The organism is Embleya scabrispora DSM 41855 (genome assembly GCF_000372745.1).
Taxonomy (GTDB): domain Bacteria; phylum Actinomycetota; class Actinomycetes; order Streptomycetales; family Streptomycetaceae; genus Embleya; species Embleya scabrispora.
In genome coordinates, this window is the sequence record NZ_KB889708.1 from 115,344 (window position 1) to 171,363 (window position 56,020).

The 56,020-nt window shown below is 70.0% G+C and carries 51 protein-coding genes and 6 pseudogenes (2 of these 57 only partly in view); 24 read left to right on the plus strand and 33 right to left on the minus strand.

Going from position 1 to position 56,020, the window contains the following annotated elements; genetic code table 11:
- Positions 1-291 carry the end of a methyltransferase domain-containing protein gene (locus A3IC_RS73230; protein ID WP_321184161.1) on the plus strand. It extends 384 nt beyond the left edge of the window, so only the last 291 of its 675 coding nucleotides appear in the window; its start codon lies off the left edge, out of view; its stop codon occupies positions 289-291.
- A gap of 64 nt (positions 292-355) precedes the next feature.
- On the opposite strand, the gene A3IC_RS0141395 is transcribed toward A3IC_RS73230, so the two are convergent.
- A complete protein-coding gene (locus tag A3IC_RS0141395) occupies positions 356-3,154 on the minus strand; it encodes a hypothetical protein (protein ID WP_026219327.1) in 2,799 nt (932 codons plus the stop codon).
- Entirely contained in the window at positions 3,151-3,498 is a 348-nt protein-coding gene (locus A3IC_RS0141400) for a hypothetical protein (protein ID WP_020555947.1), read from the minus strand. The genes A3IC_RS0141395 and A3IC_RS0141400 overlap by 4 nt, the downstream gene beginning before the upstream one ends.
- 339 nt (positions 3,499-3,837) lie before the next feature.
- Here A3IC_RS0141400 and A3IC_RS0141405 point away from each other — a divergent pair, with 339 nt between their 5' ends.
- Positions 3,838-4,596, plus strand: coding sequence for a hypothetical protein (locus A3IC_RS0141405; RefSeq protein WP_020555948.1), 759 nt, complete (start codon positions 3,838-3,840; stop codon positions 4,594-4,596).
- Between the two features lie 860 nt (positions 4,597-5,456).
- Here the strand turns inward: A3IC_RS0141405 and A3IC_RS0141415 are convergent.
- A complete protein-coding gene (locus A3IC_RS0141415; protein WP_020555950.1) occupies positions 5,457-5,684 on the minus strand; it encodes a hypothetical protein in 228 nt (75 codons plus the stop codon).
- 26 nt (positions 5,685-5,710) lie between these two features.
- Between A3IC_RS0141415 and A3IC_RS71845 the strand changes: the two are divergent.
- Positions 5,711-5,842, plus strand: a pseudogene (locus tag A3IC_RS71845) (aminoglycoside phosphotransferase); the annotation flags it as partial.
- Between the two features lie 273 nt (positions 5,843-6,115).
- On the opposite strand, the gene A3IC_RS0141425 reads toward A3IC_RS71845, so the two are convergent.
- Both A3IC_RS0141425 and A3IC_RS0141430 read right to left on the minus strand, forming a co-directional pair.
- Positions 6,116-6,310, minus strand: a complete 195-nt coding sequence (locus A3IC_RS0141425) for a hypothetical protein (protein WP_158696314.1) — start codon at positions 6,308-6,310, stop codon at positions 6,116-6,118.
- A 41-nt stretch (positions 6,311-6,351) separates the two neighbouring features.
- Positions 6,352-7,002 (minus strand): bactofilin family protein, encoded by a 651-nt coding sequence (locus A3IC_RS0141430; RefSeq protein WP_020555953.1) that lies wholly within the window; start codon positions 7,000-7,002, stop codon positions 6,352-6,354.
- A 260-nt stretch (positions 7,003-7,262) separates the two neighbouring features.
- On the opposite strand from A3IC_RS0141430, the pseudogene A3IC_RS73820 reads away from it, so the two are divergent.
- A pseudogene (locus tag A3IC_RS73820) lies at positions 7,263-7,542 on the plus strand (DUF6192 family protein); the annotation flags it as partial.
- A gap of 112 nt (positions 7,543-7,654) precedes the next feature.
- Positions 7,655-7,810 carry a hypothetical protein gene (locus tag A3IC_RS67055; RefSeq protein ID WP_191864171.1) on the plus strand — a complete coding sequence of 52 codons (156 nt, stop codon included), beginning with the start codon at positions 7,655-7,657 and terminating at the stop codon, positions 7,808-7,810.
- 610 nt (positions 7,811-8,420) lie between these two features.
- On the opposite strand, the gene A3IC_RS0141445 is transcribed toward A3IC_RS67055, so the two are convergent.
- Positions 8,421-9,266, minus strand: coding sequence for an MBL fold metallo-hydrolase (locus tag A3IC_RS0141445; protein ID WP_205354599.1), 846 nt, complete (start codon positions 9,264-9,266; stop codon positions 8,421-8,423).
- An 87-nt stretch (positions 9,267-9,353) separates the two neighbouring features.
- Here A3IC_RS0141445 and A3IC_RS0141450 point away from each other — a divergent pair, with 87 nt between their 5' ends.
- The 3 genes and pseudogenes from A3IC_RS0141450 to A3IC_RS73825 all read left to right on the plus strand — a co-directional run.
- Positions 9,354-9,962 (plus strand): helix-turn-helix domain-containing protein, encoded by a 609-nt coding sequence (locus A3IC_RS0141450; RefSeq protein ID WP_020555957.1) that lies wholly within the window; start codon positions 9,354-9,356, stop codon positions 9,960-9,962.
- Between the two features lie 28 nt (positions 9,963-9,990).
- A complete protein-coding gene (locus tag A3IC_RS69310) occupies positions 9,991-10,155 on the plus strand; it encodes a hypothetical protein (protein WP_020555958.1) in 165 nt (54 codons plus the stop codon).
- A gap of 311 nt (positions 10,156-10,466) precedes the next feature.
- A pseudogene (locus A3IC_RS73825) lies at positions 10,467-10,844 on the plus strand (hypothetical protein); the annotation flags it as partial.
- Between the two features lie 309 nt (positions 10,845-11,153).
- Here the strand turns inward: A3IC_RS73825 and A3IC_RS69315 are convergent.
- A complete protein-coding gene (locus tag A3IC_RS69315; RefSeq protein WP_020555959.1) occupies positions 11,154-11,303 on the minus strand; it encodes a hypothetical protein in 150 nt (49 codons plus the stop codon).
- 293 nt (positions 11,304-11,596) lie between these two features.
- Between A3IC_RS69315 and A3IC_RS59600 the strand changes: the two genes are divergently transcribed.
- Positions 11,597-12,052: a hypothetical protein gene (locus A3IC_RS59600; RefSeq protein WP_020555960.1), complete on the plus strand. Its 456-nt coding sequence runs from the start codon at positions 11,597-11,599 to the stop codon at positions 12,050-12,052.
- Positions 12,053-12,113: 61 nt separating this feature from the next.
- Here the strand turns inward: A3IC_RS59600 and fabG are convergent, their stop codons facing one another.
- The 9 genes from fabG to A3IC_RS0141510 form a co-directional block, all read right to left on the minus strand.
- Positions 12,114-12,902: a 3-oxoacyl-ACP reductase FabG gene (gene fabG, locus A3IC_RS0141470; RefSeq protein ID WP_040878020.1), complete on the minus strand. Its 789-nt coding sequence runs from the start codon at positions 12,900-12,902 to the stop codon at positions 12,114-12,116.
- A gap of 305 nt (positions 12,903-13,207) precedes the next feature.
- Entirely contained in the window at positions 13,208-14,287 is a 1,080-nt protein-coding gene (locus tag A3IC_RS0141475; protein WP_020555962.1) for a phosphotransferase enzyme family protein, read from the minus strand.
- 62 nt (positions 14,288-14,349) lie between these two features.
- Complete coding sequence (locus A3IC_RS0141480; protein ID WP_020555963.1) at positions 14,350-15,093, minus strand: hypothetical protein; 744 nt, start codon at positions 15,091-15,093, stop codon at positions 14,350-14,352.
- A 5-nt stretch (positions 15,094-15,098) separates the two neighbouring features.
- Positions 15,099-15,368 carry a BMC domain-containing protein gene (locus A3IC_RS0141485; RefSeq protein WP_321184159.1) on the minus strand — a complete coding sequence of 90 codons (270 nt, stop codon included), beginning with the start codon at positions 15,366-15,368 and terminating at the stop codon, positions 15,099-15,101.
- Between the two features lie 38 nt (positions 15,369-15,406).
- A complete protein-coding gene (locus A3IC_RS0141490; RefSeq protein WP_020555965.1) occupies positions 15,407-15,667 on the minus strand; it encodes a EutN/CcmL family microcompartment protein in 261 nt (86 codons plus the stop codon).
- A complete protein-coding gene (locus A3IC_RS0141495; protein WP_020555966.1) occupies positions 15,667-16,179 on the minus strand; it encodes a hypothetical protein in 513 nt (170 codons plus the stop codon). The genes A3IC_RS0141490 and A3IC_RS0141495 overlap by 1 nt, the downstream gene beginning before the upstream one ends.
- Entirely contained in the window at positions 16,176-16,781 is a 606-nt protein-coding gene (locus tag A3IC_RS0141500; protein WP_020555967.1) for a BMC domain-containing protein, read from the minus strand. The genes A3IC_RS0141495 and A3IC_RS0141500 overlap by 4 nt, the downstream gene beginning before the upstream one ends.
- Positions 16,774-18,357, minus strand: a complete 1,584-nt coding sequence (locus A3IC_RS0141505; protein WP_020555968.1) for an aldehyde dehydrogenase family protein — start codon at positions 18,355-18,357, stop codon at positions 16,774-16,776. Before A3IC_RS0141505 ends, A3IC_RS0141500 begins: the two co-directional genes overlap by 8 nt.
- Positions 18,354-19,640 (minus strand): class-III pyridoxal-phosphate-dependent aminotransferase, encoded by a 1,287-nt coding sequence (locus A3IC_RS0141510; protein ID WP_026219330.1) that lies wholly within the window; start codon positions 19,638-19,640, stop codon positions 18,354-18,356. Before A3IC_RS0141510 ends, A3IC_RS0141505 begins: the two co-directional genes overlap by 4 nt.
- Positions 19,641-19,896: 256 nt before the next feature.
- Here A3IC_RS0141510 and A3IC_RS0141515 point away from each other — a divergent pair, with 256 nt between their 5' ends.
- From A3IC_RS0141515 to A3IC_RS0141525, 3 genes are all read left to right on the plus strand, one after another.
- Positions 19,897-21,444 (plus strand): APC family permease, encoded by a 1,548-nt coding sequence (locus tag A3IC_RS0141515; protein ID WP_026219331.1) that lies wholly within the window; start codon positions 19,897-19,899, stop codon positions 21,442-21,444.
- 92 nt (positions 21,445-21,536) lie between these two features.
- Positions 21,537-22,328: a GntR family transcriptional regulator gene (locus A3IC_RS59605; RefSeq protein WP_020555971.1), complete on the plus strand. Its 792-nt coding sequence runs from the start codon at positions 21,537-21,539 to the stop codon at positions 22,326-22,328.
- A gap of 84 nt (positions 22,329-22,412) precedes the next feature.
- Positions 22,413-23,201, plus strand: coding sequence for an enoyl-CoA hydratase-related protein (locus tag A3IC_RS0141525; RefSeq protein WP_020555972.1), 789 nt, complete (start codon positions 22,413-22,415; stop codon positions 23,199-23,201).
- Positions 23,202-23,255: 54 nt separating this feature from the next.
- Here the strand turns inward: A3IC_RS0141525 and A3IC_RS65975 are convergent, their stop codons facing one another.
- On the minus strand, positions 23,256-23,828 hold the full coding sequence (locus A3IC_RS65975) for an ATP-binding protein (RefSeq protein ID WP_158696315.1): 573 nt from the start codon (positions 23,826-23,828) through the stop codon (positions 23,256-23,258).
- A 359-nt stretch (positions 23,829-24,187) separates the two neighbouring features.
- Here A3IC_RS65975 and A3IC_RS69320 point away from each other — a divergent pair.
- A pseudogene (locus tag A3IC_RS69320) lies at positions 24,188-24,794 on the plus strand (transposase); the annotation flags it as partial.
- 91 nt (positions 24,795-24,885) lie between these two features.
- Here A3IC_RS69320 and A3IC_RS0141535 read toward each other — a convergent pair.
- Both A3IC_RS0141535 and A3IC_RS0141540 read right to left on the minus strand, forming a co-directional pair.
- Positions 24,886-25,809 (minus strand): 3-hydroxybutyryl-CoA dehydrogenase, encoded by a 924-nt coding sequence (locus A3IC_RS0141535; RefSeq protein ID WP_020555974.1) that lies wholly within the window; start codon positions 25,807-25,809, stop codon positions 24,886-24,888.
- A gap of 70 nt (positions 25,810-25,879) precedes the next feature.
- Positions 25,880-27,031 (minus strand): acyl-CoA dehydrogenase family protein, encoded by a 1,152-nt coding sequence (locus A3IC_RS0141540; RefSeq protein ID WP_026219332.1) that lies wholly within the window; start codon positions 27,029-27,031, stop codon positions 25,880-25,882.
- Between the two features lie 84 nt (positions 27,032-27,115).
- Between A3IC_RS0141540 and A3IC_RS0141545 the strand changes: the two genes are divergently transcribed.
- Positions 27,116-27,811, plus strand: a complete 696-nt coding sequence (locus A3IC_RS0141545; protein WP_020555976.1) for a TetR family transcriptional regulator — start codon at positions 27,116-27,118, stop codon at positions 27,809-27,811.
- 1,142 nt (positions 27,812-28,953) lie between these two features.
- Here A3IC_RS0141545 and A3IC_RS0141555 read toward each other — a convergent pair.
- The gene (locus tag A3IC_RS0141555) at positions 28,954-29,373 is read right to left on the minus strand and encodes an NUDIX hydrolase (protein WP_026219333.1); all 420 of its coding nucleotides are present in this window, start codon (positions 29,371-29,373) and stop codon (positions 28,954-28,956) included.
- A 452-nt stretch (positions 29,374-29,825) separates the two neighbouring features.
- The gene (locus A3IC_RS0141560) at positions 29,826-31,055 is read right to left on the minus strand and encodes a methyltransferase domain-containing protein (RefSeq protein ID WP_079027022.1); all 1,230 of its coding nucleotides are present in this window, start codon (positions 31,053-31,055) and stop codon (positions 29,826-29,828) included.
- Positions 31,056-31,741: 686 nt separating this feature from the next.
- On the opposite strand from A3IC_RS0141560, the gene A3IC_RS0141565 reads away from it, so the two are divergent.
- Together A3IC_RS0141565 and A3IC_RS0141570 are read left to right on the plus strand one after the other, a co-directional pair.
- Positions 31,742-33,082 (plus strand): radical SAM family protein, encoded by a 1,341-nt coding sequence (locus A3IC_RS0141565; protein ID WP_020555980.1) that lies wholly within the window; start codon positions 31,742-31,744, stop codon positions 33,080-33,082.
- Positions 33,079-34,095: an aminotransferase class I/II-fold pyridoxal phosphate-dependent enzyme gene (locus A3IC_RS0141570; protein ID WP_020555981.1), complete on the plus strand. Its 1,017-nt coding sequence runs from the start codon at positions 33,079-33,081 to the stop codon at positions 34,093-34,095. The genes A3IC_RS0141565 and A3IC_RS0141570 overlap by 4 nt, the downstream gene beginning before the upstream one ends.
- Positions 34,096-34,117: 22 nt before the next feature.
- Here A3IC_RS0141570 and A3IC_RS0141575 read toward each other — a convergent pair whose 3' ends face one another.
- Together A3IC_RS0141575 and A3IC_RS0141580 are read right to left on the minus strand one after the other, a co-directional pair.
- Positions 34,118-34,336: a hypothetical protein gene (locus A3IC_RS0141575; protein WP_020555982.1), complete on the minus strand. Its 219-nt coding sequence runs from the start codon at positions 34,334-34,336 to the stop codon at positions 34,118-34,120.
- Between the two features lie 341 nt (positions 34,337-34,677).
- On the minus strand, positions 34,678-35,193 hold the full coding sequence (locus A3IC_RS0141580) for a hypothetical protein (RefSeq protein ID WP_020555983.1): 516 nt from the start codon (positions 35,191-35,193) through the stop codon (positions 34,678-34,680).
- A gap of 1,922 nt (positions 35,194-37,115) precedes the next feature.
- Between A3IC_RS0141580 and A3IC_RS67925 the strand changes: the two are divergent.
- Positions 37,116-38,162, plus strand: a pseudogene (locus A3IC_RS67925) (IS481 family transposase); the annotation flags it as partial.
- A gap of 436 nt (positions 38,163-38,598) precedes the next feature.
- Here A3IC_RS67925 and A3IC_RS0141595 read toward each other — a convergent pair.
- Together A3IC_RS0141595 and A3IC_RS0141600 are read right to left on the minus strand one after the other, a co-directional pair.
- The gene (locus A3IC_RS0141595; RefSeq protein ID WP_020555985.1) at positions 38,599-39,213 is read right to left on the minus strand and encodes a cysteine hydrolase family protein; all 615 of its coding nucleotides are present in this window, start codon (positions 39,211-39,213) and stop codon (positions 38,599-38,601) included.
- A gap of 1,362 nt (positions 39,214-40,575) precedes the next feature.
- The gene (locus A3IC_RS0141600; RefSeq protein WP_020555986.1) at positions 40,576-41,241 is read right to left on the minus strand and encodes a TetR/AcrR family transcriptional regulator; all 666 of its coding nucleotides are present in this window, start codon (positions 41,239-41,241) and stop codon (positions 40,576-40,578) included.
- A gap of 109 nt (positions 41,242-41,350) precedes the next feature.
- On the opposite strand from A3IC_RS0141600, the gene A3IC_RS0141605 reads away from it, so the two are divergent.
- Positions 41,351-42,295 carry an SDR family NAD(P)-dependent oxidoreductase gene (locus tag A3IC_RS0141605; protein ID WP_020555987.1) on the plus strand — a complete coding sequence of 315 codons (945 nt, stop codon included), beginning with the start codon at positions 41,351-41,353 and terminating at the stop codon, positions 42,293-42,295.
- A 62-nt stretch (positions 42,296-42,357) separates the two neighbouring features.
- Here A3IC_RS0141605 and A3IC_RS0141610 read toward each other — a convergent pair whose 3' ends face one another.
- Together A3IC_RS0141610 and A3IC_RS74035 are read right to left on the minus strand one after the other, a co-directional pair.
- Positions 42,358-43,278 (minus strand): NADP-dependent oxidoreductase, encoded by a 921-nt coding sequence (locus A3IC_RS0141610; RefSeq protein ID WP_020555988.1) that lies wholly within the window; start codon positions 43,276-43,278, stop codon positions 42,358-42,360.
- A 204-nt stretch (positions 43,279-43,482) separates the two neighbouring features.
- Positions 43,483-44,229, minus strand: coding sequence for a class III lanthionine synthetase LanKC N-terminal domain-containing protein (locus tag A3IC_RS74035; RefSeq protein ID WP_483782879.1), 747 nt, complete (start codon positions 44,227-44,229; stop codon positions 43,483-43,485).
- A gap of 63 nt (positions 44,230-44,292) precedes the next feature.
- On the opposite strand from A3IC_RS74035, the gene A3IC_RS0141615 reads away from it, so the two are divergent.
- Entirely contained in the window at positions 44,293-45,840 is a 1,548-nt protein-coding gene (locus A3IC_RS0141615; RefSeq protein ID WP_020555989.1) for an ABC transporter substrate-binding protein, read from the plus strand.
- Positions 45,841-46,147: 307 nt separating this feature from the next.
- On the opposite strand, the gene A3IC_RS59625 is transcribed toward A3IC_RS0141615, so the two are convergent.
- The 3 genes and pseudogenes from A3IC_RS59625 to A3IC_RS73835 form a co-directional block, all read right to left on the minus strand.
- On the minus strand, positions 46,148-46,603 hold the full coding sequence (locus tag A3IC_RS59625) for a hypothetical protein (protein ID WP_063744950.1): 456 nt from the start codon (positions 46,601-46,603) through the stop codon (positions 46,148-46,150).
- A gap of 516 nt (positions 46,604-47,119) precedes the next feature.
- Positions 47,120-47,314 carry a hypothetical protein gene (locus A3IC_RS73830; protein ID WP_020555991.1) on the minus strand — a complete coding sequence of 65 codons (195 nt, stop codon included), beginning with the start codon at positions 47,312-47,314 and terminating at the stop codon, positions 47,120-47,122.
- Between the two features lie 44 nt (positions 47,315-47,358).
- Positions 47,359-47,809, minus strand: a pseudogene (locus A3IC_RS73835) (alkaline phosphatase D family protein).
- Between A3IC_RS73835 and A3IC_RS59630 the strand changes: the two are divergent.
- From A3IC_RS59630 to A3IC_RS0141645, 3 genes are read left to right on the plus strand one after another with little or no spacing between them, the layout of a single operon-like run.
- A complete protein-coding gene (locus tag A3IC_RS59630) occupies positions 47,698-48,477 on the plus strand; it encodes a sensor histidine kinase (protein ID WP_020555992.1) in 780 nt (259 codons plus the stop codon). The pseudogene A3IC_RS73835 and the gene A3IC_RS59630 sit on opposite strands and share 112 nt — an antisense overlap.
- 3 nt (positions 48,478-48,480) lie before the next feature.
- On the plus strand, positions 48,481-49,020 hold the full coding sequence (locus A3IC_RS0141640; protein ID WP_026219336.1) for an ArsR/SmtB family transcription factor: 540 nt from the start codon (positions 48,481-48,483) through the stop codon (positions 49,018-49,020).
- Entirely contained in the window at positions 49,017-50,336 is a 1,320-nt protein-coding gene (locus A3IC_RS0141645) for an MFS transporter (protein WP_026219337.1), read from the plus strand. The genes A3IC_RS0141640 and A3IC_RS0141645 overlap by 4 nt, the downstream gene beginning before the upstream one ends.
- A gap of 607 nt (positions 50,337-50,943) precedes the next feature.
- On the opposite strand, the gene A3IC_RS0141650 is transcribed toward A3IC_RS0141645, so the two are convergent.
- Complete coding sequence (locus A3IC_RS0141650; RefSeq protein ID WP_020555995.1) at positions 50,944-51,627, minus strand: alpha/beta hydrolase; 684 nt, start codon at positions 51,625-51,627, stop codon at positions 50,944-50,946.
- A gap of 242 nt (positions 51,628-51,869) precedes the next feature.
- Positions 51,870-53,588, minus strand: coding sequence for a choice-of-anchor P family protein (locus A3IC_RS0141655; RefSeq protein ID WP_020555996.1), 1,719 nt, complete (start codon positions 53,586-53,588; stop codon positions 51,870-51,872).
- A gap of 495 nt (positions 53,589-54,083) precedes the next feature.
- On the opposite strand from A3IC_RS0141655, the gene A3IC_RS0141660 reads away from it, so the two are divergent.
- On the plus strand, positions 54,084-54,524 hold the full coding sequence (locus A3IC_RS0141660) for a hypothetical protein (protein WP_026219338.1): 441 nt from the start codon (positions 54,084-54,086) through the stop codon (positions 54,522-54,524).
- Between the two features lie 283 nt (positions 54,525-54,807).
- Here the strand turns inward: A3IC_RS0141660 and A3IC_RS0141670 are convergent, their stop codons facing one another.
- Positions 54,808-55,677 (minus strand): helix-turn-helix transcriptional regulator, encoded by an 870-nt coding sequence (locus A3IC_RS0141670; RefSeq protein ID WP_020555999.1) that lies wholly within the window; start codon positions 55,675-55,677, stop codon positions 54,808-54,810.
- A 78-nt stretch (positions 55,678-55,755) separates the two neighbouring features.
- Here A3IC_RS0141670 and A3IC_RS0141675 point away from each other — a divergent pair, with 78 nt between their 5' ends.
- On the plus strand, positions 55,756-56,020 hold the 5' end (the start) of the coding sequence (locus A3IC_RS0141675; protein WP_026219339.1) for an SDR family oxidoreductase. It continues 503 nt past the right edge of the window; 265 of the gene's 768 nt are visible here — the first part of the coding sequence; its start codon is at positions 55,756-55,758; its stop codon lies beyond the right edge, outside the window.

Genomic DNA, 56,020 nt, shown 5'->3' on the forward strand with positions numbered 1-56,020 from the left:
GCGGTTGGGCATGTCGCGCTGACCGTCGCCGACGACAAACGCTCGGCGAGCTATCGTCGGGAACGCGACGAGATCCTGGTCTACGACCGACCCAACGGGGCCGACGGCATCCGATGGCGCGACCCGCAGACAGTGATTCCGTCGGTGGTGTCCGACGCGATGCCCCGCCCCCAAGCTCCCCGGGCTGCGTCGACCCCGCCATTGAACGGTAACCCCCCGACCCGGCCCCATAGTCGATCCGGTCACCTTTCCCGCCACACGGGACCACCGAGGATGCCGACCTCGCTCTGACCATGGCACGCGAAGGAGAGCTGCTGCTGCCTTCGTCCGGGTGGCGGTGAGTCCGGCCGGCGCGTCAGCTGTACAGTGCACCGCCGAAGCGTTCACGCAATGCCCGGGCGGCACGGTCTCCGAACCGGTTGTGCTGGAGTCCGAGCCCTTCGAGTCCGGCCAGGTGCGGTGACTGGGCCAGGGCGAGTGCACCCGCGTTGCCGATCTCGTTGTTGTCGAGCACCAGCCACCGCAGGGTGGCCGGCATCGGGGTGCAGGCCAGGGCGGCCGCTCCGCGGTCGCCGATGCCGCAGTTGCCGAGGTCGAGGCGGCGCAGCCGCCGGAACGATGCCGCTGCCAGGCCGGCCGTGCCGTCGGGGCCGAGGCGGCCCCGGTCCAGCCGCAGTATTTCCAGCGATTCGGTGAACACCGACTCCGCGAGGGCGGGGCCGATCTCGGGTGGCAGCCTGTCGAGATAGCCCCCGGACAGCTGGAGCGTCCGCAGGGCGCCCAGCCGCCGCCCCCGCACCAGTGTGAGCATGGCGGCCCCGGTACCGTCGCCGTTGATCGCCATGGCGAGACTCTGGAGGCCGGCTGCCACAGGAGAGTTGACCAGCGCGTCGACGCCTTCCTGGGTGAAGGCGCCGCCCGCGAGGTCGAGCGCGGTGAAGCGGTTGGGCAGCTCGCTCAGCCGGGTCAGCACCCCGTCGCCGAGCAGGTGGCTGTCGAGTGTGAGGTCGCTGAGGCGCGGCAGTGCCGGTAGGACCGTCGCCAGGGCGCTGTCGAGATCGTCGATGGTGCTGCGTCCGAGGTCCAGGCGCTCCAGATGCGGCGCGAAGACGGCGTCGGGCAGCCGCAGGAGCCCGGCGGAGGTCAATTCCTGCTCATCGTAACGTGAGGCGGACACGTCCAGTTCACGCAGGCACGGGTAGCTGTGGCTGGTGAGCAGGGCGGTCAGACCGTCGTCGTCCAGGTTGGCATCCGGCAGCGCGAGACTTTCCAGCCGCCGCAGATACGGCGACCGGGCCAGCTGGGCCACGGCGTCGCCGTCCAGGTAGGTGTCATAGGTGCGTAGGCTGCGGTAGCGGCCGAGAGCGGGAAGCAGCGAGATCTCGGCGAGATGGTCGCTTGCGAACTGCAGCTCGAGGCAGTCGTCTTCGGGCGCGGCGCGGAAGAGGGCGTCATGGTGACGCAGGAAGGTCTCCGCTTCCATGTCGGTGACCGAGCGCACGAATCCGCGTTCCGGGCTGCCGATGAGGACGTCGCGCACCCCTTCGGGCAGCGCGGCCAAGTACCCGGCCACGGCGGCGTCCTCGTCGTCCGCGTTGCTGCCGCACTGGGCGTTGATCAGCCGGGCGTGCTCGGGGTGGGAGACGGCCACCAGCTCCGCGTAGGCCAGCCGGGGGCCGTTGTCGGCGGGGCGTTCACGGATGGCGAGCAGCAGACGGGCGGCGGCCGGGTCGACGTGGTCCGGTCCCGGGACGACGGTGTCGGCGTCGGTGTCGCGGCCGAGGGCCCTGAGCAGGACCGCCCGTGTCCGGTGCCGGTCGGCGTCGTCGCTGAGGAGGAGGGCCGCGTCGATGACGTCCAGGGCGGTGTGCGGGTGCCCGCAGTGGAAGAGGTCGTGGGCGAGCCGGGCCAGGGTCGGGCCCGCAGGCTCGCCCCACCGCAGGGCATGGATCACCTCGGTGAGTGACGACTGCGGGGTCAGCGGCGAAACAGGTATGCCCTCGTGCCAGTAGGGACCGTCGACCATGACGGCAGGCCAGGGCCGCTCGTCGCCGATGACCGGCGTGAGTGCCGCGGTGCCCTCCCGGGCGGCGAGCCGGATCCGGGCCAGCTGCGCGGGGCCGCCATCCGGGTCGTCGGCGTCGGCTTCGGCGAGCACGGCGTGCAACTCCGCTGCGCTGTACGGCAGTTCGGCGGCTGCCGGGGTGGCCGGCAGATCGGCGTTGCCCCACAGGCGCCCGAGCCGGACCTCCCGTACGGGTGTGCCGTCGGCTTCGCGGACCTGCCACAGGCCCACCTCGACGGCGTCCTCGACCGGGCCGGAGCGGGTGACTCCGCGGCCGTCCGCCTCCTCGGCCGTGCGGTGCCAGGTCCGGTGCCGCTCGACTCCGCGTCCGGACCCGGAGTCGTAGCCGGACTCACGGCGCAGCAGTCCATGCACGTCGTAGTAGCGCCAAGTGCCGTGCAGGGGGCGGATGTCCTCACGAGGCACCCGACGGCACTCCCACCAGAGGACGCCACTCCGGTAGTAGCGCCGGTCGGTGCCGTCGAGAGTCCACTCGCTCTGGAGGGTGCCGTCGGCCCACCAGTGCCGGGTTTCGAGCGTCTCCTCACCTTCCTCGCCACGCCGCCGCATGAACAGCCACGCGATGTCCCCCGAGCCCGGCAGATGGTTCGCCGTGGGTGCCACGCCTTCGGGGCGCGGCGGCACGGGCTTGCCCGAGCTGTGTTGAACCTCGACCCCGGCTCTGTCGAGATGACGGGTGCCGATCAAGTCGCCGTCGGCGTACACGCACTCGTAGACACGTACCGACTCCACCGCGTCCCGCCACGGGCCACCCGAGCCGTATCCCGACCCCGGCGACTGCGGCTCCGGGGTGCTCGGCCGGTGGAAGCGCCGTACGCCGTCGACGCGGCCGTCCGTGTACCGGCCCTCCTGCGACAACTCGCCGCCGGGGTGGTCGTAGCGCCGGTAGATGCCGTGTGGCCGACCGGCCACATGCTCGGACTCGCCGATGAACCGGCCGTCCGCGTCCCAATAGCGGACCAGGCCCGTGAGACGTCCGTGCTCGTCCTTGTCGCCGAGAACCCACTCTTGGTCCTCCTCCGACCACCACGCCTCGGGCGGCCGGGGATCGGTGCGCCGCGCGGTCATGCCTCGCCTCCCTCGCCCAGCAGCTTCGCGGTGTACGCCCCCAGCAGGTTGCCCTCGTCGTCGGGGAGCCCCAGGGCACGGGCCGCGGTGGGGAAGTCCCAGGGCGTGACCCGTTCTCGGACGTCGACCCGGCCGAAGGCGTTGCCGCGTTCGAAGTCGACCAGGACATCGCCCTCGTACGACGCCGCACGCGCGAAGTGGTCGTTGTGGCCGAAGTGGAAGGTGCCGGGGCACCGGATGCCGTCCAGCGCCAAGACCTCGCCCCCGGTGGCACCGTCGGCGCACTCGATCAACCAGGGGTCGAGGGCGTGAAGACGACGATCGGGCTCGGTAATGGTGTCCACACCGCGAAACCGTAACGACCGACACCGACCAACCCACACCGACGTCCACACACGCGGCTGTGAACAGCCGGCCTGCCGACACCGGCCCCGCGCCTCGCTCACCCCCCGCGGCAGCCGATCGGTCACCCCACATCAGCGGGCGACGCACGAACCCGAACCACCGATACAGACACTCCGCCGACTCCCGTCGCCGACCACCAACCACTTGTGCCGAACTCCCGGGGCTCACCGTACAATCCGGGCATCGAACCCGGGTCTGGAAAACACCGCAAGGGCAGTTGGACCGGGGCCTGTTCTGCGGCAAGCCGAAGGCCCGGACCATGAACCACCATGGGGACCATGAACTTCATGGCGAAGCGCGTGGCCAAGTGGTTCCTGGGCTCGGTGGCGTCGGTCATTCTGGTGATACTTGGCCTCGTCGCGTGGGGCCTGTTCGTACACGGGAAGCTTCCGAGTCCGCCCGACGTCGACAAGGTGGCCGGCGCCGCTGAAGTTCGTGCGGCCCAGCGGACGGCCGTACGGGACGTCGAGGCCGTGTACACGACGCTGGAACAGACCATGGGCGGGCGCGCGGCGCAGCGTGCCGAGGCGGTGTCGGACATGTGCGGCGTTGTGTTCCGCGATCAGGGGTTCTTCCGCCGGGTGGGGTGGAGCGGTGTCCGCTGCCAACGCGAGGTGATGCGCGCGTATGTGCTCGACGGTCCCCGGGCGGAGAACGCGACGGTCGTTGCCGTCGCGCTGGAAGCCGGCGGCTGGTTCCGGAACGGGCCGGGTGCTGTGGATCCGGGTACGCCCCAGTGTCCCGCGCCCGCGTCATCCACCGTCGACGCCACCTCCACACCGCTCGGCGACGAACCGACGTGCCGAATCGACGCGATCCTGCCGTCGCGCGTGAGTCTGTGCGCGGAGTTCTGGGACGTGCTGGGCCGCTCGGCGTACTTCCCCTCCCGTTTGAGGAGCACGGTCGTGAGCTCCACGACCGGCACGACCACGCACATCGATGCCCAAGCCATCACGAACGCGCCCCGGCCACCCGGGAGCAGCGTCGTGATCGTGTCCGTGCTCGCCCCCTACTTCACGCAACAAGGGCATTCCTGAGCCGATTCGTCCCTGCGCCCGAGCTGCTCCGCACGGCGTGTCCGTCCACTGTCGCGGGTGCGCGGGAACGCGTGAACGAGTTCCACGATCCCATGGTCGACGACGTCGGGTCCCGACCCGATCGGGCTGTGTCGGCGGGGATGACGGCCCCCGACACAGCGGGGCCGTCCAGAGGGGCAAGCGGCGTTCGGACGGGGCGCCGAAGCGCGAAGGCTCACACCGCGCCGCCGAGTCTCTCGCGTGACCGACTGCTCTGCCCTCGAATGCCTTCCACAACGGGCTCTGTTCGCCCGCAATGCGCGGGCGCCGCATACCGGGTGCCGGGGGCAGGTCACTCACCGGCAATCTCGCGGTGTGCCTCGGCACGCAGGCGCACGATCTCGGTGCCCGCGTCCCGGAGCTCCCGCAGGTTGTGCGACGACCTCGCCGCAGCACGCGACCTCGCGCACGAGTTCAGCTCCATCGCCCGCGAACGCCACGGAGGAGACCTCACCACCTGGATGACCCGCGCCCTGGGACTGCGGCCCGGCCGCCCGTCCAGGCCGTCGCCGCGCTCCTCCGGAACGACTGGAACGCGGTCGTCAACGGCCCGATCCTGCAATGGAGTTCCGGAGTAGTCGAAGAACGGGTGACACGCATGGCTGATCGAGCGCAGGTCCTACGGGCGGGCGTCGTTCGCGCTCTTGCGCACGGTCGTTTGCCCAACCGCCGTAGCCATCGACCCGCCCTTGCCGTGGCAAGGCGAATGGAGTCGGGACATGATCAATATGCATGTGCGGGGGAAGGCGGCGACGTACTGGCACGGGTCGTGTCCGGGCTTCCTTGGTTCGAGTCGCTCGCCCGGGCGGCTTCGGTGGCGGTCAGTGCGTCCAGGCGGCGCGCGTCGGTGGGGTCGTGGCGGGGGCGAAGCGGTCCCGGCGCAGTTGCTCGGCGGCTTTGGCCTCGGCCCGTAGGCGGCGGGCGCGTTGGGTGCGGGCGCGGCGCAGTGCGGCGAGTTGTTGGCGGATGGCCTGGTCGGCCAGGTGTGCGGGGCCCAGGCGGCGGCCGTCGGGGGTGCAGACCTCGATCTCGTGGGTGTGGTGGGGCATGACCGCACCGTGACCTCGCGGCCGGCCTGACGTGCTCAGAGGAAGTGCAGTTGGTGGCGCAGCCATGGCGGGAGGCAGGGAGGACTGAGCTGACGACGCGAGCCGTGGAGGAGCGGCTGGATGCCTATGTCACCGCCCTGATGGACGCGCTGGGCTAAGCCAAGGCCGCCCCCGACGGACACCGGGCAGCCGGCGGCACCCTCGGCGCCCGGGTGCCCCTCGTGCCGACGGGATCCACACCCCAGCGACCACCTGTCGGGAACGGGTTGATCACCTCGAAGTCCTGTGCGGGCACGTCGAGACCGTGGTCGCGTTCGACGAACGGTGCCCGACAAGGTCGGGTGAGACACGGGAACCTGCTCGGCGACCGCCGAGAAGTCACCTGCCCTCGTACATCCGCCCGCTCGAAATGTCGCCGGCCATTGCGGCGATCACGTCCCGCCGGCTCGCGTCACCATGGTCGGTGCGGGAAGGCCACCGGGGAGCGCAGGCTCCGCTGCGTCCACAACGTCCGTGACCTCGAAGGTGATCCCGGAATCCACGGCCGAGTGCGCGACATCCTCAACGGCGCGCTCCGTGCGGGCGATCGGATCAAGGGTGGGGGCTTCGTGATCGGGGTCGGTCACGTACGGACTCCACGGACCGAGAGCGCCGGTGCGGACCGGAATCAGCGCGGTCTCGAACAACGGGCAACCGGAAGTCCCTCCTCGATGCGCTGCAGCAGGCGACCACCATGTACCCGCGGCGCGTCGAAGCCGCGGCGGTCGTCGTCATCGTCGTCGTCCTCGTCGGTGACCAGGACCTCGGGGACGAGCAGCGTGGCCGGGTCGCGGTCCTGGGCGAGTTCGAGGTACGGCGGGGCGATCACTCCGCCGTGCAACTCGCCGCCGATGAGGTCCGGGGAGAACTCGTCGGACAGGACGGTCACGGACGCCCGCAGGTCGCCATGGATGATGACGAGTTTGTCGGTCGTGTTCCCGATGAACGCGTCCACGTGGACGGTTCCCCGGACCAGGAGCTTGACATCGCCTTCGAGATAGATGTTCCCGGCGCGCAGATCGCCCAGCACGATCAGCGCCGGGCAGCCGTCGTCCAGGTTGACGATGTTGCCGCCGACGGTCAGATCACCGTCGATGACATAGCCCGTGCCGGCGAGGTCGGCCCCGTCCAGCACGAAGTCGCCGGATATCGAGGCATCTCCCGTGTGTACGTCATACGTCTCGTTGTACAGATTCTCGTACCCGGACACGGGAAGATTCCGCTGTTCGAAGAGCGCGACGGTCTCCGCCCAACTGTGGTTGATGGTTCGCAAGGTCATGCCGCGAACTGTTCCACATCTCTCGGACGCTTCCTGTGAGCGGACCACACCACCTCAAGATATGGACTGGATCAAGCATCGATTGGGCTGTGTCCGGCGTGTTCGCCCTCGGAGCCGACCTCGACGACGTCGACCTGGCCGGCGAGCGCCTGCCCACCCCCGTCGCCCCGCCGGGCACCGGACGCACGCCCGATGGTGGATCAACCGGTGGACGGCCTCGCGCCGGCCGGCCTCGCGGCGGCAGCCGGGGTCCCCTCACGGTGTTCGCCGTTCTGGCGGCGATCGCCGACGAGCGGGAGCGGCTCGCCACGCCGGCGGACGAGCCGGTGAACGCGCGGACCGGCCGGCGCGGATGGTGGGTGGACGAAGCCACGCGCGCCGTTCGGGCATCGGGTGAGAAAACCCGGCGGCCAACGGGCGGAGAGGATCCGCGACCCGGCGCGCGACGACACCGTCGCGGCCTCCGCCACAGCGGACCTGTCGCGCAGGCCGGAGGTGGCCGCCGCGGCGATGGGCCACACCGCCGGCAAGCGCATGGTCGACACCGTCCGGTTCCGGGCCGGCGGAGCGGCTCTCGGCTGTGTCGAGGTGGTGGAGTCGCAGGCGAGCCGCGGGGAGTGGTTCTGCGCGCGGGAGCAGGCGCGGTTGCTGGGTGGGCAGGACCGGCAAGGCGTCGCAGGTGCTCGCGCCATACGTGGCCACGGGCTGGTGGAAGGCGGCCGAGACCGTGGTCGAACTGTTGGAGGCATGGGGGCGGTTCGAGGAGGCGATCGCGCAGGCGTGGGCACATCTGGAGGGCGACGGCTGATACGCAGCCCGGTCCCTTGCCGAACTGCCGGCCGATGCCGGGCGCATCGAGGAGGCCGTCGTCGTCCCAGAACGACACTTCCCCGCGAGCGGCAGCGTCCTGGCGGGGTATCTCATTCGACCTGGGCCGCGTCGCGGAGGCCGTGGCGCTTCTTCAACGGCCCCCGCCCAAGCCGGTCGAACCACGGTCGACCGCCACGCCCCCGTTCTGAAACACCGACCCCCGGCCGGCACGGTGTGGGCGTGGAGGTATTACCGCCTGATCGGAGCGACGGGCCCGGCGGGGCTGAAAGGCGTAGTCGATGACGCCGGAGGCCGGATGGGAAGGCGCGGGTTCGTAACCTCGAGCACGCATGCCACACGCCGTCCAGCCAAAGTCGAATGACCGAAACATCCCGAAGGATACCTGGCCAGGCACCCAAGCTCCTCACCCCACAGCAGCCGAACGACTGGTCGCGCAGGTGGCGACCGACCTTCGAGCCGGTCGAGGACTGCAACCGGCACACCTCCGCCTTGGGGGCATGGAACGCGAAGGTGGCGACCAGCTTTCGGCGGGTCGAGGATCGCAACGACCGGAGTACGCGAGCGCGGCCCGGAGCCGACAGGCTCGATCAGCCGATCGGTGGTGCGAGGTACTCCAGCGCATAACCGTCGCCGGAGGGGGTTACGCGGGCGATGCCGGGTGAGTCGAGGTGGGCGCCGGCTACGAAGTGGTCTGGTTGGGTCAGTTGTTCGAGGAGCGCCGCTCGCGCGGCGCGAGCCTGGGACTGGTTGCCGTCGAACTCCCAGGACACGTTCGGCTGATCGAATTGGAGCGTGGGAACGTGAACGGTGTCGCCCCAGGCGAGAAGATGGCCGGTGCCGCTCCTGACGTGGTAGACGGTGTGACCGGGCGTGTGGCCCGGTGTCGGGATCGCGGTGGTCCAGTCGTTGATCGCGACCGTCTCCGACACGGGTACGACCCGGTTGCGGATCGGCTCGAGCCGCCCCGTGAACACCGAGGTGTCGCCCGCGCCGATCCACACGCGCTCGAGTTTGGTGAACGCCTCTGAACCGTCCGGCGCGATCAGGCCGCTCACGTGGTCTTCGTGCTTGTGGGTGATGGCCACATCGGTGACATGCGCGCGGTCGATGCCCGCTTCGTCGAGCGCGTCGTAGATCAATCCCATGGTGGGGTCGTGCCAGGCGTTGGACGCGCCGGTGTCGATGAGAACCGACCGTGTGCCGTCGGTGACGAAGAAGGCGTTGACCGATAGCCGCAAGTTGTCGCCGGCCAGCGGGACGGCGGCCGGCAGCTCATCGAGCGTGCGTCCATCCTCGTCGCGGAGCCGTGTCGGCGGCATGTCGATGTACCCGTCTCGCAACGAGATCACCTGCAGATCGCCGAATTCGAACGTGGCATGGTGCCGGCCACTCGAGATCAAACGCATGGAACCCCTCCGTCGTGTCGGACGCACATCGTGCGTCTTCGATAGAAGATCATATCTTCTTTAGGAGAAACTCTACACTGTGGGCAGCGAGGTACCCATCGATCGAGGAGCACCGTGGCCGAGCAAGACGGAAACGCGGCCGAACCACAGCACGGTGACGACCTGGCCGGCGCGTTCGGCGGTAACGTGCGGCGACGCCGCGAGGAGGCGGGCCTGACGCTGGAGCAGCTGTCCACACAGTCGTCGGTCAGTCGGGCGATGCTGTCCAAGGTCGAACGCGGCGAGAAGAGCCCGACGATCGGCGTCGCGTCCCGGATCGCCCACGCGCTCGATGTGTCGCTCTCGGACCTGATCGGTGCGCCTGCTGCTGCCGCGTCCGGTGTGGCCGTTGCCATGCGCAAGAACGAGCGCCCCGTTTTCCGTGACCCGGAAACCGGCTTCGAGCGGCACATCGTGTCAGCGGCCCCGGGCGCGGGACGAGCCGAGATGGTCGTCCACTACCTCCCCGCGCAGGTCTTCACCGGGCTGCTGCCCGCGTATCCGCCGGGTACGGAGAAACAACTCATGGTGCTCGAAGGCACCCTCACCGTCGCGGTCGGCGGGATCAGCCAGACCCTGAACACAGGCGACTCCCTGTTCTTCCAAGCCGACGCGGACCACGGCTTCGCCAACCGAACGAACGCTCCCTGCGAATACATCATGGTCATCTCGCGCAGAACCTGATCGGCCGCCTGACGCCGACGATCAGGCGATGCGCCACGCCCTCGGCACCGTCACGCGAGGATTCGCCGCCGCGACGCCGGAAGCCCTCGCCGAAGGCCGGGAACTCGCACGGTCCATCGAGCAGAAGGCCCGTATGGACAACCTGATGATCGAGCTGGACGTGAGAACCGTGGAAATCCTCGGGAACGCCTGAGCATGTGTCGTGCCCCTGCCTCGACGGGCGACCGGGGCCGCGTGGCACCGGCACCGGCGATCACGCGGTCGGTCACGCGGTCGGTCACGCGATGATGGCTCGACGTCACCGCGAGGAGGGACCTCGACATGGGTACGCACAACAAGCCCACACCGCCCCCGCGACCCGCTCCGGAGCCCTCCCCCGACGGCGACGACCCGACGCTGCGCAACCCCGCTCCGGGCACGCGCAAGAAGCCGAAATGAGCGTCGAGGACGAGCATCCGGGCGGTCGAAGCCCTGCATGCCTTGGGCGAGTTCGAGCATCCCTGGATGCGCGGGGCGTTCGCGGGGATTCCGCGGCACCGCTTCGTCCCCGACACCGTGTGGATTCCCGACGCGGGCGGCGGGTACCGCGCCCTGGAACGGTCCGCGAAGCCAAAACGGTGGGCCGAGGCGGTGTACGCGCCGCACGCCGCGTTGCTGTGCGCACGTGCCGGGCCCGACCGGGTGTGCACGGTCGAGATCGATCCCGCGCTCGCCGCCCGGGCCCGCGAGGCGCTGGAGGCGGCCGGCCGGCGGGTGGACGTGGTGTGCGGGGACGGCGAACTCGGCCACCGCGAACACGTGCCGTTCGCGCGGGTGATCGCCACCGCCGCCGTGAGCCGCCTCCCCCACGCGTGGATCGAACAAGCCTTGCCCGGAGGCGTGTTCGTCGCCCCCCGCGTCGTCCCCTTCCACCAAGGCGGCCTGCTGCGACTCGTCGTCGCCGACGACGGGACCGCGTCCGGCGGCTTCGACGGCGGGGTGAGCCCACCAGCCCAGGCTCTGGGACTTCCGCGCCACCGTCACCCCACGCGGAACCACCTACCGGGTCGGCAACACCGATCAACCCTTCGCGCGGGACCCCGGCCCACCCGGCCGATAGGGCCACCGAAGCGTCGACACGGCACAGCGGTGGCGAACGTCGCTACCGTCGCCTCGCCCGCCGATCGGGGACTACGGCCCCGGCACGGGTTGTCACGCCGGGGCCGGTTCACGGCGGAAGGGCCCGGCGAGTTCGACGGCCGCCTCCCCCGGCCGGAACACGCCCACCTCCGTCTCGTCGCGCCCGGCCCGATGGGTCGCCCCGGGAATCGCCACCGTGCCGGCGGTCAGGATCGCGCCCATGCGTTCGCTGTCGTGGCCGCGGTCCCAGCGCAGGCATCGGGTGGTGTTGCTGCGTCGGGGGCACGTCCGGATCGTCCGTACAACGCGGCGCGACGGTGTCCGGGGCAGAGGCGGAATCGCGAACGCACTCCGACCGCGTGCGTGCCGTCGGAGCCTCTCCGACACTCCACCCCAACCTGGTTGTCTATTCGAACTGGCCATGGTTGGCTAGTTCGAATAGACAACCGGTGCGGGTACCGCCGCCTTCCCGCTCGACGGCGCGCCCCGCGTTCCCGAGACGAAGGACCGATCGCATGTCCACGGATGCCCTGTTCGACCAGCCCGACATCACCGACGCCGACCCCGACGGCCCGGCCCCTCTCCCCTCCTACACCGGACACGCAACCCGCGTCGGCAACACGTGGGTCGTCGAGATCAGGGACCTCCCCGACGGCCGGACCGCCACAGCCCAGGGCCGAACGTGGCGTGAGGCGAAGGAGGCGACCGGGGCCGGCGTCAGCAAGCACCTTCCGGCCGGACACAGCGGGTTCGGCGTCGACCTCGTCCCCGCCGACCCCGACGCCGACGCGGCGATCACCGCCCTGATCGAGGCGCGCGTCGCGCTCGCGTACGCCGAACAGGCCGTGCGCGACGCCGCACGCCACGCCGCCCGCACCCTCATCGACCAGGGATGGAACAACCGCGACATCGGCGCCGCCCTGAGTCTGTCCCATCAGCGCGTCTCCCAGATCGCCCCCCGCGACGCGTGAACTCCCCCGCCCCCGGCGGTCGACGCGTCGGCGCCGGGACTCCCCGAGTTGGTCGTGTCCGTCAGGCGCCGGCGGTGGTGATCGCTTCCAGCGACTCGGCGAGCACTTGGCCGCCGTCGACGACCAGCCCCTGGCCGGTGATGAACCCGGCGTGTTCGGAGGCCAGGAACAACGCCGCGTGGCCGATCTCCTCGCTCGTCGCGAGCCTGCCCATCGGAATGGACCGGGCCATGTCGCGGATGTATTCGGAACCGAGTTCCACCACGCCCTCGGTGAGGACGTTGCCGGGGAGCAAAGCGTTGATCGTGATGCCGTGGGGGGCCAACTCCAGGGCCGCGGCCCGCACAAAGCCCATTTGTCCGGCTTTGCTGGCCGCGTAGTGGCTCCAGCCGGGGTAGCCGGTGACGGGTCCGGTGATGGACGAGGTGACCACGACGCGACCGTGCGAGCTGCGCCGCAAGGCGGGCAGGAAGGCCGTCACGGTGAGCATGGTGCCACGCAGGTTGACGTCGAAGACTTCGTCGATGCGCTCGGCGGTGAGGTCGGTCAGCCGAGCGTTGGGGAAGATGCCCGCATTGCAGCAGACGACGTCGACGCCGCCCAGCGCCTCGACCGCGTCGTCGGCGAGACGTGAGATTGCCGTCGGGTCGCCGATGTCCGCCGCGATGCCGGTGACTTTCCCGCACGTAGCGGTGAGTTCCGTCGCGGTCGCGTGGAGGTCGGCGGCGTTGCGGCCGGTGATGACCACGTGGGCTCCGGATCGGGCGAAGACGGCGGCAATTCCTTTGCCGATGCCCTTCGAGCCGCCGGTGACCACGACACGGCGGCCGTCCATGGATGGGGGTGTCATGAATGCTCCTGGGGTGTTTCGGGTGGGGCCGGTCGGATGGTCTTGTCGTCGGTGGCTCGCACGGAAGCAGCCCTTCGACTCCCGGCGCGATCGTTCTGGACCGGCCGGCTCACTGCTCTGCGATGGCACGACGTCCGTGACGTCTGTTTCCCCAGACGTATCGGCCGGCGACAGTGCGTGCTTCACGCTGTCGGTCGGCTACGTAGGCCGACTGCCGCGCCGCCTGCGATCAGTCGGCGAGGAGGAGAGGGCGGCGGTGACGCCCGGATGAGAGTCGAGCCCGGGCACCGGCGCCGTGGGCATGATCAATCCGCGGTGCGGAGGTCGATGGCTGTCGACCGGCGGGCGCGCCACCATCGGTTCTGTGTACCGAGGTATTTGTCCGCCAGTTCGGCGCTCGCCCGGGTGAACCCCGCGCCCTTGGCCCGCGCGAGGTCGGTATCGGGGTGCGAGCCCAGCCAGGCGACGACCATCAGGCGTCGCAGCATGATGAAGGTGGGGATCTCGTTCTCGTCTTCGGTGGTGAGTGCGCGGACCCGCCGGTAGCCGGTGAGCCAACTGTCGATGAGGTCGGGGACTTGCGGGGTGTCTTCGAGGAAGGTGAGGGCGGCGGCCAGGTCGTAGAGGAACCAGCCGGAACCGCAGTCGTCGAAATCGATCACGGCGGTCTGGTCGCCGTGCACGAGAAGGTTGGCCAGCCGGAGGTCGGCGTGGATCAACCCGAATCGGCTCGGGCGGGTTCCGTATCGCCGCAACCGTTGTTGGATGATCGCTTCCGTGTCCGCGAGCACCCAGCGGACCTCGCCGGTGGCGCCGGGCCCGTCCTGCCACCGTCCCCAGTGCGCGTGCGTGCCGAGCATCGCGGCGAGGTCCCACCGCATCCGCGTGAACCCGGCGGGGGGCGTCCACGTTTCAGCGTGCCGGTGCAGGCGTGCGGTGATTTCTCCCAGCCGTTCGAACTGCGGAGCGGGCACGTTCTCGTCCGGAGCGTCACCGGGGATGAGGTGAAAGAGGACGGCATGACGCCGCTGCCCCCCTGCGGTGAGCGGATCGACGCTGACAACGAGGCGGCCGTCCAGAGCAGGAATCGGCTCCGGAGTGGCGATCTCGGTGTCGTTGCGGAGTGCCGCGACCCAGGCCAGTTCGGACCGGACCTCGGCGGCCGTGTGGTAGTCGGGGCGGTGGACCCGCAGGATGCGGGGGGCCGCGCCCTGCCCGACGTGGACGCGATAGGTCGCGTTCTCCGAGAGGTTCAGCAGTTCGAGTGGGGTGTCGCGGTCGATGCCGTATGCGGGCAGGATGCGGCGTGCCAGGGAGTCGTACGGTTCATCGGGGACGGCACCGGGTGTGTCGTCGCGGTCGAACCCGGGTCTTTCGGGGGACATGCCTTCTCCTGAGGGCGCGGGCAGCCGGAGGGTCGGTGGGGTCGGGGGACTGGACCGTCGGTTCAGTGGTCACGTCCCTCGATGGCCGCCAGTGCCGCGTCAATCGCGTGGCGTGCGGTGGTGACCCCTTCCAGAGTGCCGCTGATGTACACGCGTCCGGCGGCGCCGATCATTTGCACGTCGACCAGGGTGTTCTTCGGCGCCGCGCGTTCCGCCTCGTTCGCCGCCAGGGCCGCGTACAGCGCGGGGGTCATCTCCATCACCAGCAGTGTCTGCCCCGGCAGGATCATGGAGGCTTGGCGGGTGCGGTTCAAGATGACCGCGTGCTGGTCGGTGACGTCCTCGATCACGTCGGTGTACAACACGCGGGGCTTGAGCTGGTCGGCCGGGCTGCGGTGGATCCCGGCCTGGATGGCGGCGCCGGCGCGCTCCAGATCATCGGTGTTCTTGGTGTGGAGTTCGAGGATGCCGAACTGGCGTTCCACGAAGAGCAGCCCGGGTTCCGCGGCGGGCACCGCCTTGAGCGCCAGGTCGATGACACGCTCGATGGCGAGTCCGGGGGCCACTTCGATGATCAGGGCGTGGTCGCCTTCCAGGGGCGGATAGCCGCGGGCTCGGGTGGGGGTCCCCAAGTACGCGGCGAACTGCCGCTGGAGGCTGCGCAAGGTCAGGTATACGCGGAGTTCGGTCGGCGGCGCGGCGGACTGCGCCGCGGTGCGGTCCTGCGCCGCAGTGCGATCCTGCGCCGCGGTGCGGGGGCGCCGCCGTGCGGCGCCCGCCGTCGGCTCGTCGGAGGTCGTTGTCATGGCGCTCAGCCGTTGGTGGTTCCGCCACCATTGAAGTGTCGGTTCACTTCGGGGTGGGGGCGGGGGATGACGTGGACGGAGACGAGTTCGCCGACCTGGGCGGCGGTGTCCGCACCGGCGTCGGCGGCGGCCTTGACCGCTCCGACGTCGCCGTTGATGACGACCGCGACCAGGCCGTCGCCGACCTCCTCGCGACTGATGATGGTCACGTTCGCGGCCTTGACCATGGCGTCTGCGGCGGCGAACGCCGCGACGTAGCCGCGGGTTTCGATCATTCCGATGGCATCGGACATGAGGGTCCCAACTTTCGTGTTCAGGAGTTGCGGTGGGTTGTGGAAGTCTCGTCGACGGAGCCGATGATCAGGGCGTCGATCGGGGCGTTGTCGGGAAACCGGCGGGCGGCGCTCATGCCTTGGGCCACGAGTACGCGTTCGCCGACGCCGGTTCCCAGGACGTCGAACGCGACGATCACCTCCGGCGATGCGTCGAATGCCACAGTCAGGAACGCGCCCGACGGGACGCCGGTGACGCGTCGGGTCGACCAGACGGATCCGGTGACGGTGCCGATGCGCATCAGGCCCCCTCCCGGTCGATGCGGATGCCGAGTCGGCGGGCCGTGTCCCGCCCCAAGGGGGTGATGACGGCGCGGGGGCCGGCGACGATGTGTTGTCCGGCGGCAGCCGCCGCGGTGACCACGGCCTCGCCGACGGCGCCACGCTCGATCCGATGGACGCGCTGTGCCGGTGAAGGCTCGGCACTGCCGCCGCGGGCAGGGTCACCGTTGTCGAGCCGGAACCGGATCCTGCGGTCGTCGAGGGCTGCCCGTCCCTCGGGTGTTGCGGTGAGATCGAGCAGCAGTCGCACGAAACGCGCGAGGTCCGCGTCGTCCCGGAGCACCACAGGGCGGTTGTCCGGCTCGACGGTGGTCGGTGCGGCTGCGGGAGAAGGCGGCGAACTCCCGTGATCCGGTGTGGCGGAGGTCAATTCGGCGACCGCTTCGCGAACCGCCTCGGCGACGAGGCCGCGCAGTTGATCCCACGAGGTCCCGCCGGTCGACAAGCCGATGGCCGACTGCGTGCTGTTCATGGCCTGGCTCGCACGGCTTCGCGCGCGGCCTCTGCGGCCATGCGGACGTCGGATTCGGTGCCGCTGAGGTAGACGCGCCCGGTGGCGCCCATCATGCGGTAGTCGACGACTTTGATGTCGGCGGCTTTCTCGGCTTGGTTCGTGGCGAGGATCGCGTATGACGCCGGGGTGACTTCGAGGGTGAAGAGTGACTCGCCCGGCAGGACCATCGAGCCGGACTTGTTCCGGTTGATCAGGAACGCGTGCCTGGGATCAATACTCGTGATCGTCTTGTCGGCCAGGATGGTCGGGGTGGGCACGGCGGAGGGATCCGCGCCCAGTGCGTCCAGGATGGCGTCGGCGGCCGAACGCACCGCGTCCGTGGACCGTGAGTGGATTTCGAGGTAGCCGAACTGCCGCTCGACGACCAGGATGCCGGCCTGAACATCGGCGTATTTCAGCGCCACGTCGGTGAGCGGCTCGATGTCCAGACCCGGCGCGACTTCGATGATCTGCGCCGACATGTTGGTGCGGGGCAGGCTGCCTCGCACGAATGTGCCGAGGTAGCACATGGTCTGTGGCTGGAGTTGATCGATGAAGATGAACGAGCGCAGTTCAGCCATGGTGTGCTCCCAGCGCGTTTTGCAGCTCGGCGCGGACGAGCCGGCGGATCTCTTCGCGCAGCAGGTCGAGTTCCTGACGACCCGCCCGGCCGTCGGGGGTCTGGGATGCACCGGCCGGCCGGGCCGTGTCGTGGGGGGCCGGGCGGGCCGCGGGCGGCGTGGGCCGGGCGGTCCACGGCTGGAGGCCCGCGAAGTCGTCGAACGCGACGCCGGCATCACGGTTGTACGCCACGCGCGTGTATTGCACGAGGTGGCGGGGTTCCAGGTTCTCGCCGAGCGAGCTGCGGCCCACGAACCCGGTGCCGATGGTCATCGTGGGTGCGAGGTTGGTCTCGAATCCCGAGCTGCCCAGACTGGCGCCGACGTTGACGCTGATGCGCATGGCTTCCACACCCGCCCCGAAGGCCATGATGGCGGCCCGATCGCGGCTGTGGATGGCGGCGGAGTGTCCGCGTCCGCCCCAGCGCAGCAACAGCCGGGCCAGTCGGATGCCGCGGGTCGCGTCGGCTACCGTGTGGAATCCCAGGACGGGGCAGAGCTTCTCCTGTGTGAGCGGTTCTTCGAACGGCCGCTCGAACGGCGCGACGAGCACACGCTTGCCCGGACGGATGCGGAATCCGGCCTGCTCGGCGATCCAGGCGGCGTCCCGGCCGATGGCGGCGGTGCGGAGGCGGCCCTCGGGGTAGAGCCAGGCCCTCAGGCGGTCGCGCTCGACGGGGTCGCACACATGTGCGCCGGCGTCGTCGAGAGCGCGCAACAGGTCCGCCGCGATGGAGTCTTCGGCCAGCAGCACCGATTCATTGGTGCACAGGACGGAGTTGTCGAACGCCTTGCTGGCCACGATGCGTTTCGCGGCCGCGACGACGTCGGCTGTGGCGTCGACGAGCACGGGCACATTGCCGGGTCCGACGCCGAGGGCGGGGTTCCCGGAGCCGTAGGCGGCGCGCACCATGGGGGTTCCCCCGGTCGCCAGCACGACGCCGCAGCCGGGGTCGGTGATGAGGGCGTCCACCAGAGGGATGGTCGGTTCGTCGACGACCTGGACGACATCGGCGGGTGCTCCGGCCGCCACGGCCGCCGCATGGAGCGTGCGGGCGGCGTCCGCGCTGGCGGCCTTGGCTGCGGGGTGCGGGCTGATGACGATGGCGTTCCGTGTCATCAGCGCGAGCATGACCTTGAAGTAGACGGTCGAGATCGGGTTGGTCGACGGTGTCAGTGCGACGACGACACCGGCGGGGCGGGGGATTTCCAGGATCTTGGCGTCCGCGTCGTAGCGGGCGCTGACATGGTCCTCGTCTCCGTAGCGGGCCAGGAGACCCAGCGAGCACGCCTGGTTCTTGGTGGTCTTGTCCGCGACCACGCCGAACCCGGTTTCCCGCACCGCCCACTCCGCGTAGCGGGCGGCGTTGTCATGCCCGGCTTGCGCGACGGCTCGAACGATGCGGTCGACCTGGGCGCGGTCGAATGAGGCGAATTCGTCGGCTGCCCAACGCGCGCGTTCCAGCAGGGTTCGTGCGCGTGCTGCCGCATCGGGGCCCCAATCGGTCGTGCGGGCCTGGGCCCGCTGGGCGCTCACGCGGCCCGCCCGGACGTCACTCGTGCGGCGTCGCGGGCTTGGCCGACTGCCGTGTGGAGGCGTTCGAGCAGGTCATCGACGAGTTCAGGAGACATCAGCAATCCCGGCTTGAACTGGAGGACACGGGTGTCGAGTGTGGAGAAGATGGCCCAGACGCCGTTGTCATACAGCGCCCGCATGACGAGTTGGGCGCCCACGGGGTGGTCGAATTCCAGGCCGATCACCAAGCCGTTCTGTCGGATGCCGACGAAGAAGTCCGGATGATCGGACCGGATGTCGCCCAGGCCGCGGCTGAGACGGGCCGCGATCGAGGCGACGGTCGCTTTGGTCTGGGGGCGCCCGGTGATCTCCAGGACCTTCATGGCGACGATGCAGCCGAGTTCGGCCCCGCCGAAGGTCGAGATGTGGCCGAAGCCGTCCTCGTCCAGCCAGCCCGCGACCTTGTCGGCGACGATGACCGCGCCCAAGGGGTAGAGGCCTCCCGCGGTGCCCTTGCTCGTGACCAGGATGTCCGGCACGACTCCGGCCTTGTAGATGCCCCACATCTCGCCCGTGCGCATGAGGCCGGTCTGCACCTCGTCGGCGATGTAGACGGTCCCGTACCGTTCGCACAGATCCTTGACCCCGGCGAGGTATCCGGGTTCGGGCATCACGAAGCCGTAGGTCGCCGGCACCGTCTCCAAAAGGACCGCGGCGACGTCGCCGCCCCGCAGCGCCGACTCCATCGCGGACAGGTCGTTGAAGTCGACCTGGGGGAACTGGGACGGCTCGTCGACCAGGAACAACCGTGAGAACCGCGGGTTGCCGGCGTTGACGGCGAGTCCGGTGTGGCCGTGGAACGCGTTCCGGATGGACACGATCTTGCGGCGCTTGGTGGCGTGCCGGGCGGTCTTGAGCGCGATGTCGATCGCCTCGCCGCCGCCGGCGGCGAAGATGACCTTGCCCATGCTGCCGTCGCAGGTGGCGAGCAGGCGTTCCGCCAGTGCGGTGCGGGCGACCGACGCGAAGTGGTGGTTGCCCACGTCGTAGTGGGTCATCGCCTCGTTCATGGCCGCGACCAGTTCGGGGTGCCGGTGGCCGAGGCTGTAGGTGCCGCCGTTGAGGTGGGCGTCGATCAACCGTCGGCCGTCGGCGTCCCAGAGGTGATACCCGTCCCGGCGGTCGATGACGAGGTCGACGCCCTGATCCAGCCAGAACTGCGTCTTGCCGGGGTTCCATGCGGCACGGGAGCGATCGAAGAAGTCGTCTCTCGAGGAGTAGGAGACGAAGCCGTAGTCACGCATCATCACTCCTTCCTCGACCGGCGGACCACGTCCAGGCCGTCGTTTTGGTTCATACCGTATGTGTACCGATTGGCTTAACGGTTGTCAACAGTCCCAACAACTCAACCGTATGCCGTGAAGGTCTTGCCTGGCCTCGTTCAGCGGTGACACCATCGCCGATATCCCCCTGATGAATCTTCGCAAAAGCGATATTTTCCAGGGAACCTCCATCGAGGGCGACCATAATGCCGACCGTAGCCTCTGAAAGGTCGATGCAATGACCGATATTGGTTCGAGAACGACGCCTCCCCCGTCCGAGCATGGCCCGCAAGAACACGTGCAGCGGCTGCGGCCCAACTCGATCGGTCTCGTGGCCGTGGTGTTCATGGCCGTGGCCACCGCGGCACCCATCAGCGCGATGGTCGGCAACGTGCCGGTGGCCGTGGGCTTCGGCAACGGCACCGGCGCTCCCGCCGGCTACCTCGTGGCCACCGTCGTGCTCACCGTCTTCGCCGTGGGCTACGTGGCCATGGCGCGGCACATCACCGCGGCAGGCGCGTTCTACGGCTTCGTCTCGCACGGACTGGGCCAAGTCGCGGGCATGTGCGCCGGACTGCTCGCCACGGTCGCCTACATCGTGTTCGAGGCGTCGCTGACCGGCCTGTTCGCCTACTTCGCGAAGCAGACCGTGGCCGACCTCTTCGGCGTTTCCCTGCCCTGGCTCCTCTACGCGTTGCTCATGCTCGCGCTCAACGCCGTGCTGTCGCACTTCGACATCAACCTGACCAGCAAAGTCCTCGGCCTCGCCCTGGTCTCGGAGGTACTCATCCTCACCGCGCTCGCCGTGGCGATACTCGTGGACGGAGGCGGCCCGGACGGCTTCGTGCCGCAGGTGATCAACCCCCTGAACGCCTTCGACGCCGCCTCGGGTGTCGCCGGCGCAAGCGTCGGCCTCGGCCTGTTCATGGCCTTCTGGTCATGGGTCGGCTTCGAATCGACCGCGATGTACGGCGAGGAGTCCCGCGACCCCAAGCGCATCGTCCCCATCGCCACCATGCTGGTGGTCGTCGGCGTCGGTCTCTTCTACGTCTTCGTCTCCTGGATGGTCGTAGCCGCCAACGGACTCGACCAGTCGGTGCGCGTAGCCGGCGGCGGCACCCCCGCCGAACTGCTCTTCGGGCCGACCCGCGTCCTGCTCGGCGACTGGGCCGTCACCCTCTTCCAAATCCTGCTCGTCACCGGCTCGTTCGCCTGCGGCATGGCGTTCCACAACTGCGCGTCCAGATACCTCTACGCCATCGGCCGAGAAGACGTCGTACCCGGCACCCGACGCACGCTCGGCGCCACACACCCGAAACACGGCTCACCCCACGTCGCCAGCAACGTCCAGTGCGGGATCGCCACGACGCTGGTCCTGAGCTTCGCGCTGGCCGGCAAGGACCCCTACCTCGACCTCTTCGTCGTCCTGTCCGTCCTGGGCACGATGGCCATCCTCATCGTCCAGATCCTCAGCTCCGCGGCCGTCATCGGCTACTTCCACGTGCGGCGCAAGCACCCCGAGACCGCCCACCCGCTCCGCACGTTCGCGGCGCCGTTGTCGGGCGGCATCGCGATGATCTACGTGGTGATCCTGCTCTTCCAAAACCTCGACACGGCGGGCGGCGCCGCGTCGCAGACCACGATCTTTCGGCTGATCCCCTACCTGGTGCTCGGCGTCGCCGTGTTCGGTGTCGTCCTCGCGCTCTACACGAAGGTCCGGGCGCCCCATCGGTTCGCGCTGATCGGCCGCGTGGTGCTGGAGGAATCCACGGAGCGAGCGGCGTGACGCTCCGCCTCCGGTTCCACCGGCGACCGAACGGCCGTTAGGGGTACCGGAGGCAACCGAATCTGGAAATGGTGTAAACCATAGTTGTGTCCATGGAACATGACGAAGCCCCAGCCCCAGCCCCAGCCCCGACGTCCGGCACCGCCGAGGACGTACGCCGCCGCATCCTCGAGCAGATCCGCAGCGGCCGGCTCCGACCCGGAGACAAGCTCGGCGGCGAACGCGACCTCGCCCAGCAGTACGGCGTCAGCCGCTCCACCCTGCGGCACGCACTCGACGCCCTTCAGCAAAGCGGCATCGTGCGCCGTGTGCCCGGACGCGGCGGCGGCACGTTCGTCAGCCACGGCAAAGCCGAGCGCGACCTTTCCACGGCCGTCGGCGTACCGGCCTACCTGCGCCGGCAAGGGTTCGAAGCCGGCACCAACGTCCTGTCCACCGCGATGCGCGCTGCGGACAAGGACACCGCCCGTCGGCTCCGCCTGTCGTCCGGCGACCTCGTGTTCGACCTGGTGCGGCTTCGACTCGCCGATGGCCGGCCGATCAGCCTCGAGCACGCACAACTCGTCGCCGAACACTTCCCCGGCCTCCTCGAATGCGCCCTCGGCGGATCCGTGTACGAGCTCATCGCCGAGCACTACGGCACCGCACCCGCCGACGTCACCGAGGAAATCGAGGTCGTGGCCGCCACCGCGGACGAAGCCCGGGTGCTGGAGGTCGAGCCCGGCGCGCCACTGATCTCCGTCGTCCGTGTGGCGGCGGACCAGCAAGGTCGCGTCTTCGAGTTGTCCCACGACCTGTTCCGTGCGGACCGGACCCGCATGACCATCCGCACCCGGTTGCGCGACGCCCAGGACGAAGGCGGGCTGCGGATCCAGGCGACCTGACCATCCACCCCGCGCGGCAGCGCCGCGCCCTTCGAAACGACCGAGTTGGCTCGCCAAGCGCCATCGCGACCCAGGAGTACGGCCATGACCGAGTTCGTCCGATACGAGTGCGTGGACGCCATAGCCACGGTGACCATTGATCGACCAGCCGCCCTCAACGCCTTGGACAACGCGACGAAGGTGGCATTGCGCAATGCCCTGACCCGGGCTGCCGGCGATGCGAACGTGCGGGCGGTGGTGCTCACCGGCGCGGGGCGTGCCTTCTGTGTGGGCCAGGACCTCCGGCAACACCGCGAACAGCTGGCACGCAGCGCCCAGACGGCCTTCGCCACCGTCGCCGAGCACTACAACCCCCTGGTCATGGCCCTGACCACAATGCGAAAGCCGGTGATCGCGGCCGTCAACGGTGTGGCGGCAGGCGCCGGCGCGGCACTCGCGTTCGCTTGCGACTTCCGCATCCTCGCCGAGACTGCGACGTTGAACCTGGCGTTCGCGGGCATCGGGCTCGCCGCCGACTCGGGAGCGTCATGGACCCTGCCGAGGCTTGTGGGGCACGCTCGGGCGACCGAGTTGTTGATGCTGCCCGAGACGATTTCGGCGTCGCGGGCGTTGGAGCTGGGACTCGCCAACCGGATGGTGCCGGCCGAAGACATCGCAGTGGCGGCAAACGACCTCGCACGACGCCTGGCTACGGGGCCGACCGTGGCGTTCGCCGCGATCAAGGAGGCGCTGGCGTGCTCGGCCACGCTACCGATTTCGAGGGCGCTCGGTAAGGAGAGCGCCCTTCAGCTCCGTGTCGGCAAGTCCGCGGACCACCGAGAAGCGGTGGACGCATTCCTGAACAAGACGCAGCCCCGGTTCACAGGGCGTTGACGGGCCTGTCCCGGGCCCTCGCCGCGACAGCGCCGAGGGCCCGGGACACGCCCGTCACGAGCAGCCTGCCGCGACCGCACCCATACACACCGCGCGCGCCGCCCACACGACCTTGCCGCCCTCCGGGGTGCGGTGGTAGCCGACTTGTTCGGCCTCCGCGGCGACCAGGAAGAGCCCCCGCCCGTGCTCATCGTCCTGTGCTCCAAGGCCCACAACGGGCGGCTTCGGGCTGTCGTCGCCGACCTGCACGATCAAAAGCCCGTCGACGGTCCACATGGAGACACGGATGCCCGGCGAAATCCCACCGGACTGTTCGCCTCGACCGCGGCCGCCGCACTCGCACGCGTGCCGGACCGCGTTCCCGACGAGTTCGGAAACCATGATGCGAACGGCCTCGACATCGTCGTCGGCCATGCCCCAATTCCGTGCCACCTCCGCGGCGCGCCGACGTGCATACGGCACGGAACCCAAGCCCGCAGCGAGCGGGATCATGACAAGACGCCCATCGCGCGGAGCGGGTGCCGGGCGGGCGGCAAGACGGGTGTTCATGGGAAGAACCTCCAGACCGTGATCCCCACAGAACGCTGCGTAGGATCCGGGACCGTTTTCAGGTTTTCGGTATGCCATTTGAGCGTCCGGCAGGTCCCGAGTTTGATCCCGCCGCTCCCCGAGGTCCTGTGCCGTTACGATCCACGCACCAGGTCCATCGAACCAAGAGGATCGACCTATACGGTTCAGACCCTTGGGTTCAGTGTGAACCATTTTTTTAATGGTTGCAAACGGTCTATAGCGGACTGGATGCCCGTGGACCCCGGGACTCCGCAGCCCGCCTGCGAACCCGAGGACGAGAGCGACGCCCGGGGCCGGACAACGTCACGGCATGGGGCCACGGTGCACCCGAGGGAGCAACCCATCGCCGGCCCGACGCCGTGATCCACTGCCGACCGCCTGTCACCGCACGGCCGACCAACTCCGCCTCCCACCGACCCAAGGCGGCGTGGACACCCGCCTGCGACGCCGACGGTCTTCCGCGTGAGGGCGCGTGAGGGCGCGTGGGTCGCGGAGGTCACCGACACGGTCGACCTCACCGGGTGGCCGAGGGGCGTGCGGGTGATCGTGTGCAAGGAACGCCCGTACCCCGGCGCACAGTTGTGGATCACCGACGTCGACGGCAACCGCTGCGTCTGCTTCGTCACGAACACGGCGGGCGGGCAGCTCGCGGACCTCGAACTCCGCCACCGCCGACGCGCCCGCGCCGAGGACCGCATCCGCCGGGCCCCGCGACCGGCCTGCGGAAGCTGCCCCTGCGCGGCCTCGCGCAGAACCGGGTGCGGCGCGAACTCGTCGCCCTTGTCAGCGAGTTGGTCGCGTGGACGCAGATGCTCGCCCCGACCGGCGAAGCGAGGCGACGGGAGATCAGGAAGCTCTGCTTCCGCGTCTTCGGAACCGCCCCTGGTCCGCACCGGCCGGCGGACCATCGTCCGCGCGGCCGAACGATGGCCCTGGTTGACCCGGTCCCGAATGATCGGGCATCCCGAACGCGTCCTTCGTCACCCGTCCGGACATTCAGGGCGTCGGCTCATCGACCTCTGAGCCGCCCGGCCGCCTTTCATCCGGTTCCTGCGCCCGCACATCGCCCATCGGTCCCGTCCTGGGACACGTAGCCCGCCGGGTCGCAAACAGGTCAGGCTGCCGTCCCGGTCTTGGTGCTGTGGTAGTGGTAGAAGCCGCGGCCGGACTTACGGCCCAGGTGGCGGGCCTGAACCATGCGGGAGAGCAGGGGCGGCGGGATGAAGTGCGGTTCCTTGAACTCCTGGTACAGCGACTCGGCGATGGCCAGCGTCGTGTCCAGGCCGATGTGGTCGGCGAGCGCCAGCGGCCCCATGGGGTGGGCGCAGCCGCGCACCAGTCCCGCGTCGATGTCGTCGGCCTCCGCGAACCCCGACTCGTACATCCGGATCGCGGACAGGATGTACGGGATGAGCAGCGCGTTGACGACGAAGCCCGCGCGGTCCTGGGACACGATCGAGTGCCGACCGAGCGTGTCGCGGACGAAGTAGCGTACCCGGTTCCAGGTGTCGTCGCTGGTGACCAGGGTCGGGACCAGTTCCACCAGGTCCAGAACGGGCACGGGGTTGAAGAAGTGCACGCCCATCACCCGGCCGGGGCGGCTGGTGGCCGCGCCCAGCTTCATGATCGGGATCGCGGAGGTGTTGGACGCCAGGACGGCGTGCGGGCTCGTCACGAACTTGTCGAGGGTGGCGAAGATCTCCAGCTTCACCGCCTCGTCCTCAGTGGCCGCCTCGATCACCAGATCACGGTCGGCGAAGTCCTCCAGCGTGGTGGTGAAACGGATCCGGCCGAGCGCGGCCGCCCGTTCGTCCGGGCCGATCTTCCCGCGGGCAACGGCCCGTTCGAGGGAGTTCTCGATACGGCCGCGGCCGGCGGCGGCCGCGGCCTCGTCGATCTCCTGCACCACCGTGTCCAGGCCGGCCCGGGCGCAGATCTCGGCGATGCCCGAGCCCATGAGGCCGCACCCGACGACGCCGACGCGCTCCGTCGTCCCTTCCCTGCCTTGTGCCTTGCTGCGGTCCGTGCGGGTGCTCATCTGGGTCGGTTCCTTCCGCTCAGGTATCACAAGTTCGGAAATCGCAAGTGCACGGGTCAGGGCTTCGCCCCTACGGAAGGTTGCGGGCCATGACGATGCGCTGGACCTGGTTGGTGCCTTCGTAGATCTGGGTGATCTTGGCATCGCGCATCATGCGTTCCAGGGGATAGTCGCGGGTGTAGCCGTAGCCGCCGAGGAGTTGCACGGCATCGGTGGTGATCTCCATGGCGGCGTCGGAGGCATAGCACTTGGCGGCGGCGCCGAAGAACCTCAGGTCGTTGTCGTCTCGTTCGGATCTGGCGGCGGCGGCGTAGGTGAGTTGGCGTGCGGCTTCGAGTTTCATGGCCATGTCGGCGAGCATGAACTGGATGCCCTGGAACTCGGCGATGGCCTTGCCGAACTGCTTGCGTTCCCTCACGTAGCCCTTGGCGTAGTCCAGCGCGCCCTGCGCGATGCCGAGCGCCTGGGCGGCGATGGTGATGCGGGTGTGGTCCAGGGTCCTCATCGCGGTGCTGAACCCCGTGCCCGGCTCGCCGATCATCCGCTCCGCGGGGATACGGACGTTGTCGAAGTACACCTCACGCGTCGGGGAGCCCTTGATACCCAGCTTCTTCTCCGGCGCCCCGAACGAGACCCCCTCGTCGTCCTTGTCGACCACGAACGCCGAGATGCCGCGCGAGCGCTGCCCGGGATCGGTGACAGCCATGACGGTGTAGTACTGCGAGATCCCCGCGTTGGTGATCCACCGCTTCACACCGTTCAAGACATAGGTGTCGCCGTCGCGCACCGCGCGGGTCTTCATCCCCGCCGCGTCGGAGCCTGCCTCGGGTTCGGTCAGGCAGTACGAGAACATGCCCTCGCCGCGCGCCAGCGCACCCAAATACTTGACTTTGAGTTCTTCGGACCCCGACAGCTGCACCGGCAGGGAGCCGAGTTTGTTGACCGCGGGGATCAGGGAGGACGAGGCGCACACTCGGGCGACTTCCTCGATGACGATCACCGTGGACAGCGCGTCCGCGCCCGAGCCGTCGTAGGTCTCCGGGACGTGCACGGCGTGCAGGTCGTTGGCCTCCAGCACCTCACGGGCCTCGACCGGGAACCGGCCCAGCTCGTCGACCTCGGCCGCCCATGGGGCGATCTTCGCCTCCGCCAACGAACGCACCGCGTCCCGGAGCATGTCGTGCTCCTCCGAGAGACGGAACAGATCGAAGTCCGATGACATACGGCACTCCTCTAGAGAGGTACTGAGTACCCTATTTTATGCACACTGAGTGCCAGAAGCCAAAGACTGCGGTGTAATAGGGTGATGAACAAGACGGAGGAACCGGGTACGGACGACAGGCCCCCCATTCGTGACCTGCTCGTATCGGCGGCGTTCGAGCTGTTCACGGAGCGCGGATACGAGAACACCACGATCGACGACATCGTGCGGCTCGCCGGAGTCGGGCGCCGGTCCTTCTTTCGGTACTTCCCGACCAAGGAGGACGTGGTCTTTCCCGACCACGAACACGCCCTGGCCGAGATGGTCGCCTACCTCCAGGCCGACCACTCCGGCCAGGACCCGGTCACCACGGCTTGCGGCGCCGCCCGCGTCGTCATGCGCATGTACGCCGAAAATCCCACGTTCTCGGCCCGCCGGTACGCCCTCACCCGGCGTGTGCCGGCGCTCAAGACGTACGAGATCTCGGTCGTCTGGCAGTACGAACGCACGCTGGCCGCCTACCTCGGACGCAGCTTCTCCCATCTCCCCGACGGTGGCGTCCGTGCCTACACCGTCGCCGCGGCCGTCGTGGCCGCCCACAACTACGGCCTGCGCACCTGGCTCCGCTCCGGTGCCACCGGCGACGCCGCCGCGTCCGTCGACCCGGCCCTGGACATGGTCCGCCGCACTTTCCACGAACCGGAGGACGCTGTCGTCCTGATCGCTCGCACCGGTACGCCGCTGTGGCAGGTAGTCCAGAAGGTGGAGACCGCACTCAAGCAGGACAACAGTGGCTCGTGAGGCTCCCGCGAGGTACTCAGGTGCCATTGAATACGGTACTGAGTTCCGCACTATCCGAGCGGGTCGACACGGTTGCAGGCGCAAGGACCACGCTCACGGGAAATGCCGCCCCCATCGAACTTCGCGCGCGGATGGGTCGCTTCCTTCCCCGTAGCGGAGGATGACGTGCGCCGGCCGGAAGCAGAGCCCACGGAGCGCGGGGGCCATAATGCTGAAGAGCGCGTCCGCATCCGGCCCGCATGCGTAGAGGGTGGCCTCACTCCCGCCGAACTCGTTGCCGTCGAGGTCGCCGACGCCGGCGTGTTCGACCGGGCCGCCGAGGGCTCGCTCCACCTGCCGAACCGGCATGCCCGCCTACGCCGAACCCGCGATGAGGAGTGCGCGGTGTCCACCGGGCGGAGGTGGTGCCACCCGGATGGCCCGTCCCCTCACCGACGACACCGTCCGGGCCCTGACGATGACTGGGACGCCTACAAGAGGGCCAGGATGAACGGCACCGCCGAGGACTGACGCCCCCGGCCCGGCGATCGGCGGCGGGAGCGTGCTTCGAGGAGTGCGCGTCGACCGGCCTCGACCCGGCGGCGCCGGCTCGCGAGGCTGCCGCGAGTTCCTGGGCGGTCTGGATCTGGGGCCGGGCAAGCCGGAGCACATCTTCGCCCACACCGGCCGACTGCCCGCCTTCGCGGGCGGCAACGCCGACGTCGACATCGAGATGCTCCGGAGCGCCGCGTTCGCACTGCTGGTCCGCCACGACGACGACCGGCGCGAGTACGCCTACACCAAGGGCGCCGATGCCTCGCTCGCCACGGCCCGGCAACTCGGCTGGACCGTCGTGAGCATGAAGAGCGACTGGACGACCCTGTTCCGACCAGGAGGACGCGTTGAATGGCCTGACCGCTGTCGACGTGCTCGTCAACCCGGACGAGAGCACCCTGCGGCACGCCCACGCCTGGAGCGCCCGGATGCGCGCGAGCGTCCCGGACGGCTTCGCACTGAAGCCTGGTCCCCGGCCTGCGGAGTTCGGCCACGGCCTCCTCACCCGCGCCCGGATGCGAACCACCCGGGCGGATCGCGAGGACCCGAGGCCGCCCGGACGCATCCGCCCGGGCCCGCCCTGTCGGGACCGTCGGTGTGCGGCGTGCTCAGGCCGTACGGGCGGGGTGGTCGAACCAAGCCGTCACGGACCGCTTGTAACCGTCGGGCATGCACAGGTCGGGGACCTCGGCGCGGGTGAACAGGCCGATCTCGCAGTGCTCGTGGCTGAGGACCGGGGCGGCGTCGGCGTCCGGGAGATGGATGCCGTAGGTGACGATCAGGACGTGGCGCCCGGGCAGGGGTTCGTAGACCCACGTGTCCAACAGGGGCCCGGTCCGGGCCTTCCAGGCGGTCTCCTCCTCGATCTCGCGGACCACGCACTCGGCCGGCTCCTCGCCCGACTCCAGTCGGCCGCCCGGCAGTTCCCACTCCCGCCGCTCGTTCCGCAGCAAAAGCACGCGGTCCCGGTGGTCGAGGACGACGCCCTTGACGGAGACCGGCCACGTACGGGAAGCGGGTGTGTTCACGAAATCCTCCATGTGCTCGGCCGCCGAAGCTCGGGAACTGCCGGTGCGACCAAAGGCCGTTTCAGTCTCCCGTACGACACCCAGGCCCGGGGCGGGTTCGACGTTCGCGGGGGACGAACGGCGGCAACGCGAAGCCGAGGACGCCGAACCCTTCGCCGATCCCCACTACCGCACCGTCGGAGGCAACATCCCGGACGTCAAGCCGCGTACCGTGCCCCCGGCGCATCGGCGCCACGAGACCGCGCAACGGGATCCGGCGTGGTTGGTCTTGCCTGTCGGAGATCGTCCAAGACCATTGCTCGTCACCCCCACGAGACGGCGCGTGCCTCCGCGCTGCCCCGTTCAGGCGGGCATGTGCAGCTGCCGGGACATGGTTCGGGAACCGGCACCCGCCTCGGGCGGCGGTCGCACCCGGGACAGACGGTTTCGGACTCGAGGCGGGCGCTGGAGGTTCAAGGACACATGTCGGAGTGCGTTGCGGGGAGGGGGTTCGAGGGGTCGTCCAGCCACGCGGTCTGTCCGCTCGCCGTGGCGGTGAGGCCGAAACGAGTGCGTTCTGGGCGGCCGTGGGCGCCCCACCAGGCGAGTGCGGCTTCGACTTCGGCGAGGATCGGCCGGGGGCCGTGCACCGCGCTCTCGAACACGGTCCCGCCCGGGGTGTGGTCCACGCAGGCCCAGGAGCGGGATTGCGCGTCGACCAGCCACAGCGTGAACTCGCCGCCGCCTTCTCGTGTCGCGTCCGGGGGTCGGCCGATCGAGCGGCGCACCCCGGGGGCGAACAGGCCCGTGCAGAACGTGGCGTCGCGGTCGTCGACCAGGAGCCGGGCGTCCAAGGTGGTGGTGCCCGGTGTACCGGGGTCCTGGTCGCGGACGGTGTCCATGACGCCGCCGCGCACGCCCTGGCCGCGTTCCCACATGAACGCCGCGTCCCCCACCACTCGCCCGCACGCTCGCGGCCCGGTGGTGTCGGTGTCGATGTCCAGGGCGAGCAGGACGCCGTTGTACAGGGCGCTGCCCCACGGGGTGACGATCCGGCCCCCGGGGCGGGACTGGGCGACCCACGCCGGCGGGATGGTGTGCACGGAGAACGTCGACAACACCCGGTCGTACGGGGCGTGTTCGACGCTGCCGCAGGTGCCGTCGCCGATCAGCAGGTGGGGGTGGTGGCCCGCGCGGTGCAGTGCGCCCCGGGCGTCGGCGGCCACGCGCGGGTCGAGTTCGATCGAGACGACCGCGTCGTCGCCGAGGCGGGTGGCGAGCAGCGCGGCGGTGATGCCCACGCCCGTGCCGATCTCCAGGACCCGGTGCCCCTCGCGCACGTCGAGGTGGGCGAGCATGGCGGCGACCATGCGCGGCATGCTCGCGCTGCTCGTCGGGCGCAGCGAGAACTCCGGCGCGTGGGTGCCGTCCTCGACCTGGGTGATCAGTGCGGTGTCGGTGTGGACGAGGGCGTGCCAGCGTGCGGGGTCGTCGGCACGGTCCAGGCGGTGGTAGCCGTCGGGGGCCGGAACCCGGACACGGTCGGGCACGAACGCGGCGCGGTCCACCCGGGCCCAGGCGTCGGCCCAGTCCGGGGCGAGCCGGCCGGCGGCGGCGAGCTCGGCAGCCAACGCGGCGGCGTCGGGCACGGTCGCGGGGCTGCCCGAAGCCGCGGGGGTGTCGATGCCGGGAGGAGAGCTCATTTCTCGGGCGGGGCGGGCGGGTTCGGGTCCGGCGGGATCGGTCGTCCGGGCTGCCGACCGTCGCCCTCGACCGGATCGTCCTTACCGCGATGACGTCCGGCCATGGACGTCTCCCCTCGTGCCGGCCCGATGAACACCACCCACCGTAGGCGCACACACGCACACACGGCGGGGAAGCGTGCGAACCGGGCCGGCCGTCGCCTGTCGATCGTTCGGCCGGATCGGTGACGCGGTGGCGTGCTCGAACTCGCGTGCCGCGCGGGGTTGTCGCCCGGTGCCCGTAGCCTCCTCGCGGTCGTGTGCGGATCGGCCGCGCGGCCGGGAATCGTCGCACGAGCAGCGGAGGCCGGCGTGGGAGCGGACGTGTGGGCCGTGGCGGAGGAGTCGGAGCGCACCGTGTGGTCGTTCGCGCCGTTCGAGCACGTGGGCCCGTCGAGGTTCGGCATGTTTCGAAATGGCCGCGCTGCGGCACGAGAAGGCAACCTGACCCGACCTGCTCCGACGACCCACTCGGCTCGGCCACACCGGGCTGGTCAACGGCCTCCAGGTCACCGCTGGCCGTGTCGTAGACCGCGACGGGCGGGGCGTGTCGTTGACGACCGAACGGATCGGGACACCGCGTTCCGCCTGCGGTTCCGCCTGGTTCGGCCCATGTCGTCCGGGGCCCGTTCATGCATGATGACGGGATGAACCATAGCGACCAGCGCTTCCACGTCATCGTGCTGTCGAACTTCGCGAAGGGCTTCGACAAGTATGCGTTCGCCTACGGTAAGGCGGGGATTCCGGAAAGTACCCATCCCGACCGGTTCCACCTGCTGACCCGTGCGGAGTTGGGAATCGGCATCGGCAAGGCACGACGCTTGCTGGACCGTCTGGCCATTCCGGGCGATCGGCTGCTGGTGCTGGAAACCACGGTGGACCCCGACGAGCTGGTGCCCAACGTGTCGACCGGCCTCGGCATGGAACTGCACGAGGCTCGCATCCGGTTGTCAGCGGTCCACGAACTCGACCAAGTAGGCGACGAGTTCACTCTGCGCCCGACAACCGTCGAGGATGCGATGGCGGCCTCCCTGTACCTGCACGAATCGGCACAGCGTCGCTACGCCGACACGCGACCGCGCTCGGTTTCGCTTCTGCCGGTCGCCTCCGCCTGCCAAGCCCGGTGTTCGTTCTGCTTCTCCTCGGCTTCGATCTCCAGCGACCAAGCGCCGGCACGGGTCCCGTGGGACGCGGTCGCCCACTGGCTGGAGCGCGCCCGTGCGGCGGGTGCCGAGCGCGCGGTGATCACCGGCGGCGGGGAGCCCACGCTCATACCGTTCGAACAGCAGCTGCGACTGGTGTCCGCCTGCTCGGCGGCCTTCCCGAAGGTCGTCCTGATCACCAACGCGCACACCCTGGCGAAGGGCCGGCACGCTGACCGGGCCGGCCGCCTCGCAGCCCTGAGCGCCGCGGGCCTGAGCGTGCTGGCGGTCTCCCGGCACCATCAGGACGACGCCGTCAGCGAGCGGCTGATGATGCTGCGCACGCCGGTGAGCTCTGTGATCGACACCTGGCGCGTGGGACGTGACCGCTGGCCGGGGCTGCGGATGAGGCTGATCTGCGTACTCCAGCACGGCGGCGTCGCCGACGCGGCCGAGGTCGCCGACTACCTTTCGTGGGCTGCGGCTCTCGGTGTCGAGGAAGTCTGCTTCAAAGAGCTCTACGTATCCACCAGCACCGAGTCGCTCTACTTCGACCGCGCCGCCAACGTCTGGAGCCGAGAGCACCAGGTTTCGCTGTCCATCGTCACCCGATTCGCCGAGGAGCACGGCCTCGAACCGGCGAGCCGCCTGCCCTGGGGCGCGCCGGTCTACCACGGCAGCTGGGACGGACGGCCGATGCGGATCGCCGCTTACACCGAACCCAGCCTGCTCTGGGAACGCACCAACGGGATCGCACGCAGCTGGAACGTCATGGCCGACGGACGCTGCTACGCCTCCCTGGAAGACCGGGCCAGCGAGATCGTGCCGGAAGGTGCAACGGCATGAGGTTCGACGAGTTCCAGGAATTCCGGCAGCAGCAACTCCGTGCTTCCTCGTCGCTTCTGGACGCCGCCGAGACCAACGTGTACCGGGCGCTTGCTCCAATGCGACCGGAACCGCCGACCGGCATGAGTACGGTGCACCGGTGCGATCTCGCCCGTGCCTGGCTGCGGCGCTTCGAGCTGCCGGAAGAGTGGTCCGGCCACGCCATGGTCTGTCGAGGGGTCCGTCACGGGCTCGGCGTGGTGTTCCACCGGCTGCGCGCCGTGCAAGCGCGGTTGTGGCTGCCCAGCGACGTGTACCCGGTCTACCTCGAGTTGGCCCGCGCTGCGGGCCTGGCGCCCGCGTCCTACCCGACGCTGCCGGCGCCGGCCCTGCCGACGTCGCCGGCGGACCACCGGCCCGAATACCTGCTGCTCGCCAACCCCAGCAAGCCGCTCGGCCGATACCTGTCCGATGCCGAGTGCGCCGCGGTGATTTCGTGGTTGCGGGTATCACCACGCCGCCGCCTGCTGATCGACAGCGTCTACGACCTGGGAGCCCCGTTCGCTGCCGGCACACGGCGATTGCTGGACACCGGTTGTGCGGTCCTGCTGCATTCGGTCACCAAGGGATGGCTGTGGCCACGCACGTTCGGCGTGGTCCTGCTGGGTCCGGCACAAGCCGAATTGGCCGAAGCGTTCCGGGCGGATCCGCCGACGTCGGCACAGCTGAGGCTCGCCGACCATCTGCTGACCGAGCACAGCGACGTGCCCCGGCAGGTCGTCGACGAACTGGCCGCACGGGCCGAGCGACTGTTCGAACGGTTGCCGGACGAAGTGCTCGGGACGATTCCCACGGCGAGCCGGACTTGTCCCGGCAACTACTACTTCCCGGTTGAAATCCCAGCGGAGACGCTCCAGCGCGAGTGCGGCGTGCTCGCCATGCCGGTCAGCGTGTTCGGGGAGAGCGGTTGGTCCGGCTCCGTCCTGACCAGCCTTGCCGACGCTTTCGGCCCGACGCCGGCGGTGACACGATGAAACCACACCGGCGGTGCCGCCCTCACCGCCCTCGCGACCCTGGACGACATACCTGGGTTCGGGTGGTCGTGGTGAGGACTGCCGCGGTGGCGGCGATCAGCAGGGAGACGCCTGCGGAGATCCACCAGACCGTTCCGTAGGCGGTTTCGGTGGGGAACCGGCCGCCTTTGGGGGTCATGCCGGTGCGGATGTCGACGACGGGGTGTTCGACGCGTAGTTCGACCAGTACCCACGCGGCCATTCCCGGTCGGTCACCGCCGGACACTCCTCCGCGGGCCGCAGGGCAAGGTGTCGGTCGGGCTCGCCCGTCCGACACCCCCCCCGCACGGTCCTGCCGCCGGGCAAGCTCGTTGCCTGCGCGCAGCCGTCGACGCCCCACTCACGTAACGGCCACCTCTGCCGTCGGCGGGCGGCGTCACGCGAATTCGTCTGCCGGGCGGTTTCCGATCCTTGCCGGGCGTTCGCAACGTGCGAAGCGCGTCCTGGTCGAGTACGGCCCGGGAAGGCGCGTCCCACGATCCTGCCGGCGGATGGTCGGCGCTTCGGCAGGCCGCCGGTCTCGGGTTCTGCGTCGGGGCCGGATCAATACGCGAGCGAGACCGGCGGGCCCGTCAGAGCGCAATAGACGTAGTGCCCAGGCATGCCGGAGACCGCCGAGAAGTCGATCCGCAGGCTCCAGTTGGTCGGCCCGGGAATCGTCGGCGTCGGGCCCGTGGCGTACGGGGTGGAGAGGATTGCCCCCGGGGAGATCGTGCCCGAGGTCTTGGGCAACGGCCCCATCTCGACGGGTGAATTGCTGTTCAACCCGCCGGCGAACGTCACCGGACCACCTGCCGAGTTCAGCGTGGCGGTGGTGTAGAGCAGGTTCTGAACGAAGACGGGGACGTTCCAGTTGGTCTGGATTCGGAGTTTGTGGGTTACCGAGGTCGACAGGGTGCCGGAGACACCGGGATACGAGGTGCCCAATGTCGTGTCGAGGCAGTTGTAGGTCGCGGTCACGGGGCCGCCCGCGGAGGCGGTGCCGGCGAAGGCGAGAACGGCGGTGGCTGCCGTCGCCGCGCCGAGCGCGCCGAGGGCTCGAAGTCTGGTCGCGGACAAGACGTACCTCCTGTGAGTCGGTGCGAAGTGCCTGTGTGGGTCATCTGTGGGTCACGCGTTCGGGGGTGGACGGCCGGACGGCGTCGTCGAACGGCAAGAGAGCACGGCAGGCGAGGACGACGGTCGCCGCGTGTGCGCTCGTTGCTCGCAGCCTTGATCTCGGCATGCGAAACCGCATACCGCGTCGAAACGACACGCGAATCCCGCGCGCGCGGCGATCTGATGTGCCGAACGAGATCCTCCGAGCGGACGCTTTCATCACGGAAGCCGCCTCTCCGCCGGAGGGAATATCGATGCGGTTCGCTTCCGGACAACCTGCCGTTACGGTCGGGGATCAGGAATCAGGGAACAGGGATCAGGGCCGGATCAAGGGCTGGGGATTCCTGCGCTTTTCAATAAGAGAACGAGGTGCCGGAGTATCGAGGAATTTTCGGTCACCGCATAGGTTCCACCATCGAACGTGCGTCACATCGAATAGGCGGCCACGTGTTCCGCTGCCGCAGCCAGAGTGAACCAAGTCTCTCGGCGATAGTCAATGCCGATTCGATGGTTCTTTTTCCAATCGAACAGCTGTCGATATCGCCTGGCCAGGCGATCTTCGAACTCCCGACAATCGAGATCAAGAATTCGATCATGGCAGATCGCAGTGACACGTGTCGGATATTCAGCGCGGCCTCTGGCGCAAGTCGCGTGATATCCGCCCGACCTTGGGTTTTGCGACGTACACCCGCGATCGGGCACGTCGGGCCTGGTCGATACCGCACGATGTCGTCGGCCCATCGCGACCACGCGCCGAGCCGACACCTCGCGCCCGCCGAGTTCCTGGACGCCCTCGCGACCTTCCTCGCCGACCGCGCCACACGCTCAACACGGCAGCGGCAACGGCACAACCGGGCGCTGCACTCGAGAGAGACGGCCGAGCGCCTGGCCGCGGACAAGGAGGCCCTGGTCCGCCGACTGCGACGCGGACACGGATCTCACCGGGTCCGGGGTGGGGGTCGGGGGCCTGCTCATACGGAATCATTCGGGCACCCAAAGTGATCATGCTGCCCGCCGCCACGGCCCGTTCGCACGGTCGGCGTGCCTCCCGGTGAACCCGCGCCCACCCGCCCGTGCCCGTGCCCGTGGAACGAGTCGATCCCTTCCGCGCCGCCGACGTGTACAGCGCACCCCCTGTGGGCCCACTGGGCGTCCGACGCCGGTCAACCCTGCGGCGTGAAGCGTTCCAGGAGGCGGACGAGTTGATGAGCACCGACGCCGCGACCGCGGGCTCTCCAAGATCGCCGGTTCGGCGAGAGGCCGGTCGGCGCGCACCTTCCCCATGCCGGGGAAGGATTCGAGCAGGATTCGGGCGGCATCTTGCGGACGGCCCGGCGGTCGGCGGGCCGGCACCTCGCGCAGCGGCAGGTGGCCGCGTTCGAGTGCCTCCTTCACCTCGGCTCGTTCCCTCCGGACGACCGCGGCCGCCTCGACCACGGCCCGGCGTTGTTCGGGGATGAGCGGGGGCACAGCCGCGGGTGTCTCCTCGCGTCGTGTCCCCGGAACGGCGCACCCGAACTCGGCCTCACCATCCGCGTCCGACGCGCCGACGACCACGACCTCACCCGCAGAATCTCCGAGAACACCCGGGTCACCCCCGCCTCGACGAGCCAGTCAAGTTGGGTGTCCAGCGATTGGCGGGCGCCGGACGCTCGTCCTTACACGAGGCGGATGCGCACAACCGGTCCGGCGTCCGCGCCCGCCGAGCACGGCAGTTCGGTCCAGGCGGAGCCGGGCCGGCTCACGGCCGAATCGCCACCGCGAGGGCCTGTGCAGTCCCAAGACTTGCTTGACGCGGAAGTCGCTGGACATGGTTGACGGTCGCAGGAGATCTTCGCCGGTCCGGGGACGTTCTTCGCAGGCGTGTCGTTGCCTTGAGCGTAATCGAAATACCCGAGTCCCCGGCGGCGGATGACGAAGACTGGACGGTGGAGCATCGGTTCCGTGCGGTGGCGGAGGTGCTGGACGGGGCGCCGGTGGCCGAAGTCGCCCGCCGGTACGGCACGTCGCGCCAGTCCGTGCACACCTGGCTGCGACGGTTCCGCGAGGGCGGACGGGACGGCCTGAAGGACCGCTCGCGGCGTCCGCACTCGTCACCGTCGCGGGTGCCGGTGGAGGTCGAACTCGCCGTCTGCCAACTGCGGGAGACATACCCGAGATGGGGAGCGCGTCGCATCGCCCACGCACTGGCGGTCCGCGGCGTCGCGAACGCGCCGGGCCGCTCGGCCGTGCACCGCATCCTGGTCCGCAACGGCCTGGTCAACCACCAACTCCAGGTCCATCGCCGCGTCTACAAGCGGTGGCAGCGCGACGCGCCGATGCAACTGTGGCAGATGGACCTGATGGGCGGCGTGTTCCTCGCGGACGGACGCGAGTGCAAGCTCGTCACCGGAATCGACGACCACTCGCGGTTCATCGTGATCGCCACAGTGCTGCTGCAGCCCACCGGACGGGCGGTCTGCGAGGCGTTCATCGACGCGATGCGCCATTTCGGCATGCCGTCGGAGGTGCTGACCGACAACGGGAAGCAGTTCACCGGCCGGTTCTCCAAACCGCTGCCCAACGAGGTGATGTTCGAGCGAGTATGTCGCGAGAACGGCGTCAATCAGCGCCTGACCAAGCCCAGGTCACCGACCACGACCGGGAAGATCGAACGGTTCCACAAGACGCTGCGACGCGAAATGCTGGACCATTCCGGTCCGTTCGCGAACCCGGCCGCCGCCCAGGCCGCGATCGACGCGTGGGTCCACGCCTACATCCACACCCGCCCGCACCAGTCGCTGGAGATGGCCACCCCGGCCCAGGTCTTCCGCCCGCACACACTCACGACCGGCCCCTCGACGCCCCCGACGCCCTCGCCGGCCGCGGTGGCGCAGCCGGCAGCGGAACCGTCCGAGCCCATGCGCCTTCCGGTGCTTCCTCCGCCCCGGTCCTCCGAAGAGAACCACCCCGTCCGGGCGGTGGAGCGCGACGGGCCATCCGGCGCGTCGGAGCCGACGGCACCTTCGCCGTCGCCCGCCACAAGCTCCGCCCCGGCATCGCACACGCCGGCAAGACCGTCACCGTCGTCATCGAGGAGACCTGCTTCCGGGCCTCGACCGCGAGGTCGAGATCTCCACCCACCCACGCAAGGACCGGCCCGTGATCCGCTTCATCGCCTCGCGCTGACCGTCAACCATCACGCGAGACACCGTCAACCGGTTCCCGGCTCACGACGGGCACTTTCGGGCCCGTCGTGGACGCCGGGCCCGTCGTGGGCGACGAGGTCGGTCGGTCGCCCGCGTGCCGATGCGGCGCCGGTCGCCGGGAGTGTCGCACGAGCGGCGGGTCCGGCCCGCCGCGATGTGTCGCGGGCGCGGTGTGCCGTCAGAGGCGGGCGATGACCTCGGCGGACGTCATGGGCAGCGAGAACATGGGGTAGTCGTAGGTGATCGCGTTCTCGTGCTCCTCCTGGGAGGTGGCGGCGACGCAGTCCGGCAGGGTGATGACGCGGAAGCCATTCTCGTACCCGGTGCGCATCGTCGACTCGACACAGCAGTTGGTGAGGAAACCGCCGAGGATGATCGTGTCGATCCCCCTGTTCCTCAGGATGAAGTCGAGATTCGTGCTCGCGAAGGTGTCGAGGCCGCGTTTGCCCTCGATCACGATGTCGCCTTCGGCCGGGGCGAGTTCGTCCACGATCGCGGCCCCCCAGGTGTCCTTGACGAAGGCCGTGCCTTCCACGACCCCCTTGAGGATGCCGTACGGGTGACGGGACAGTTCGCCGTAGCCGGCGGCGAAGGCGATGGGCGCGTGCATGATGGTGACGCCCGCGGCACGGGCGGCTTCGACCAGGGCCACGGTGTTCGCGAGCATGCCGGTCTTCGCCATCACCCCGGCGACGGCGCTGTTGAGCGCCCCGCCCTCGCTGGTGAAATCGTTTTGATACTCGATCAGGACGAGTGCGGTCCTCGCCGGATCGAAGCGGAGGGTCTCGGACATGGCGGCTCCTCGGTGACCTGGACCGCCAACGACATCGGCCAGTCTGCCGAAAGCGGACGCGGAACATCGGCACAACGACAAACTCGGCCCGTGGGCCGGTCGGGCCCAGGCCGACGCGCACCCGTGAGCAGGCACTCGGGACCCCGACGCCCGCGGGCCGTAGCTCTGAGGATTCCGATTCCGGCGTACGTTCAAACCTGCTGCTCGGGCGGGCCGTCGGGGAGAGGTGGCGCGATGGGGAATGGGCTGGGCGGGGCTCCGATGCGGGGGGCGAGTCGGGCGTCGTCACCCCCACGACCGCTGCGCGCAACGACGTGGTGGGCGGCCGTGACGGTGGTTGCGTTGGCCGTGGCAGCCGGTGATCACTTGCGGTTGCGCCGCGATCGTGCTGGTCGTCACGCTGACCCGAGCCCGACACGCGCGTCGCGCGGAGCCCGTGGCCGAGCGGACGTGGGCGGAACTGCGCCGTAACGGACTCGACTTCGCGAGTCGCACCTCCGTTGCGGTGTGTCTGCCGACCGCGCTCCCGGTGTGCTGGATCGGCTCGACGTACCTGGACTCCGGGCCGCTTTCGGTCGCGCTCTCCCGCGACGAACTCGTCGGCACCTGGCACGCCCCGGCCGGCGCCAGGGTGCCACTCACCGCGGACGGGCTGTTCGCCGCCGGCGGCCTGCCCGGCTCGCAGTGGCAGCACCGCAATCCGGACCACCTGCCCGCACCGACCTCCGAGGACAGGCAACCGAGGGGCACCGCAGGTCAATCGTCCTCCAGCCGGCGCGGCGGCGGGCGACCCACGCAGCGGACCGGAACACGGCTCCCGCACTGCAGGAACCGAGCCGGCACGACGCGGCCGGCGGAATCGGGGCCACGGCGGGGACGGGGCCGGCCGGCACGACGAACGAGAAGCCGACGGCGCAGCACCGCTTCTTGCCGGGCCCGGCCGGTGGCCGGGACCGTGTGCTTGTCCGGGCGGCTTGCATGCGGTGGGCGGCGCAGCGTGGGGTGGGTGGTCGGGCCACCAGTCCCGCATGAACTTCCGTGTGGGCTGGTGCGCGGGGTACTGGTAGGCGGTGTAGGCGAGCAGGAGCGGCAGCCTCTGCGCCGCCGTCGAGCAGAGTAAGCGGGCGGCGAGCGTACCCATACGGCCGCGCTCGCCGCGGCTCTGCACACCTCGGTCGACCGGGTCCGCCGGGCGCTGCCGCCGTCGCCGGCCTGCCGGCTCAGCCGCCGCCGGGCCCGAGGAAGAGCGTTGACGCGGAGTCCGAAGTGGTCGGGGCCGGCGGCCCGAGCGTGGGCCCCCGGCCCCTCCACCGTTCGAGCGCGAGAAGTACAGAGGTTTTGGCCTGTCCGGTGCAACGCAGGTCAGCGGCGGGGTAGCACGCCCAGGAGGGTTGCGGTCAGGGCCAGCTTCAAGGAGTCCTTCAGCTCCAAGTGGAAGCGGGCCAGGTCGGGCTCGGCCTGGTAGGCCGCCTGCAGGCTGGGTGGAGGTGTGCTGTACGCCGACAACGCGCCGGCCATGACCACGGTTTGCAGGCTGAACAGTGTTGCGTTCTCGCCCAGCTCCGGCAGGTACTTCCGGATCAGGGCGGTCATGCTTGTCAGGCGGTCCAGGGAGGCGCGCTTGTAGCGTGCTACGACCTCGACGGAGACGTTGTGTTCCAGGACGCTGCCCTGTGCCCCGAAGAGGTCGCACAGCACCACTCGGCCGGAGAGTGAGCGGCTGAGGATCTCGGCCACCGCTGCCGCTCGCTCGGCCATGGGTAGATCTTCGTCGATGCCGGCGGCCAACTCGCCTGCCAGTTCCGTCAGCCACTCCTGCAGGAAGTGGTCCAGCAGTTCCAGCAGCACCGCCTCGCGAGACTCGAAGTAGCGCAGCACGTTCGGCTTCGCCAGGCCTACCCGGCGGCTCAGCTCGTTCAGGGTGACCGCGGCCACGGGCATCTCGTCGAGCATCGCCGACGCCATGTCGAGGATCGCCCGTCGGCGGATCTCCCGCTGCTCTTCGGTTCGCGCCCGCTGGAAAGTCACGACTGCCAGCCTAGCTTAGGTACCTGCGGTACGTTGACAACGTACCGAAAGTACTTTAACGTCGTCGACACAAGATACCTGCGGTACGTTAGTTGATTGGGAGCCTGACATGAGCGAGAAGTGGACAGCGGCGAACATTCCGGACCAGTGCGGGCGGGTGGCCGTGGTGACCGGGGCCAACACCGGACTGGGGTACGAGACCGCCAAGGCGCTCGCCGAGCGCGGGGCGTCCGTGGTGCTCGCCGTGCGCAACGTCGAGAAGGGCGAGCAGGCCGCGGCCCGCATGACTGGCGACGTGACCGTGCAGGCGCTGGACCTGACCTCGCTCGACTCCGTCCGGACCGCGGCGGCGGCGCTGCGGTCCCGGTTCGACCGGATCGACCTGCTGATCAACAACGCCGGCGTGATGTACACCCCGAAGCAGACCACCCGGGACGGCTTCGAGATGCAGTTCGGCACCAACCACATCGGCCACTTCGCGCTCACCGGGCTGCTGCTGGACCTGATGCTGCCGGTGCCCGACTCGCGCGTGGTGACGGTCAGCAGCACCGGCCACCGCATCCGGGCCGCGATCCGCTTCGACGACCTGCAGTGGGAGCGGTCGTACAGCCGGGTCGCCGCCTATGGTCAGTCCAAGCTGGCCAACCTGATGTTCACGTACGAGTTGCAGCGCCGGCTCGCCACGCACGGCACCACCGTCGCGATGGCCGCGCACCCCGGCATGTCCAGCACCGAGCTCGCCCGCAACACCCCCGCGGCCCTCCGGCTTCCGCTCACCTGGCTCGCGCCGCTGATCACCCAGACGCCGGCGATGGGCGCGCTGCCGACCCTGCGCGCCGCCACCGACCCCGCCGCGCTCGGCGGCCAGTACTACGGTCCCGGCGGACGCAACGAGGTCATGGGCCACCCCCGGCTGGTCACCTCCAGCCCGGAGTCGTACGAGGTAGCCGTCCAGCAGCGGCTGTGGGCCGTCTCCGAAGACCTCACCGGGGTGAAGTTCCCCGTCGCCATCGCGCCGCAACCGAGCCCGACCGCCGCGCCGACCGCCGGTTGATACAGCACCTCGACGGCGACGTGCCCCGCGCTCGGCCCGCCCTCCGCGGTGGCGTCACGGCGTCACGGCGTCAGCACGATCTTGCCACGGGTGTGGCCTGTCCGGCTGGCGTCCCAAGCTGCGCCGACCTCCTCCAAGGGGTACGTGGCGGCGACTTCGACGGTCAGCCTTCCCTGGTCGGCCAACTCGACCAGTTCCGCGAGCTTTGCGCCGTCCGGGCGTACCCAGATCCAGTGGCCTTCGTGCTGTTCCACACTGCTATCGGCGATTGACGCATGTCGCCCGCCCGGGGCCAGCACTGCCAGGGTCGTGTGCAACTGCCCGCCGACGAAGTCGGCAACGGCGGTGACCCCGTCCGGCGCCAGTTCGCGGACCCTCTCGACCAGGCCATCCCCATACGTGACGGGCTCGGCCCCCAGCCCGCGCACGAAGTCGTGGTTGCGCTCGGACGCCGTCCCGATGACTCGTGCCCCGCGTTCGCGCGCGATCTGGACCGCGAGGCTCCCGACCCCGCCCGCCGCGGCGTGGACCAGCAGCGTCTTTCCGCCGCCGACGTCGAGACGCTCCAGCGTACGCAGCGCGGTCAGCCCCGCCAGCGGCAAGCCTGCCGCGCCCGCCCAGTCCAGTGCCGCCGACTTGCGTGCCACGGAGCAGGCTGCGACAGCCACGAGTTCGGCGTATGTGCCGCCATGCACCATGTCCTTGCGGGCGTACGACATGACCTCGTCGCCGATCTCGAACTCCGGGGTGTCGGGTCCACGCGCGACGACGACCCCGGCTACGTCCCAGCCGGGAATCACCGGGAACACGGCATCCATCATGCCGTCGAGCCCGCCGGTCATGAGCTTCCAGTCCACCGGGTTGACGCCGGCCGCCCGCACCGCGATCAGGACCTGCCCCGGACCGCACTTCGGGTCGGGCACCTCCCGGACCGACAAGCCCGAGTTGTCGGTGCCATAGGCGTCGTACGTCACCGCTCGCATGCGAAGGGCCTCCCCTGTCGAAAGTCGCGGGGCGCCGCGGTCGACGCCCTCGGTGGCCGGAGCAATCACCGGACGATCACCGGGCAGTCCGCTGCCGATCGCCCGACCGTCACCGAACAATTCACGCCTAGGGCGCCGCCGGTCGCGACGGTGATCACCACCCGCTCGAACCGCCTCCGGATACCCGCGTCTTCGTCCGCGCAATCACGCCTTCCCCGATCCCCTGCGGCGCATTCGCTCTCCGGGCGAGTCCCTTTTCCGCCCGGGCGCGTACTTGGAAGGACCAACTCGAGGTGTCGATCCCGCTGATGCTTGAACGGCGGCCCGTGCGCGACCCGGTACTCCCACACGACATTCCGACGTCGGAGGCGCGCCGTCGAGCGTGGCCGAGACGTGGATCTTCCAACCCTGCCGGGGCGGTTCCACGTCCTCGGGCCGCAGCACCACCCCCACGCCCTCGGTGTCGCGTCGCCAGTCGGCAGGCAACGCCGGCGTGGTGGCCGCGAATTCGTCGCCCGGCTCGATCACGGCTGGGAGTGTCGTAAGAGATCGGATCCGACCAGCCGGACAGGTGATGGTTGCCCTCCATGGCGCCCCGCCCTCCGCTCGGCTTCCGCTGCCGTGGAACAGCCTCGGTGCCACCGCTTTACCGGCGGTAGCAGGTGTAGACGCTGCCTGCGGTGCGCCCGGGGGGTCGAATCCGTGGCGTCGGATCCGACGATCCCGGAGGCAGCCGGGATCGGCGTCGGCGATTCGCACAGGATCGGGGATCGTTCTTCGTGCGCGGCGACGATCCCCCGGTTTCCGGCCACTGCCTACCGTGATCGTCCGCAGCGGCGCAGGCCGCACTCCGAGGAGGTTTCCCGTGACGGGACGATCCGAATTGCCGGGTACACCGCCCGCATACCGCCGATGGGCACCGGGCGCCGAGTCGGGCGCGGTGCGCGGCACCGGGCACGCCGTGGCCGGGCGTTTCCCGGGAGGCGCGCGATGAGACGCGTCTCGCGTAGGGTCGTGGGGACCCTCGTCCTGGGTCTGGTCGCCGCCGGATGCGGTGGGAGCGGTGGGGGTGGCGCCGCCGGCGACGGCGATACGCTGACCGTCGGGGTCGTCGCCGATCCCGGTGGCCTGAATCCGCTCACCGCGCTGAACGCGAGCGCGTTCATGCTGAACCGCTTCTCCTACGACGGGCTGCTCAACATCCAGCCCGACGGGCGCGTCGTCTCCGGTGTCGCCGAGAAGTGGACGTCCGATCTGACCACCGCGAGCTTCACCCTCAAGCGCGGCGTGACCTGCGACGACGGTACGCCGCTGACCGCCTCCGCGATCGCGGCGCAGTACGCCTACATCGCCGAGCCCGCCAACGCGTCGCCCATGCTCGGCATGATCGTGCCCACCGGCCTCACCGTCTCCGCCGACGACGCCGCCGGCACCTTGACGTTCAAGACGCCGGAGCCCACTCCCTTCCTGCTGCGCAATGCCGCGACGCTGCAACTGGTGTGCCCCTCCGGCATGCGCGCACAGGGCAGGCTGGACCATGCCTCGGACGGCACCGGGCCCTACCGGCTGACCGAGGCGGTACCGGGCGACCACTTCACCTTCACCAAGCGGCAGGGCTACACCTGGGGTCCGGACGGCGTGGACAACGCCCGCACCCCGGACCGGGTGGTCTTCAAGGTGATCGGCAACGAGTCCACCAGGACCAATTTGCTCCTGGGCGGCCAGTTGGACGTCACGACGGTGGTAGGCCCCGACCGGTCCCGGCTGGCCGCGGCCGGGATCAAGTCCACGGCCATGCAGGACCCGCTCGGCCAGTTGTTGTTCAACGAGGATCCGAACCGGGTCACCGCCGATCCGCAGGTGCGTCGGGCGCTGGTCACGGCGATCGACCTCCGGCAGCTCGGCGCGGTCGCCACCGGCGGCAAGGGCGTGCGGCCGACCCGGCTGGGCACCGCGATGTCCCCGCCGTGTCCGACCGACTCGGTCACCGCCAACCTGCCGACCCACGACGTGGACCGCGCCGCCGAGATGCTGCGCACCGCCGGGTGGAAGAAGTCCGGTGGGTACTGGACCAAGGACGGGCGGCAACTGTCCATCGCCGTGCCCTACCCGGGCCTGTCCGGCACCCAGGTCGTCGCGGCGGCCGAGCTGGCCGTCAAGCAGTGGAAGTCGTTCGGCGTGAAGGTGACCCTCCAGCCGACCACGCCGGCGACGAAGGTGTCCACGCTGATGACCGGCCAGTGGGACGTGGCGTGGGCGTCGCTGTCACTGAGCACGCCCGACCAGATGCTCCCCTTCTACTCCGGGACCAAGCCGCCCGAGGGCCTCAACTTCGGTTCCGTGCAGAACCCGGAGTACGAGCGCCTGACCGCGCTCGCGATGGCCAAGCCGGACACCTCGGGCTGTGCCGAATGGACCGCGGCGGAGGAGGAGTTGATGAAGCGGATCGATGTGATCACCTTCATGGACAGCAACGTCCCCTACTTCACCCGAGGCTACGCGTTCGAGGTCGACGGCGGCGGTTTCCTGCCCACATCCCTGCGCCGCACCGACGCGCGCTGACCGCTCGCGCGGAAGCGCAGGTGCCGGCGGGCGCGGTAGTGGGCAGCGGTGTTCGCCAGGGCGGTCGCGGCACCGGACGCCACCCCGGAGTCGTCGGTGTTTCCCGCAGACACGCTGCGGCCGGCCGCCCCGCCGCTCGGGCACCGGCCGCGCCGTGGGCCCGCGTTGTGGAAGAACCGCAGGAGTGGGTTCGCGTCATGGCAGGTCCAGGGCTTTGAGCGCTTGTTCGAGGGAACGCCCTGCGGCATGCGCCGCGGGCACCCGAGTTTGCTGCTGCGGCCGCTCGGCGTAGCGACGCGGTTGATAGTCAATTGCGCCTGTACCGGCTGGGCCGTCGCGGAAGCGTCCACGGCGCGGACCGCTGCGTGATGCAGAGGAGGGCGCAGGGCAGCGCCACAGTCAGCGCGAGTGCGATGGTCTGGGTAACCGCTTGGGCGGTCGGGAAGTGGTCGAGGTGTGAGCTGTGAAACACAAGATGCGGCACGGTGAACACCAGGTTCGCGGCGAGTGCAGTGCGGACCATGGTGGGTTCCAAGGTGACCGCCGCGACGCCGAGGACGAGCACGTAGGCGAGGGTCAGGGCTCCGACGTCGCGCATGAGGTGTTCGTTGTACGGGGGAAGCAGGGACACCCAGGGGTGCGTGCGGCTCGGAAAGTCCTCGTAGAACGCTTTGGGCAGCAGCAGTTGGACCGCACCCACCAGACCTTGCGCGGCGGCAAGGGCAACGAGTCCGGCGCGAAGCCAGAAGCGGGCATTCGTCATGGCGTGCCTCGGTAAACGGGTACGGACCGGCAAAGGTTGCCGGTGCTTGTTCGCGGATTTGGCGCTCTCATCGGCTCCTCCTTCAGGGCTGTCCCTGGCAGGAACCGGGCAGGGCCGCGAAATGTGACAGGATCCCGTCGGCAGTTCCACAAGTGCGGATCGCACGTCGATCACACCCGTACGAGCATGTCCGCCGATACGCGCTCGCGATCTGCGGCTGGTACGACCTGTGGAGGATGGCCGGTGCGACTCCCGTACGATTCGGGGCCGTTCGGTACCGGGTGATCCTTCGGGTATGACAACGACAGCAGTCACGGCGGGCGTGGCGGAGCCTTCGCGCGGGATTCGACTGGCGGCACACGCGGCGGCGTTGTGCGCGGTGCCGTCCGGTACCTGCCGATCCTGGCCTGGGCGCCGCTGCTGAGCGTAGTCACGTGGGATTAGCATCGGCGACAGCACCCGTGGCAGCGTAACCATCGCGCGTCGTGACAGCGGACGAAACAGTGGCGAGTCCCATCACCGCCCGCACACCAACCGCCACCGCGAAATCACAGGCGTGCGCCGTCGGACCGGCGTGGTCGCGGGCGCCATCCGTTTCGTGGCTCCGTCGACGGTGAACGACTTCAGGTGGATGGGCGTGCTGTCCGGATCGGTGCGGTCGGCGATCTTGTACCAGTCCATCTGCACGCGTGCGGCGGTCACGTCCAGCACGCCGCAGCCGTGGGATTCGGCTTCGCCCCATTGCAGGTGCGGGTTCAGCTCGAGGATCGCGGCACGGAGCCGGCGATCAGGTTCCAGGTGGCGGTGCCGCGCGCGAGGCCGTCCTTGAGCCGGCCCATCTGTTCGCGGCCGGTGAGGGTGCGCGCTCGGTCGTCGAGGCCGGGCGGTGTCGGTCGGCGCGACCTGCCGGGAACGGTGGCTGCGCAGGTCGAGCATGGTCAGGTCGGCGAGGGTGCCGAAGGACAGGCGACGCTGTGTGGAGCCGGGCACCGCCCGGCGTGCCGGGAGCCATTCGAAGTACGCCTGTTTCGCCGCCGCGACGCGGTCCGCCCAACTCCCCTCGGACGCCGGGTCGTGCTCGTCCGCGCCCCCGGATGACCGCAGCGCTCGCCGCGTCCCGATCCGAAGGCATCCTCGACGCGGGCACGCTCGCGTGGTTCGACGTACTCGTACTCGCCGTCGCCATCGGGGACACCACCCGTTCACGCCGCGCCTACCCGGCCACGCTGCACGACCGCGCCGAGCACGCCGAACGCACCCGCGAGGACGAAGCCGCACGCCGGGTTGCCGCCGAGCGCGTGCGCATCGCCCGTGACCTGCACGATGTCGTCGCCCACCACATCACCCAGGTCAACGCCCAAACCGGCGTCGCCCGGCATCTGGTGCTGACCGACCCCGAAGCCGCCCACCAGGCGCTGGGACAACCGAAGGACACCAGCCGGGCCGCGCTGGACGAACTACGCGCCACCGTGGGCCTGTTGCGGAAAGAGGGGGGCGCCCATCCACGCACCCCCTCGCCGACCCCGGCCGATCTCGACGACCTCGCCGAGTCGTTTCGCCGCACGGGGCTGCCGATCGAAATCACCGTCACCGGCACGCCGCGGCCGGCGACGCCGTCCGTCGAACTCGCCGCGTTCCGCATCACCCAGGAAGCGCTCACCAACACGGCCGAGCACGCCGGACCCGCCACCGCCCACCCGGCGCCGGTCGGTGCGGGCCGGCGTGAATCGCGTAGCCGAGCCGGTAGCTGCGTCTCGGCGGTCCCGGGCCGGCGGCCACCTCGCGCAGCGGCGAAGGCCCCACGTGCCGGACAGCCGGTTCCGAAAGCCCGAGCAAAACCCCTTGCCCAATGGTCAAGAAGTGTTGACCATTAGTCCATGCCTACCGATGATCTTCCCGAGACGTTTCACGTCACCACTGAAGAACAGCTACGCGCCGTCTCCAGCCTCACGCGCCACCGGATCATGGCGGTGCTCCGCTTCGAACCGGCGACCATTACGCAGATCGCCGAGCGGATGGGCCTCGCGAAAGGCAGTTCCAGCTATCACGTGCGGCTGCTCGAGCGGGCCGGCCTGGTGAAGGTGGTACGGACGCGGAAGGTGCGGGGGGTTACCGAGCGGTACTACGCGATGGCCGCGCGGTCGATCATGCTGCCGGATCCGGGCGAGGGAGGGCCGGATGTGCTGATGCGGCATGCGGTGGCCGACCTGGAGGCGGCGCCCGTGGAGAGCGAGCGGCACGTACGGATGGCGCATCTGCGGCTCACCGGGGAGCAGTTCACGGAGCTGGGGGCGCGGCTGCAGGCGCTGGCGGACGAGTACCGGGAGCTGTCCGATCCGTCGCTGCCGGACGCGTCGCTCGTCTTCGCACTGTTCCGGCCGGCATCGCACCGGGAGGCCGAGGGGGACGCCAAGTGACCGCAGATGCAAGGAAGTTTCCGCCCGGGTTCGGACGGCTGTGGAGCGCGCAGACGGTGTCCTCGCTCGGTGACGGGGTGATCCATGCCGCGCTGCCGCTGCTCGCGTTGACGTTGACGCGGGATCCGATGGCGCTCGCCGTCGTCACGGCCGCCGGGACGCTGCCGTGGCTGCTCTTCGGGGTGCTCGGCGGTGCGCTGGTGGACCGCTGGGACCGCCGACGCACGATGTGGGTCGCGGATGCGGCGCGGGCGGTGCTGCTCGCAATACCGGTGGCCGCGGCCGCACTCGACACGCTGAGCATCCCGCTGCTCGCGGCCGTCGCCTTCCTGCTCGGCCTCGGCGGGCTCTTCTTCGACACGGCGGCCACGGCCTACCTGCCGGATCTGCTCGGCCGCGACCCCGCGCTCCTGGAGCGCGCCAACTCCCGCCTGCGCGGTGCTCAGACCGCCATGTCCGGCTTCGCGGGGCCGCCCGCCGGCAGTGCCCTGCTCGCGCTCGGGCGGGCAATTCCGCTGCTCACCGACGCGGTGTCGTTCGCGTTGTCCGCACTGCTCGTACGGTCGCTGCCCGCCGCGCCCCGGCCCGTACCGCAGGCCCGCGAATCACTGCTGCGGCAGGCCCGGGCCGGAGCCTCGTACGTCTTCCGGGATCGGCTGCTGCTCGGGCTCGCGCTCCGTCCGGCCGTCGGGAACATCGCCTTCCTCGCCGTGGAGACCGTACTCGCCCTCTTCGCGCACGACCGTCTCGGCATCGACACCTTCGGCTTCGGCCTGCTTCTCACCGCGGAGGCCACCGGCGGCCTGCTCGGCGCAGCCATCGCCTCCTTCCTCGGCCGACGACTCGGCACCGGCACCGCGCTGACCTGCACGGCCGCGGTCGAGGGGCTGGCCATCCTGGGGCTTGCCGCCGCCCCGAACCCGTACGTGGCCGGGCTCGCGCTCGCCGTCTGCGGAGCGGGCATGGGCGCCACGATGGTGCTCGGGCCCTCCCTGCGGCAGGCGATCGTCCCGGCGCATCTGATGGGCCGGGTCACCTCCACCTCCCGCATGCTCGCCATGTGCGCCGCCCCGTTCGGCGCCTTCCTCGGCGGCCGGCTGGCCACCACGTACGACATCCGCACCCCGCTCTACACCGCCGCCGGCCTCCTCCTCACCATGACCGCCGTCACGGCGACCATGACCAGCAACCGCCGGGTCGAGGCGGCCCTGCGCGGCACCGCCCCGACCGAGCGTCCAGGTCACCCGGAGTCCACGGCGCCCGTCCGGGCCGGTGCACCCGAACCGCCACAGCCCACCGCGGTTTCGGAGCGTTGAACCATCCGAGTCGAGCGGCGAACCGGATGACGCCGGGGCGTGTTGGCCGCCGATACCGCCGGACCCGAACGGGCAAGCCACTGCCGGCCGCTGTCCCGAGCGCCCGTCGGTCGGCATCGATGAGCCGCGTACAAAGCGAACCTCCACATTCCCGGCCGCGTGGTCGACCGCGCGGCCGACGGCTACCGCGGCGAGGGCAAGACGGACGGGGAGGATCATCGTGGTCGGGGCGTTCCCCGACGGGTCGGACCCGAAGCCGGATCGGCTTCGTGCCTTGTCGGCGACGCGTCGACCGGCCGGAGGACACCGCTTCGCGGTGCCGGGCGGGTGCGCTGTGGCCCGATAGGGGCATGAGACATGCCATCGCGGTCCTGCCCGCGTCGCCGCGGCCGGCGCCACCTTCCCGACGGCACGGCACAAGGAGCGAGGCTGGACAACGCCGCGACGGCAGGGGTCGAGGAAGTCCCGGCGACGGTGGGCATCGACACGCATGTGGACGTGCACGTCACCGTCGCGTCGGACCGGTTCGGCCGCCACTCGACATGCTGAGCATCCCGACCACAGGCCATGGGCACCGTCGCCTGCCGAATTCGCACGGACGGGTTGGTCAACGGCTCGCGTTTCGTCGTTGTCGGTGAATGAGATCGGCGACAGCCGCGGACCGGCTCAGGTATGGCGAGTGGCTGGTCTCCCACGTCTCCGAGGCCGAGCAACGGGCCGCGAAGCGGCTGACCAGTGGAGCTGCGATGGCACGGTCGTCGCGGGCGGCAACATAGACGGAGGGTGTGTCGCGCCAGCTCACGTGGCTCGGTATGGCCCCGAAGATCGAGGGCGGTTCCGGACGCAGCAGCTCGATGGCGCGAGTGGCCGCTGGTTCGTCGACGTCGCCGTAGAGGTTCTTTCGAGCATCCGCGGGATCGAGTCGAAGCCGCCCATTGTCGTCGAGGGCAGCGAGCAGCCCTTCGGCGGGGGCACCGGTTTCCTTCGCGACTTCTTCGAGGAGCTGTGCGGGTGATTCACCGACATCGAGAAGCCAGCCGGCCAGGAAGATCAATCCTGCCGCGCCACGGACCGTTCCGGCGGTCACACCTCCGAAAGAGTGCCCGAGCACCAGCGGAGGCTGCTCGGAGGCGGTGACGATGTCCTCGACCAGAGCGGTGCTGTCGACCAGCGACAGCTCGTGGAGGTCGGGCACTTCCACGCTCAGACTTCGGGAGCGCAGCAGCCCGACCAGGTCATCGTAGTGTGCCGGTTGATGCCAGGCACCGTGCAGGATGATCACGTCGGTCATGCCCGCAGGCTACTCCAGGCCAACCGGCACCGTTCGCCTCCGTGCCACCCGGCCGCGGTCTTGTCCGTCGTCGTATTGGTCCGGTCCGCACGGTGGTTCACACGAATCGACGCAGCGGCGACCAGCGTCGACACCGACGCGCACACCGAATCGAATTCCGGTACGAGTGCCGAGACCAACGCCGACAGGCGCGGACGCGGCGACCGCGAACGGCCGCCGCGCCCAAGCTCGTCCGCCTCACCTCACGCGGTCGGGCACGTACCTCCCGGCAGCGTCAACGCCACCCGCGCATGCGACACCACGACGCTCACGCCGGACAACAGTGTGATCCGCAGCGCGTTGACCGTGATCCCCCGACCACCGGGGTCGACCACCCGCTCGTTCACACGCACCGTCGCCACCAGCGGGATCGTGATATCCACGTTGACGTTCGGGTTCACCACCGGCGCCCCGGCCACCCGCAGGTTCGCCAACGTCACCGAACCGCTCGGCGTCGCCCCGCCGTTCGCGTCACCCTGCACCGTGGCCACCGCTTCGACGACGTCCGCCGTGACCAGTCCGCCGAGCAGGTTCACCCCGGCCGTCTCGGCACGCGCGTTCGCCCGCTGCAGGCCGTTCGCGTCGAACGTGCCCTCCGCGCGGGTGGTGACCACGCCCGCGTTGCCGACGACGCCCAGCGACACCGTCGCGACGTTGTCGGTGTCGACCGCCGCGACGTTCGAGCACGTCACGTCGGACGCGGCGATCGGGCCGATGTTCGCGAGCGGGGACTTCAGTGCGGCTCCGTACGCGTGCGCGTCGAAGCGCATCGTGTCGAACACGACGCTCGCGCACCCGGGCAGGCTCACCCCGACCACATTCGTGAAGCCGGCCGCGCAGTTCGTGTACGTCCCGCGTGCCGCCGAGGTCACCTGGACCTGCGCCGTGCAGGATTCCTGACCCGCCGTCAGGTTGCCGGATACGTCGATCGAGCCCCCACCCGCCGGCGCGACGACCGAACCGGCATCGCACGTCGTCGTGGTCACCCCGGTCGCCTTGAGCCCTGCCGGCAGCGCGTCCGAGAACGACCAACCGGGCTTGGCGCCAAGCTCGTTCGTGTTCGTGATCGTGAAGGTCAGGGTCGAGGTGCCACCGGTGAGCACCGGCGTCGGCGCGAAGCCGATGTCGACCTGCGGGCTCGCGTCGACGAGCTTGACGTTGTCGAAGGCCACGTCGTTGCCGGTGCCGCTCGGCTGCTCGTTCACCAACCGGATGCCGGCCCGGTTGCCGGCGAACAGCACGGCGCCGTTGCTGGTGAAGGTGCCGACCCGAGCCCCGCCGATGGTCGTCGTGGCATCCACGCACGCCTCGATCGGGCGCGTGAACGCGGGCCTGGCCTGGTCGCCGTCGAGCAGGTAGAAGCTGAACTTGGAGTGGTTGGCGAAGCAGTTGACTTCGGCGATGTCGACCGAGAACGCGATGAAGCGCCGCCCAGCGGGCAACGGGATCGGGGCCGCCGTCTCCAACTGCACTTTGCCGGCGCCCGGGTTGCCCGCGGTGTACGCCGTCACGGCGTGGTTCGTGGTCGAGGAACCGCCCGACCACTGACCGAGTACGCCCGCGAGGTTCTTGACCTGGGCCCAGTCGCCCGGGACGCACCCGCTGCCGGCGGGAGGCGTGGTCGACGCGGCCGGCGACGTGAGCCAGCCGTTGCACGCGGTCAACCAGGCCGGGTCGGCGGTGTACGTCTCGCCCACCGGCGGACCGCCGATGTAGTTCGTGAGCAGGGTCGGCGTCGCACCCTGGCCGTTCTCGAAACCCTCGGCGAAGATCGCCGCGGGCGCCTGCGGCACACCCGGTGTCCCGGGCGCGGCCTGCGCGCCGCCGACGGCGAACGGTGCGGTCAGACCCGCAACGGCCACCGCGATCGATATACCGACGCTGCCGAAGCGTCCGGTGAGCCGTTTTCTCATCGTGGACATGACGAAACCCCTTACGTCGCAAGGTGTCTGACCCCACGACCCGCCCCACAGGGCAGGCCGAGGACGGCGAGGTCGCACCGAGCGATCGCGGGCACCACGACCGGTCCGGCACGTCGCCTTGAGCAGCACAGCACCCACAGCGCCGGACGACTGCCTCTCGGCGGCCAAACCACACCTACAGGTGACACCGTCGCACGCCGGTGCGCGCACCGAACCGCGCCGCGCACCGAACCGCGTTGCGCACCCCACCGCCGGAGCCGCGCCGCACGCTCGACCTGTGCCCCACCACCCTCGGCGTGGGTGAAGGTTGTCTCAGCGGAGGTTCGCGGGTTCTCGTGAGCAAAGCCGGCGACGGGAAAGTGGTTCGCCCGCGGAGGTCCGGCTGCCCGGGAAGGCCCGCCCGGGCCCCGGCCGAGGTTCGGCCGTGAGTCGTCGGATGTCCCGGCAAGGGGCCTGGTGCACCGAGGTGGTGGCCGAGCAGGCTAGTTTGCTCGGATGAGTCTCCTTGATGATGTGGCCGAGCGCGACGGCTGGCGGTGCTGGGTGTGCGACGAACCGGTCGACCCCGACGAGTCGGTGAACGACCCGCGGGGGCCCAGTGTCGACAGCCGGACCGCCGACCGGAAGGCCAAGGTCGCCGAGCGGCTCGCGCACCGCGGGTGCAACACCCGCAAGGGCGCGGTCAAGGTGGTCATCGCCTGGCCGGACCGCCTGTGCGTAGTCGAACCCGCGCCGCTGATCACCGTTGCCGGGAGGCTGGAGCGCAAGGGCGGCCGCGAGATGGTGGGCCGTTGTCCGACCAGGAAGGACGCCCAGGAGGCGGCGGATTGGTTGGTGGACCGGTTCTCCCGACTCGTACCGGGGCTGCCGGTGACCGCCGACATCGAGGCGGGCGGCGGTCAGTTCCTCGTCATCCTGGCCACCGGCCGCCGCTGACCGCGTACCGCCCCGGCCACCTTGAAGCGGGTGGCGCGGCGAGGTCGAGACGAAGCCGGCGCCGTCGGGGTGTTCGCGGGGATCGCCGGCGCGTTGGAGCCCCGGTGCGGATCGGCCGCGAGGCGATCGCCATGGCCGACGACGAGAAGCCGGACGCCTGTTTCGCGCACGATTTCGTATTCCACGGGCCGGACGGCGACATGACGTACGCGCGACTCCGACTCGGCGTCGACCTCACCGAAGGGCACCGACCGGATGCACGGCCCGTCGAGGCGGGGAGTTGTCAGCGTGTCGGGCCGGTGACCTCCTGGGTGCCGAGCACGGCGAGCAGGTCGAGGAGGGCGGCGCTGTCGGTGCCGAGGGCGGGGGTGAACCAGAGCAGCCGCTGACGACCGTCCTCGCTGAACAGGTTGAGACAGTTGACCTCGATCAGGCCGAGCGTGGGGTGGTTGAGGCGTTTGCGGTCGTCGCGCCGGAACGCGACGTCGTGGTCGGCCCACAGGGCGGCGAACTCGGGCGAGGTGTCGAGCAGCGAGCCGATCATCGAGCCGGCTTCGCCGTCCTTGGCATCTCGTCGGGCGGCGGCGGCCCGCAGGTCGGCGACGAAGGCCCGGGACTGCGCCGCGTGGTCGGCTTCGGGATACAGCCGCCGGGCGTCGGGCTCGGTGAACCACCGGTGGACGAAGCTTGCCCGCGCGCCCCGAAGGCCGGAGTGGTCCCCGAGCAGCGCCACCGCGAGCGGGTTCTGGACGAGGGTGACGTGCAGGTCGGTGATGACCTGTGCGGGGGTCGAGGTCAGGCGGGTGAGCAGGTCGAGCATGCCGGGGTGGACGTGCGAGGCCGGTCCGCCGGACGCGGGCACCGGGCGGTCGGCCAGGTGGTACAGGTACTCGCGCTCGTCGCCGGTCAGGCGCAGCGCTCTCGCCAGCGCGGCGATCATCTGTTCGGAGGGCTGGGATCCGGCGCCGCGTTCGAGTTCGTTGTAGTAGTCCACCGACGCGCCGGCGAGCTGGGCGACCTCGTCACGGCGCAGCCCGGGCACGCGGCGGCGGGGCCCGTGCGGAAGTCCCACGTCGGCCGGGCGGATGCGGGCGCGGCGCGAGCGCAGGAACGCTCCCAGCTCGGTGTATTTCACGGAACCCATGTCCGCCATTGTGCGTCCGGCCGGGCCGGTGACCCAGGGGATGAGGTCCCCTGGTTCCGCCGGTCGGTGCCGCGCATGGTGGAGGACATGACTACGAACCACTCCACAACCTCCCCCCCGCGGGCGTCCGGCCGGGTTGCCGTCGTCACCGGCGGATCACGCGGCATCGGCCAGGCGGTCTCCCTCGAACTCGCCCGGGACGGCCTTGCCGTCGCGGTGAACTACGCCCGCGACGCGGTCGCCGCCGAGGAGACGGTGTCGGCGATCACCGCCGCCGGCGGGCGGGCGATCTCCGCGCGGGCGGACGTGGCGGACGAGCACGCGGTCGCCGCGTTGTTCGATCGGGCGGAGC

Bases quoted from the DNA above. Each gene is read 5' to 3' on its own strand.
- A3IC_RS0141395 (WP_026219327.1), bottom strand. From the start codon at position 3,154: ATGACCGCGCGGCGCACCGATCCCCGGCCGCCCGAGGCGTGGTGGTCG.
- A3IC_RS0141405 (WP_020555948.1), top strand. From the start codon at position 3,838: ATGAACTTCATGGCGAAGCGCGTGGCCAAGTGGTTCCTGGGCTCGGTG.
- A3IC_RS0141415 (WP_020555950.1), bottom strand. From the start codon at position 5,684: ATGCCCCACCACACCCACGAGATCGAGGTCTGCACCCCCGACGGCCGC.
- A3IC_RS0141430 (WP_020555953.1), bottom strand. From the start codon at position 7,002: ATGACCTTGCGAACCATCAACCACAGTTGGGCGGAGACCGTCGCGCTC.
- A3IC_RS69310 (WP_020555958.1), top strand. From the start codon at position 9,991: ATGCGCCACGCCCTCGGCACCGTCACGCGAGGATTCGCCGCCGCGACG.
- A3IC_RS69315 (WP_020555959.1), bottom strand. From the start codon at position 11,303: ATGGGCGCGATCCTGACCGCCGGCACGGTGGCGATTCCCGGGGCGACC.
- A3IC_RS59600 (WP_020555960.1), top strand. From the start codon at position 11,597: ATGTCCACGGATGCCCTGTTCGACCAGCCCGACATCACCGACGCCGAC.
- fabG (WP_040878020.1), bottom strand. From the start codon at position 12,902: ATGACACCCCCATCCATGGACGGCCGCCGTGTCGTGGTCACCGGCGGC.
- A3IC_RS0141475 (WP_020555962.1), bottom strand. From the start codon at position 14,287: ATGTCCCCCGAAAGACCCGGGTTCGACCGCGACGACACACCCGGTGCC.
- A3IC_RS0141480 (WP_020555963.1), bottom strand. From the start codon at position 15,093: ATGACAACGACCTCCGACGAGCCGACGGCGGGCGCCGCACGGCGGCGC.
- A3IC_RS0141485 (WP_321184159.1), bottom strand. From the start codon at position 15,368: ATGATCGAAACCCGCGGCTACGTCGCGGCGTTCGCCGCCGCAGACGCC.
- A3IC_RS0141490 (WP_020555965.1), bottom strand. From the start codon at position 15,667: ATGCGCATCGGCACCGTCACCGGATCCGTCTGGTCGACCCGACGCGTC.
- A3IC_RS0141495 (WP_020555966.1), bottom strand. From the start codon at position 16,179: ATGAACAGCACGCAGTCGGCCATCGGCTTGTCGACCGGCGGGACCTCG.
- A3IC_RS0141500 (WP_020555967.1), bottom strand. From the start codon at position 16,781: ATGGCTGAACTGCGCTCGTTCATCTTCATCGATCAACTCCAGCCACAG.
- A3IC_RS0141510 (WP_026219330.1), bottom strand. From the start codon at position 19,640: ATGCGTGACTACGGCTTCGTCTCCTACTCCTCGAGAGACGACTTCTTC.
- A3IC_RS0141515 (WP_026219331.1), top strand. From the start codon at position 19,897: ATGACCGATATTGGTTCGAGAACGACGCCTCCCCCGTCCGAGCATGGC.
- A3IC_RS59605 (WP_020555971.1), top strand. From the start codon at position 21,537: ATGGAACATGACGAAGCCCCAGCCCCAGCCCCAGCCCCGACGTCCGGC.
- A3IC_RS0141525 (WP_020555972.1), top strand. From the start codon at position 22,413: ATGACCGAGTTCGTCCGATACGAGTGCGTGGACGCCATAGCCACGGTG.
- A3IC_RS65975 (WP_158696315.1), bottom strand. From the start codon at position 23,828: ATGGCATACCGAAAACCTGAAAACGGTCCCGGATCCTACGCAGCGTTC.
- A3IC_RS0141535 (WP_020555974.1), bottom strand. From the start codon at position 25,809: ATGAGCACCCGCACGGACCGCAGCAAGGCACAAGGCAGGGAAGGGACG.
- A3IC_RS0141540 (WP_026219332.1), bottom strand. From the start codon at position 27,031: ATGTCATCGGACTTCGATCTGTTCCGTCTCTCGGAGGAGCACGACATG.
- A3IC_RS0141545 (WP_020555976.1), top strand. From the start codon at position 27,116: ATGAACAAGACGGAGGAACCGGGTACGGACGACAGGCCCCCCATTCGT.
- A3IC_RS0141560 (WP_079027022.1), bottom strand. From the start codon at position 31,055: ATGAGCTCTCCTCCCGGCATCGACACCCCCGCGGCTTCGGGCAGCCCC.
- A3IC_RS0141565 (WP_020555980.1), top strand. From the start codon at position 31,742: ATGAACCATAGCGACCAGCGCTTCCACGTCATCGTGCTGTCGAACTTC.
- A3IC_RS0141570 (WP_020555981.1), top strand. From the start codon at position 33,079: ATGAGGTTCGACGAGTTCCAGGAATTCCGGCAGCAGCAACTCCGTGCT.
- A3IC_RS0141575 (WP_020555982.1), bottom strand. From the start codon at position 34,336: ATGGCCGCGTGGGTACTGGTCGAACTACGCGTCGAACACCCCGTCGTC.
- A3IC_RS0141595 (WP_020555985.1), bottom strand. From the start codon at position 39,213: ATGTCCGAGACCCTCCGCTTCGATCCGGCGAGGACCGCACTCGTCCTG.
- A3IC_RS0141605 (WP_020555987.1), top strand. From the start codon at position 41,351: ATGAGCGAGAAGTGGACAGCGGCGAACATTCCGGACCAGTGCGGGCGG.
- A3IC_RS0141610 (WP_020555988.1), bottom strand. From the start codon at position 43,278: ATGCGAGCGGTGACGTACGACGCCTATGGCACCGACAACTCGGGCTTG.
- A3IC_RS59625 (WP_063744950.1), bottom strand. From the start codon at position 46,603: ATGACGAATGCCCGCTTCTGGCTTCGCGCCGGACTCGTTGCCCTTGCC.
- A3IC_RS59630 (WP_020555992.1), top strand. From the start codon at position 47,698: ATGACCGCAGCGCTCGCCGCGTCCCGATCCGAAGGCATCCTCGACGCG.
- A3IC_RS0141640 (WP_026219336.1), top strand. From the start codon at position 48,481: ATGCCTACCGATGATCTTCCCGAGACGTTTCACGTCACCACTGAAGAA.
- A3IC_RS0141650 (WP_020555995.1), bottom strand. From the start codon at position 51,627: ATGACCGACGTGATCATCCTGCACGGTGCCTGGCATCAACCGGCACAC.
- A3IC_RS0141655 (WP_020555996.1), bottom strand. From the start codon at position 53,588: ATGTCCACGATGAGAAAACGGCTCACCGGACGCTTCGGCAGCGTCGGT.
- A3IC_RS0141660 (WP_026219338.1), top strand. From the start codon at position 54,084: ATGAGTCTCCTTGATGATGTGGCCGAGCGCGACGGCTGGCGGTGCTGG.
- A3IC_RS0141670 (WP_020555999.1), bottom strand. From the start codon at position 55,677: ATGGCGGACATGGGTTCCGTGAAATACACCGAGCTGGGAGCGTTCCTG.